This is a genomic window from Deltaproteobacteria bacterium, assembly GCA_003194485.1.
Taxonomy (GTDB): Bacteria; Desulfobacterota; Dissulfuribacteria; order Dissulfuribacterales; family UBA3076; genus UBA3076.
In genome coordinates this window covers 1-42,034 of the sequence record PQXD01000019.1, presented here as the reverse complement: position 1 = coordinate 42,034, position 42,034 = coordinate 1, and the positions used below count along the sequence as shown (strand labels likewise).

Annotated in this window: 59 protein-coding genes; 48 read left to right on the top strand and 11 right to left on the bottom strand. The window is 48.9% G+C overall.

The features are described from left to right. The 43 genes from tuf to C4B57_09840 all read left to right on the top strand — a co-directional run. A partial coding sequence (gene tuf, locus C4B57_10050; protein PXF53255.1) for an elongation factor Tu occupies positions 1-127 on the top strand: 127 nt, incomplete at its 5' end. A gap of 34 nt (positions 128-161) precedes the next feature. Beyond that, a complete protein-coding gene (locus C4B57_10045; GenBank protein PXF53248.1) occupies positions 162-476 on the top strand; it encodes a 30S ribosomal protein S10 in 315 nt (104 codons plus the stop codon). 27 nt (positions 477-503) lie between these two features. Continuing rightward, positions 504-1,133 (top strand): 50S ribosomal protein L3, encoded by a 630-nt coding sequence (locus C4B57_10040; protein ID PXF53247.1) that lies wholly within the window; start codon positions 504-506, stop codon positions 1,131-1,133. A 17-nt stretch (positions 1,134-1,150) separates the two neighbouring features. Then, positions 1,151-1,774: a 50S ribosomal protein L4 gene (locus tag C4B57_10035; GenBank protein PXF53246.1), complete on the top strand. Its 624-nt coding sequence runs from the start codon at positions 1,151-1,153 to the stop codon at positions 1,772-1,774. Continuing rightward, complete coding sequence (locus C4B57_10030; GenBank protein PXF53245.1) at positions 1,771-2,061, top strand: 50S ribosomal protein L23; 291 nt, start codon at positions 1,771-1,773, stop codon at positions 2,059-2,061. The genes C4B57_10035 and C4B57_10030 overlap by 4 nt, the downstream gene beginning before the upstream one ends. Then, positions 2,061-2,894 (top strand): 50S ribosomal protein L2, encoded by an 834-nt coding sequence (locus tag C4B57_10025; protein PXF53244.1) that lies wholly within the window; start codon positions 2,061-2,063, stop codon positions 2,892-2,894. The genes C4B57_10030 and C4B57_10025 overlap by 1 nt, the downstream gene beginning before the upstream one ends. Positions 2,895-2,917: 23 nt before the next feature. Next, a complete protein-coding gene (locus C4B57_10020; protein PXF53243.1) occupies positions 2,918-3,202 on the top strand; it encodes a 30S ribosomal protein S19 in 285 nt (94 codons plus the stop codon). Between the two features lie 15 nt (positions 3,203-3,217). Next, positions 3,218-3,550, top strand: a complete 333-nt coding sequence (locus C4B57_10015) for a 50S ribosomal protein L22 (GenBank protein PXF53242.1) — start codon at positions 3,218-3,220, stop codon at positions 3,548-3,550. 42 nt (positions 3,551-3,592) lie between these two features. Continuing rightward, positions 3,593-4,252 (top strand): 30S ribosomal protein S3, encoded by a 660-nt coding sequence (locus C4B57_10010; GenBank protein ID PXF53241.1) that lies wholly within the window; start codon positions 3,593-3,595, stop codon positions 4,250-4,252. A gap of 12 nt (positions 4,253-4,264) precedes the next feature. After that, positions 4,265-4,681, top strand: coding sequence for a 50S ribosomal protein L16 (locus C4B57_10005; GenBank protein ID PXF53240.1), 417 nt, complete (start codon positions 4,265-4,267; stop codon positions 4,679-4,681). Further along, complete coding sequence (locus tag C4B57_10000; GenBank protein ID PXF53239.1) at positions 4,678-4,881, top strand: 50S ribosomal protein L29; 204 nt, start codon at positions 4,678-4,680, stop codon at positions 4,879-4,881. The genes C4B57_10005 and C4B57_10000 overlap by 4 nt, the downstream gene beginning before the upstream one ends. 14 nt (positions 4,882-4,895) lie before the next feature. Continuing rightward, the gene (locus C4B57_09995; GenBank protein ID PXF53254.1) at positions 4,896-5,156 is read left to right on the top strand and encodes a 30S ribosomal protein S17; all 261 of its coding nucleotides are present in this window, start codon (positions 4,896-4,898) and stop codon (positions 5,154-5,156) included. Between the two features lie 29 nt (positions 5,157-5,185). Then, entirely contained in the window at positions 5,186-5,554 is a 369-nt protein-coding gene (locus C4B57_09990) for a 50S ribosomal protein L14 (GenBank protein PXF53238.1), read from the top strand. Positions 5,555-5,572: 18 nt separating this feature from the next. Next, positions 5,573-5,908, top strand: coding sequence for a 50S ribosomal protein L24 (locus tag C4B57_09985; protein PXF53237.1), 336 nt, complete (start codon positions 5,573-5,575; stop codon positions 5,906-5,908). A gap of 21 nt (positions 5,909-5,929) precedes the next feature. After that, positions 5,930-6,469, top strand: a complete 540-nt coding sequence (locus C4B57_09980) for a 50S ribosomal protein L5 (GenBank protein PXF53236.1) — start codon at positions 5,930-5,932, stop codon at positions 6,467-6,469. 20 nt (positions 6,470-6,489) lie between these two features. After that, positions 6,490-6,675, top strand: coding sequence for a type Z 30S ribosomal protein S14 (locus tag C4B57_09975; GenBank protein ID PXF53235.1), 186 nt, complete (start codon positions 6,490-6,492; stop codon positions 6,673-6,675). Positions 6,676-6,708: 33 nt separating this feature from the next. Then, complete coding sequence (locus C4B57_09970) at positions 6,709-7,104, top strand: 30S ribosomal protein S8 (protein PXF53234.1); 396 nt, start codon at positions 6,709-6,711, stop codon at positions 7,102-7,104. A 14-nt stretch (positions 7,105-7,118) separates the two neighbouring features. Next, positions 7,119-7,664: a 50S ribosomal protein L6 gene (locus C4B57_09965; GenBank protein ID PXF53253.1), complete on the top strand. Its 546-nt coding sequence runs from the start codon at positions 7,119-7,121 to the stop codon at positions 7,662-7,664. A 47-nt stretch (positions 7,665-7,711) separates the two neighbouring features. Beyond that, a complete protein-coding gene (locus tag C4B57_09960; protein ID PXF53233.1) occupies positions 7,712-8,083 on the top strand; it encodes a 50S ribosomal protein L18 in 372 nt (123 codons plus the stop codon). A 124-nt stretch (positions 8,084-8,207) separates the two neighbouring features. Further along, positions 8,208-8,723 (top strand): 30S ribosomal protein S5, encoded by a 516-nt coding sequence (locus C4B57_09955; GenBank protein ID PXF53252.1) that lies wholly within the window; start codon positions 8,208-8,210, stop codon positions 8,721-8,723. 124 nt (positions 8,724-8,847) lie between these two features. Continuing rightward, the gene (locus C4B57_09950) at positions 8,848-9,321 is read left to right on the top strand and encodes a 50S ribosomal protein L15 (protein PXF53232.1); all 474 of its coding nucleotides are present in this window, start codon (positions 8,848-8,850) and stop codon (positions 9,319-9,321) included. Next, the gene (locus C4B57_09945; protein ID PXF53231.1) at positions 9,314-10,621 is read left to right on the top strand and encodes a preprotein translocase subunit SecY; all 1,308 of its coding nucleotides are present in this window, start codon (positions 9,314-9,316) and stop codon (positions 10,619-10,621) included. The genes C4B57_09950 and C4B57_09945 overlap by 8 nt, the downstream gene beginning before the upstream one ends. Before the next feature lie 84 nt (positions 10,622-10,705). Beyond that, positions 10,706-10,924, top strand: coding sequence for a translation initiation factor IF-1 (locus C4B57_09940; GenBank protein ID PXF53230.1), 219 nt, complete (start codon positions 10,706-10,708; stop codon positions 10,922-10,924). 46 nt (positions 10,925-10,970) lie between these two features. Next, positions 10,971-11,084 (top strand): 50S ribosomal protein L36, encoded by a 114-nt coding sequence (locus tag C4B57_09935; GenBank protein PXF53229.1) that lies wholly within the window; start codon positions 10,971-10,973, stop codon positions 11,082-11,084. A gap of 15 nt (positions 11,085-11,099) precedes the next feature. Continuing rightward, positions 11,100-11,474, top strand: coding sequence for a 30S ribosomal protein S13 (locus tag C4B57_09930; GenBank protein ID PXF53228.1), 375 nt, complete (start codon positions 11,100-11,102; stop codon positions 11,472-11,474). 19 nt (positions 11,475-11,493) lie between these two features. After that, entirely contained in the window at positions 11,494-11,880 is a 387-nt protein-coding gene (locus tag C4B57_09925; protein ID PXF53227.1) for a 30S ribosomal protein S11, read from the top strand. Between the two features lie 62 nt (positions 11,881-11,942). Next, positions 11,943-12,569 (top strand): 30S ribosomal protein S4, encoded by a 627-nt coding sequence (locus C4B57_09920; protein ID PXF53226.1) that lies wholly within the window; start codon positions 11,943-11,945, stop codon positions 12,567-12,569. Positions 12,570-12,652: 83 nt separating this feature from the next. Next, positions 12,653-13,702 carry a DNA-directed RNA polymerase subunit alpha gene (locus C4B57_09915; GenBank protein PXF53225.1) on the top strand — a complete coding sequence of 350 codons (1,050 nt, stop codon included), beginning with the start codon at positions 12,653-12,655 and terminating at the stop codon, positions 13,700-13,702. Beyond that, positions 13,702-14,211 carry a 50S ribosomal protein L17 gene (locus C4B57_09910; protein ID PXF53224.1) on the top strand — a complete coding sequence of 170 codons (510 nt, stop codon included), beginning with the start codon at positions 13,702-13,704 and terminating at the stop codon, positions 14,209-14,211. Before C4B57_09915 ends, C4B57_09910 begins: the two co-directional genes overlap by 1 nt. After that, a complete protein-coding gene (gene ilvB / locus C4B57_09905) occupies positions 14,204-15,904 on the top strand; it encodes an acetolactate synthase, large subunit, biosynthetic type (protein PXF53223.1) in 1,701 nt (566 codons plus the stop codon). The genes C4B57_09910 and ilvB overlap by 8 nt, the downstream gene beginning before the upstream one ends. Positions 15,905-15,929: 25 nt before the next feature. Beyond that, positions 15,930-16,415, top strand: a complete 486-nt coding sequence (locus C4B57_09900) for an acetolactate synthase small subunit (GenBank protein ID PXF53222.1) — start codon at positions 15,930-15,932, stop codon at positions 16,413-16,415. A gap of 158 nt (positions 16,416-16,573) precedes the next feature. Further along, positions 16,574-17,563 carry a ketol-acid reductoisomerase gene (locus tag C4B57_09895; GenBank protein ID PXF53221.1) on the top strand — a complete coding sequence of 330 codons (990 nt, stop codon included), beginning with the start codon at positions 16,574-16,576 and terminating at the stop codon, positions 17,561-17,563. 185 nt (positions 17,564-17,748) lie between these two features. Then, a complete protein-coding gene (locus C4B57_09890) occupies positions 17,749-18,399 on the top strand; it encodes a phosphatidylserine decarboxylase family protein (protein ID PXF53220.1) in 651 nt (216 codons plus the stop codon). A 36-nt stretch (positions 18,400-18,435) separates the two neighbouring features. Next, positions 18,436-19,248, top strand: coding sequence for a CDP-diacylglycerol--serine O-phosphatidyltransferase (gene pssA / locus C4B57_09885; GenBank protein ID PXF53219.1), 813 nt, complete (start codon positions 18,436-18,438; stop codon positions 19,246-19,248). A 62-nt stretch (positions 19,249-19,310) separates the two neighbouring features. Beyond that, positions 19,311-20,849, top strand: coding sequence for a 2-isopropylmalate synthase (locus C4B57_09880; GenBank protein ID PXF53251.1), 1,539 nt, complete (start codon positions 19,311-19,313; stop codon positions 20,847-20,849). A 170-nt stretch (positions 20,850-21,019) separates the two neighbouring features. Next, the gene (gene leuC / locus C4B57_09875) at positions 21,020-22,285 is read left to right on the top strand and encodes a 3-isopropylmalate dehydratase large subunit (GenBank protein ID PXF53218.1); all 1,266 of its coding nucleotides are present in this window, start codon (positions 21,020-21,022) and stop codon (positions 22,283-22,285) included. 222 nt (positions 22,286-22,507) lie between these two features. Next, entirely contained in the window at positions 22,508-22,996 is a 489-nt protein-coding gene (leuD, locus tag C4B57_09870) for a 3-isopropylmalate dehydratase small subunit (protein ID PXF53217.1), read from the top strand. Beyond that, entirely contained in the window at positions 22,997-23,212 is a 216-nt protein-coding gene (locus C4B57_09865; protein ID PXF53216.1) for a hypothetical protein, read from the top strand. A 138-nt stretch (positions 23,213-23,350) separates the two neighbouring features. Next, on the top strand, positions 23,351-24,415 hold the full coding sequence (locus C4B57_09860; GenBank protein PXF53215.1) for a 3-isopropylmalate dehydrogenase: 1,065 nt from the start codon (positions 23,351-23,353) through the stop codon (positions 24,413-24,415). Positions 24,416-24,425: 10 nt separating this feature from the next. Continuing rightward, positions 24,426-25,445 (top strand): aspartate-semialdehyde dehydrogenase, encoded by a 1,020-nt coding sequence (locus C4B57_09855; GenBank protein PXF53214.1) that lies wholly within the window; start codon positions 24,426-24,428, stop codon positions 25,443-25,445. 146 nt (positions 25,446-25,591) lie between these two features. Next, complete coding sequence (locus tag C4B57_09850) at positions 25,592-26,857, top strand: ketose-bisphosphate aldolase (GenBank protein ID PXF53213.1); 1,266 nt, start codon at positions 25,592-25,594, stop codon at positions 26,855-26,857. A gap of 39 nt (positions 26,858-26,896) precedes the next feature. Next, positions 26,897-27,538, top strand: coding sequence for a 16S rRNA (guanine(966)-N(2))-methyltransferase RsmD (gene rsmD, locus C4B57_09845; protein PXF53212.1), 642 nt, complete (start codon positions 26,897-26,899; stop codon positions 27,536-27,538). Then, positions 27,508-28,005 carry a pantetheine-phosphate adenylyltransferase gene (locus C4B57_09840; protein PXF53211.1) on the top strand — a complete coding sequence of 166 codons (498 nt, stop codon included), beginning with the start codon at positions 27,508-27,510 and terminating at the stop codon, positions 28,003-28,005. The genes rsmD and C4B57_09840 overlap by 31 nt, the downstream gene beginning before the upstream one ends. Positions 28,006-28,042: 37 nt before the next feature. Here C4B57_09840 and C4B57_09835 read toward each other — a convergent pair whose 3' ends face one another. From C4B57_09835 to C4B57_09825, 3 genes are all read right to left on the bottom strand, one after another. Further along, a complete protein-coding gene (locus C4B57_09835; GenBank protein ID PXF53210.1) occupies positions 28,043-28,471 on the bottom strand; it encodes a hypothetical protein in 429 nt (142 codons plus the stop codon). Next, positions 28,468-28,734 (bottom strand): DUF2191 domain-containing protein, encoded by a 267-nt coding sequence (locus C4B57_09830; protein PXF53209.1) that lies wholly within the window; start codon positions 28,732-28,734, stop codon positions 28,468-28,470. The genes C4B57_09835 and C4B57_09830 overlap by 4 nt, the downstream gene beginning before the upstream one ends. A 208-nt stretch (positions 28,735-28,942) precedes the next feature. Further along, positions 28,943-29,278: a hypothetical protein gene (locus tag C4B57_09825; GenBank protein PXF53208.1), complete on the bottom strand. Its 336-nt coding sequence runs from the start codon at positions 29,276-29,278 to the stop codon at positions 28,943-28,945. A 530-nt stretch (positions 29,279-29,808) separates the two neighbouring features. Between C4B57_09825 and C4B57_09820 the strand changes: the two genes are divergently transcribed. Continuing rightward, positions 29,809-30,048 carry a hypothetical protein gene (locus tag C4B57_09820; GenBank protein PXF53207.1) on the top strand — a complete coding sequence of 80 codons (240 nt, stop codon included), beginning with the start codon at positions 29,809-29,811 and terminating at the stop codon, positions 30,046-30,048. Here C4B57_09820 and C4B57_09815 read toward each other — a convergent pair. Beyond that, positions 30,045-30,488: a molecular chaperone gene (locus C4B57_09815; GenBank protein ID PXF53206.1), complete on the bottom strand. Its 444-nt coding sequence runs from the start codon at positions 30,486-30,488 to the stop codon at positions 30,045-30,047. The genes C4B57_09820 and C4B57_09815 overlap by 4 nt on opposite strands. Positions 30,489-30,625: 137 nt before the next feature. Continuing rightward, positions 30,626-30,868 carry a hypothetical protein gene (locus tag C4B57_09810; protein PXF53205.1) on the bottom strand — a complete coding sequence of 81 codons (243 nt, stop codon included), beginning with the start codon at positions 30,866-30,868 and terminating at the stop codon, positions 30,626-30,628. On the opposite strand from C4B57_09810, the gene C4B57_09805 reads away from it, so the two are divergent. The 3 genes from C4B57_09805 to C4B57_09795 all read left to right on the top strand — a co-directional run bounded on the left by C4B57_09805 (position 30,867) and on the right by C4B57_09795 (position 34,364). Continuing rightward, positions 30,867-31,556, top strand: a complete 690-nt coding sequence (locus C4B57_09805) for a hypothetical protein (GenBank protein ID PXF53204.1) — start codon at positions 30,867-30,869, stop codon at positions 31,554-31,556. The two genes, C4B57_09810 and C4B57_09805, sit on opposite strands and share 2 nt — an antisense overlap. An 83-nt stretch (positions 31,557-31,639) precedes the next feature. Then, positions 31,640-32,791 carry a glycosyl transferase family 1 gene (locus C4B57_09800; protein ID PXF53250.1) on the top strand — a complete coding sequence of 384 codons (1,152 nt, stop codon included), beginning with the start codon at positions 31,640-31,642 and terminating at the stop codon, positions 32,789-32,791. Positions 32,792-32,882: 91 nt separating this feature from the next. Further along, positions 32,883-34,364 (top strand): trehalose-6-phosphate synthase, encoded by a 1,482-nt coding sequence (locus C4B57_09795; GenBank protein ID PXF53203.1) that lies wholly within the window; start codon positions 32,883-32,885, stop codon positions 34,362-34,364. A gap of 67 nt (positions 34,365-34,431) precedes the next feature. Here C4B57_09795 and C4B57_09790 read toward each other — a convergent pair whose 3' ends face one another. From C4B57_09790 to C4B57_09770, 5 genes are all read right to left on the bottom strand, one after another. Then, complete coding sequence (locus tag C4B57_09790; GenBank protein PXF53202.1) at positions 34,432-35,301, bottom strand: hypothetical protein; 870 nt, start codon at positions 35,299-35,301, stop codon at positions 34,432-34,434. A gap of 65 nt (positions 35,302-35,366) precedes the next feature. Continuing rightward, positions 35,367-36,329, bottom strand: coding sequence for a hypothetical protein (locus C4B57_09785; protein PXF53249.1), 963 nt, complete (start codon positions 36,327-36,329; stop codon positions 35,367-35,369). Then, complete coding sequence (locus C4B57_09780) at positions 36,155-38,212, bottom strand: hypothetical protein (protein ID PXF53201.1); 2,058 nt, start codon at positions 38,210-38,212, stop codon at positions 36,155-36,157. The genes C4B57_09785 and C4B57_09780 overlap by 175 nt, the downstream gene beginning before the upstream one ends. 11 nt (positions 38,213-38,223) lie before the next feature. Then, positions 38,224-38,934: a hypothetical protein gene (locus tag C4B57_09775; protein ID PXF53200.1), complete on the bottom strand. Its 711-nt coding sequence runs from the start codon at positions 38,932-38,934 to the stop codon at positions 38,224-38,226. Positions 38,935-38,980: 46 nt separating this feature from the next. Further along, a complete protein-coding gene (locus tag C4B57_09770; GenBank protein PXF53199.1) occupies positions 38,981-39,574 on the bottom strand; it encodes an imidazoleglycerol-phosphate dehydratase HisB in 594 nt (197 codons plus the stop codon). 26 nt (positions 39,575-39,600) lie between these two features. Here C4B57_09770 and C4B57_09765 point away from each other — a divergent pair, with 26 nt between their 5' ends. Beyond that, the gene (locus C4B57_09765) at positions 39,601-40,032 is read left to right on the top strand and encodes a hypothetical protein (protein PXF53198.1); all 432 of its coding nucleotides are present in this window, start codon (positions 39,601-39,603) and stop codon (positions 40,030-40,032) included. Positions 40,033-40,034: 2 nt separating this feature from the next. On the opposite strand, the gene ilvD is transcribed toward C4B57_09765, so the two are convergent. After that, the gene (ilvD, locus tag C4B57_09760) at positions 40,035-41,693 is read right to left on the bottom strand and encodes a dihydroxy-acid dehydratase (GenBank protein PXF53197.1); all 1,659 of its coding nucleotides are present in this window, start codon (positions 41,691-41,693) and stop codon (positions 40,035-40,037) included. Between the last annotated feature and the right edge of the window lie 341 nt (positions 41,694-42,034).

The window sequence follows — 42,034 nt, the reverse complement described above, 5'->3', positions numbered from 1 at the left end:
AGGGGACAATGTATCTCTTGAGGTCTCGATGATCCAGCCCATTGCCATGGAAGAGGGAGTCAGGTTTGCGATCCGTGAAGGCGGCCGGACGGTCGGGGCCGGCGTGGTAACCAAGATCGTGGAGTAGATGTATTCACCAGTTAAGAATTGAGGAATGAGGGATGATAGTCCCAACCCAGAGGATAAGAATTCGTCTCAAGGCATATGATCACAAGCAGCTTGATCAGTCTGTAGGTGAAATTGTAGATACGGCAAAACGGACCGGAGCCCGTCTTGGCGGGCCAATCCCGTTACCTACTTCTATTAGGCGCTATACTGTATTGCGCTCTCCCCATGTAGACAAGAAGTCAAGGGAGCAGTTTGAGATCCGTACCCACAGGAGACTCATAGATATTCTGGAGCCTACACAACAGACAATAGACGCCTTGATGAAGTTGGAATTGTCTGCTGGGGTGGATGTTGAAATTAAGCTATAGAGATTAAGGACGGGGACAGAAGCAGCAATGTCGAATTTATCAGGCATGATGGGCCGCAAGGTAGGAATGATCCAGGTCTTTTCCGAGGACGGTCAGGTCGTCCCGGTTACGGTGCTGGAGGTCGGTCCCTGTACCGTGCTCCAAAAGAAGACAGCGGAGAGAGAGGGCTATAACGCCTTGCAATTCGGATTTTCCCCAAGGCCTTTAGGCAGGTTGAATCTTCCGGAGCAGGGACATGTAAAGAGAGCCGGGCTGTCCCACGGCTTTCGCTATATCAGGGAGATATCAGTCAAGGATCCTGAAGCCTTTGATGTAGGCCAGGTCCTTACACTGAAGGATCTGGAAATCCGCCAACTGGTGGACATAGCCGGAGTGAGTAAAGGTCGCGGTTTTGCTGGCACTATTAAGCGTCACGGATTTTCCAGGGGTCCTATGGGCCATGGATCCAAACATCACAGAGCAGTAGGCTCTGTTGGGCAGAGTGCCACTCCATCCAGGGTCATCAAGGGCAAAAAGATGCCTGGTCGCATGGGAGGAAAACGTGTTACCGTGAAGAATTCCATGGTTGTTGACGTGCGGCCTGATGAGAACCTGCTGTTGGTTAAGGGGTGTGTTCCGGGTTCCATTAATCAACTTGTATATGTGCTAATAAAATAGAGGAGACAGGGCAATCCATGACAACCCTGGCAGTTTATAACGCACAGAAAGAGAAGGTCGGTGAACTGACAGTAAGTGATGCCGTCTTTGGTGTGATACCCAGGAGAGGGATACTCCATGAAGTAGTCAGGTGGCAGATGGCCGGGAAACGGGCCGGTACCGCTTGCGTAAAGACGCGCAGCGAAGTCAGCGGAAGCGGAAAGAAGCCTTTTCGTCAGAAAGGAACCGGCCGGGCCCGCGCAGGCAGCAACAAGTCGCCCTTATGGAAGCGAGGCGGCTCGGTATTTGGTCCGAAGCCAAGGGATTACAGCTACGGCCTGCCTAAAAAGGTCCGCCGCTTGGCGCTGAGGATGGCGTTAAGCACAAAGATCGAGGGTGATCGTCTCCTGGTCCTCAGGGATTTTGGCCTGGAGCAAATAAAAACCAAAGATATGAAGCGCCTGCTTGACCGTTTTGATATACAGAAGGCCGTAATAGTAACCGACACACCGGATCAGATATTGGAACTGTCCTCGCGTAATATTCCCAATGTCAAGATTCTGCCCTTGAGAGGTATTAATGTGTATGATTTGTTAAAATACGAATATGTGATAATCAAGGAACCGGCTGTCGGAGTGATCGAGGAGAGGCTGCAGCCATGAAGGAACTGTATTCGGTGATAAAGGTCCCGCTGATTACCGAGAAGGCCACCTTACAGAAAGAAATGGCAAACCAGTTGGCCTTCAAGGTGGACCAAAAGGCAAATAAAATCGAGATAAAGACTGCAGTGGAGAAGATCTTTAAAGTGAAAGTCCTGTCTGTTCAGACCATCAAGGTCAAAGGAAAGCCCAAGAGAGTCGGTCGATTTACAGGTAAACGCCCAAGTTTTAAAAAAGCCGTTGTAAGGCTGTATCCCGGGGAAAGTATCGAGTTCTTTGAAGGTGTATAATGCCGATTAAAAAATACAAACCGACATCTCCGGCCAGGCGCGGCATGACCGTATTGGTGGACCGCGAAATTAGTGATAAGGCCCCTGAGAAATCGCTGGTTGAGTCCCTCAAGCGCAGCGGCGGCAGAAACTCCTGCGGGAGAATGACTGCCAGGCACAGAGGTGGTGGGCACAAGCGTAAATACAGGACTATAGATTTTCAGAGACATAAACTCGGTGTGCCTGCAAAAGTGGCTGCCATAGAGTATGATCCCAACAGGTCCTCGAGGATCGCCCTCTTGCAATATGTTGACGGGGAAAAGAGATACATTCTGGCCCCTCTGGGACTCAAGACCGGTGAGTTCGTTGTGTCTGACGACGTGGCGGACATACATCCAGGGAATTGCATGCCTTTAAAGAATATTCCCCTGGGTACTTTGGTCCATAACGTGGAATTGCGTCCAGGCAAGGGCGGGCAGATAGTAAGAAGTGCCGGCAGTTCGGCCCAGATAATGGCCAAGGAAGGTAAATACGTACAATTGCGCCTTCCAAGTGGAGAAGTAAGAATGTTTCTCAATACCTGCCGGGCCACTGTTGGCCAGGTAGGAAATCTCGATCATGAAAATATCAAATTAGGCAAGGCCGGCAGGAGCCGGTGGCTTGGCAGACGCCCCAGGGTGCGCGGAGTAGCCATGAATCCTGTTGACCATCCCATGGGGGGTGGTGAAGGGAAATCTTCCGGCGGCAGGCATCCATGCAGTCCGTGGGGAATGCCGGCAAAGGGTTATCGCACGAGGAAGAAGAACAAGCCCAGTGATTCATTCATAGTACGAAGCAGGCATAAAAAGAAGTAGTCTTTGGAAATAGGAGAAAACAGGTGCCAAGGTCGGTAAAGAAAGGTCCTTTTGTTGATGATCACCTTATGAAAAAAGTGCTTAAGGCCGTTGAGACCAAAGACAGGCGTGTCATCAAGACATGGTCCAGGCGATCCATGATTGTGCCTGAAATGGTGGGTCTCACCTTTGCTGTGCACAACGGACGGAAATTTATCCCTGTATTCATTACTGAGAATATGGTTGGACATAAGCTTGGCGAGTTTTCGCCGACCCGCACCTATTACGGCCACGCTGTTGATAAAAAATCCAGGATCCGGAAGAAGTAAGAGGGCATAGCACCAATGGAAGCCAGGGCAGTTGCCAAATACTTAAGAATTTCTCCGCAAAAGACTCGGCTGGTTGCCGATGTCGTTCGAGGCAAATCTGTTGGAGAGGCCTTGCAGATCCTGAATTACATGCCCAAAAAGGGCGCCAGGATAATTAAAAAGGTGGTTGAATCAGCTTTGGCCAATGCGGATCAAAATCCAAATATCGATGTGGATATTCTGTACATTAAAAAAATCGCGGTGGATCAAGGCCCACGACTGAAGAGATTTCGTCCCAGGGCAATGGGCAGGGCCTGCAGAATACAGCATCGTTTTTCTCATATAATGGTGGTATTGGATGAAGAATAGTTCACTCTCTGTCAAAAAGTGGTACGGTTACAGGAGGATGCCTTGGGTCAAAAAGTAAATCCGATCGGTCTGAGACTGCGGATAACGCGCACGTGGGACTCGCGCTGGTTTGCCGAGAAGGAGTATCCTGCCCTGATCCTTGAGGACTACAAGATCAGAAAGTTCATTAAGAATCAGGTCTATCATGCAGGAATATCAAAAATTGAAATAGAAAGGGCTGCACAGAGATTACGCATCCGTATCTTCGCCGCGCGTCCAGGGATAATTATTGGCAAGAAGGGTGTGGAAATTGAGAGCCTGAAACGGTCTTTGGAAAAAATGATCAGACGTCGGGTAATGATTGACATTACAGAAGTCCGAAGACCGGAAATAGACGCTCAACTGGTAGCTGAAAACGTTGCGGGTCAGCTTGTACGGCGCATTTCTTTCCGGAGGGCCATGAAGAGGGCTATAAGCATAGCACGCAAGTTCGGCGCACAGGGTATAAGGATTGCGAGCTCCGGGCGTCTGGGTGGCGCTGAAATGTGCCGCACCGAATGGTATCTCGATGGCAGGGTACCGCTGCATACCCTTAGGGCGGATATTGATTACGGCCAGGCTGAAGCAATGACTACTTATGGGGTAATAGGTATCAAGGTTTGGGTGTTCAAGGGAGAAGTTCTGCCTGACAAAGAGTCTGAAGTTGCTGCAATAGAGATATAGTTGGGGGAATAAATGCTTAGCCCGAAGAAAGTCAAATACCGCAAACAACAGAAAGGCCGCATAAGAGGCATGGCACAACGGGGAAATAAGCTGTCCTTTGGCGATTACGGCCTTAAAGCCATCGGTCGCGGCAGGATCAAGGCCCAGCAGATAGAGGCCGCCCGGATAGCTATCACGAGGCGCGTAAAACGCCGTGGAAAAATATGGATACGAATATTTCCGGATAAGCCTGTCTCCAGTAAGCCCGCCGAGACCAGAATGGGCAAGGGTAAGGGCTCAGTGGATTGTTGGGTAGCAGTGGTTAAGCCAGGCAGGATGCTTTATGAGATGGAGGGTGTAGATGAGGCTTCTGCCAGGGCCGCCCTGAGGCTGGCACAATATAAGCTTCCGGTTCCCACCAAGATTGTCGCCAGGAGTGAAATGTTATGAGCGTAGCTGACAAACTCAGGGAACTGAGCACAGAAGAAATTCAGCAAAAAGAAAAAAATCTTCGGCAAGAGCTTTTTAATCTGCGGTTTCAGCAGGCTACTCACCAATTGGAAAATGTAATGAGGATTCGTGCCGTGAGGCGATCGATAGCAAGAACCAAAACAGTATTGGCAGAGAAAATTGCTGATTCCGGGGTATAGCAATGGAGAGTAGCATGAATGCCGGCAGGAAATCCCGCAGGATGCTTATTGGCACTGTTGCCAGCAATAAGATGGACAAGACAGTGGTTGTTAAGGTCGTTCGGCGAGTCCGGCATCCGGTATACGGCAAGTATATACAGCAACAAAAGAAGTACATGGCTCATGATGCAGGTAATAGCTGCGGAATTGGCGACAAAATTCTGATAGAAGAGTACCGACCTATGAGTCGACGCAAACGTTGGCTTGTTAGAGAAGTTATTGAGAAGGCTCTCTAGGACAGGAAAAGAAAGGACAGGATCATATCATGATCCAGCAAGAAACATTATTAAATGTCGCCGACAATTCAGGTGCAAAACGCGTGTGCTGTATTAGGGTCTTAGGCGGAACTCGTAGGCGTGTTGCAAGCATAGGGGATATAGTAATTGTCTCGGTCAAGGAGGCCATACCAAATTCCAAAGTGAAAAAAGGTGATGTGGTTAAAGCCGTTATAGTACGGACCAAAAAAGAGATACCACGGGTTGATGGCTCCTGGATACGATTCGACGAGAATGCAGCGGTTTTGGTAAATCAATACGGAGAACCGGTTGGCACCAGAATTTTCGGACCAGTGGCCAGGGAGCTCAGGGCAAAACGTTTCATGAAGATAATATCGCTTGCACCCGAGGTGCTTTAGTTCAGGGAGATCGGGTCGATGAAGAGCGTAAAGACATATCTGAGAAAAAATGACCGGGTAATGGTAAAGGCCGGCCGGGACAAAGGCAGGGTCGGCAAGATACTCTCCATTTTGCCTGCAAAAGGAAGGGCGCTTGTTGAGGGTGCACAGATGGTCAAACGCCATACACGCCCGGGGCCCGGTACAAGTGGCGGCATTTTAGAGAAGGAAGCATCCATCCATTTGTCTAATTTGTTGTTGATTTGCCCCAAATGTACCGAATCAACGCGAATATCCAGAAAGATACTGGAAGATGGGGATAAAGTCCGCGTCTGCAAGAAGTGCGGAGAGGTCATCCCGACAGAAAAAAAGTAGGCCTTGTGGAGGCATTCAGGCATGGTCCTCTTGGAAGAGAGATATAAAAAAGAATGTGTTCCAGGATTAATGGAACATTTTGGATATAAGAATTTCCACCAGGTTCCAAAAATCGAGAAGGTGATCTTGAATATGGGACTTGGCGAGGCAATTGAAAATCCAAAGATATTAGACTCCGCAGTTGAAGAATTGACCCTTATATCCGGACAGAGGCCGGTCATTACCAGGGCCAGGAAATCAATCGCAGCCTTTAAGGTGAGAGAAGGGATGCCTGTAGGGTGTCGCGTGACCCTCAGAGGACAACGAATGTATGATTTTCTCACCAAACTGATTAACATTGCCATTCCCAGGATCAGGGACTTCAGGGGTATATCGCCGAAGGCCTTTGACGGAAAGGGTAATTACACATTGGGCATTAAGGAGCAGATTATCTTTCCGGAAATCGACTATGACAAGATAGACAAGATCAAGGGAATGAATGTAACGGTGGTTACCAGCGCCAAAACTGATGACGAAGCTCGGTACTTATTGGATGCTCTTGGAATGCCGTTTCGTAAGTAGAATTCGTTGAGGAGGGATCTTTGGCTAAAAAGGCGTTGATATATAAGGTACAGAGGAAACCAAAATTTGATGTCAGAAAATATAATAGATGCCCGATTTGTGGCCGTCCACGTGCCTTTATCAGAAGATTTGGCTTATGCAGAATATGTTTCAGGAAAATGGCCTCACAGGGTGTAATTCCAGGGGTCACCAAAGCCAGTTGGTAGCTGTATAATTCCATACTTTCGGGAGATTTTTTTATGTCTATGACTGATCCTGTAGCGGATATGCTTACACGGCTCCGAAATGCCAATAAGGCAAAGCATGATAGGGTTGACATCCCTTTCTCTAATTTTAAGATAGGAATTTCGAAACTACTTAAAAAAGAAGGTTATATAAGCAACTTTCGTATCTACAGAGACAGACGACAGAAAATTCTTCGGTTGTTTCTGAGATACTCAGACGGGCAACCTGTTATTCTTGGATTAAAGCGGATAAGCACACCTGGACGACGGGTATATTGTAAGAAGGACGCAATTCCAAGGATAAGAGCCGGGCTCGGTACTGCGGTGATTTCTACATCAAAGGGTATCATGACCGATGCCCAGGCCAGGAAAAATAATGTTGGCGGAGAAGTTGTCTGCGCCATTTGGTAGTCTGGAATTTTTTTATGTCTCGAATAGGTAAAAAACCAATAAATGTGCCTTCGGAGGCCAAAATTACCATAGATGGACGTATCATTACTGTCCAGGGCCCCAAGGGCACCTTGAGTCTGGAAGTACATCCCCTGGCAATCGTTGAAAGAGATAGGGAACAGCTGATAGTCAGGAGAGCCGAGGATACAAGGCTGGGCCGTTCAATACATGGGTTGTGCCGGACACTTATAAATAACATGGTAATCGGGGTCACAAAAGGATTTACACGGGAGCTTCTATTAACAGGAGTCGGCTACAAAATTGAAGAAAAGGACAACAAGCTGGTATTTCACTTGGGCTATTCTCATCCGATAGAATTTCCTCTTCCTGAAGGAATCAAGGCCCGGGTAGAACGGCAAAAACAAATCAGTCTGATCCTGGAGGGATATGATAAGGAGCTTTTGGGGCTCACTGCTTCGAGAATCCGATCTCTCAGGCCGCTGGAGCCATATAAAGGCAAGGGAATCAGTTATGCTGATGAACGTATAATCCGCAAAGCCGGAAAGGCTGCTGCACAGTAGCTATGGATTTCGGAACCATCTGGAACAGTGTGTATGGTTAAGTAATTATGGCAAAGACAAGCCCTAAGCTGAAAGCGCGTTTAAGGCGCAAACAGCACATACGTAAGCGCATATCAGGGACGGGAAATCGTCCACGGATGGCAATTTTCCGGAGCAGTAAACACATATATGCTCAGATTATTGATGATGAACGAGGCATTACAATCGCGTCTGCTTCCTCCTTGACCCCTGAGATCAGAAACAAGGCAGGGGATCTTGGAGACAAAACGGCAGTTGCTAAAGAAGTCGGCCGGATTGTTGCCCAAAGGGCCAAAGGAAAAGGTATAAACGCGGTGGCGTTTGACCGTGGCGGATATCTATATCACGGCCGAGTAAAGGCCCTCGCAGAGGCGGCCAGGGAAGCCGGCCTTGATTTCTGATTCGGGCTCGATTTGCCAGCGGGTGAATCCTGCGAAAGCCTGACATCTGTCAGGAAGCATGAAGTGTCAGGTGTAATGGGTGGTAGTTGCTGGCCTTAAGGAGGTGTCGTTGCAGGAAGAATATATAAAAAACGAACAAGAGCTGATAGAAAAGATAGTTTATATTAACAGGGTGGCCAAGGTAGTCAAGGGCGGAAGGCGCTTCAGCTTCAGTGCTCTTTCGGTGGTAGGTGATGGGGCGGGAAGAGTCGGTTTCGCCATGGGAAAGGCCAGAGAAGTTCCTGAGGCACTCAGAAAGGCTCGCGAGAAGGCCATTAAGTCTATGATTCAGATACCAATGGTAAGCAAAACCATACCTCACGAAGTAACAGGTCATTTTGGTGCGGGCAGGGTTTTGTTGAAACCTGCATCACCAGGTACCGGGGTCATAGCCGGGGCGGTAGTAAGAGCAATCATGGAGGCGGCGGGAATTCATGATATACTGACCAAGTGCCTCGGCTCCAATAATCCACACAATGTAATGCATGCCACATTTGATGGTCTGGAAACCTTGCGTGTTTCCGTATCCAGGGCAAAATGCCGGGGCAGAAGCGTCGAAAAATCGCAGTATGATTACAGTGCAGAGAGTCCTGAAATATGATTCCCGCTCAAAATGCCTCACACGCAAGGTGCTAAGATCAGCTCAAAAAATTATCGTAATTAACCCCTTGGGTATTTTCAATGGAATCACGGTATATAAATTAATTCACTGATAAGGAGCCTGTATGATTACACTGGATTCATTAGGGCCTCATCCCGGATCCAAATGCGGGAAAAAGCGCATTGGAAGGGGACCGGGTTCTGGACATGGAAAAACGGCCTGCAGAGGTCAGAAGGGCCAACGATCCAGATCTGGCCCCGGTATTCGCCCAGGGTTTGAAGGAGGTCAGATGCCGTTGTACAGGAAACTTCCGAAACGAGGTTTCAAGAACCGTTTCAGAAAGGTCTACGGCGTATTGAATATTGGTGATCTGGCAAAGATCGGGCATGAAGGAGTGGTGGATATTGCCTTTCTGAAATCACGGGGACTTATACGTAAACGTTATCATCTCCTGAAAATATTAGGTGATGGAGAGATACGGCAACCGCTGACTGTTCGTGCTCATGCAGTCAGTGAAACAGCCAGAAATAAAATAGAGACTACTGGCGGACGGATAGAGATCATCAAGGAACGGGGCCGGGAGGCAAATATTGCTTAGGGGATTAGGAGGCATAGGCCAGGTCCCGGAGCTGCGCAGACGCATCGGTTTTACCCTGCTTATGCTGGCTGTGTATCGGGTCGGAGTCCAAATTCCTACTCCCGGTATTGATGTTGCGGCCATGGCGTCCTTCTTCGATCGCGCCCAGGGGACGCTATTTGGTATGTTCAACATGTTCTCCGGGGGAGCTCTCAGGAAAATGTCCATTTTGGCCTTGGGCATAATGCCTTATATCAGTGCTTCCATCATTATCCAGCTCCTTACAGTAGCAATTCCGCATCTTGAGGCCTTAAAAAAGGAAGGTGAGGCGGGAAGAAAGAAGATCAGCCAGTATACCAGGTATGGTACGGTGGGCCTGAGCCTTATCCAGGGGCTTGGAATAGCAATTGCTCTTGAGAGCATGAGAGCACCAGGTGGTGCTCCGGTAGTAACAGAGCCCGGCTGGCCTTTTCGACTTTTAAGTGCCCTGACTTTTATGTCAGGAACTGTATTTCTGATGTGGCTTGGAGAGCAAATCACGGAAAGAGGGGTAGGTAATGGTATTTCTCTGATTATCTTTGCAGGTATTGTAGCCAGAATGCCTTCAGCCATTATAGATACATTCAGCCTGATGCGTACCGGGGATATACATCTGGCACTGGTCATATTTCTCCTGGTGATGATGGCGGCCGTAATCGGATTCATATGTTTTATGGAGCGGTCGCACAGGCGTATTCCGGTCCAATATGCCAGAAGAGTGGTGGGACGAAAGGTATATGGAGGACAAAGCACCCATCTGCCCCTGAAAGTAAATACTGCAGGAGTAATACCACCGATTTTTGCATCGTCTATTATGATGTTTCCTGCAACCATGGTAAATTTTATCCAGGTGCCTTGGATACAGAGTATAACTCAGAGTCTGAGACCTGGAAGTTTTGTCTATGAGACGATCTTTGTAGCAGCCATTATCTTTTTCTGTTATTTTTATACAGCCATCATCTTCAATCCGGTTGATATCGCAGACAACATGAAGAAACATGGCGGTTATGTCCCGGGCCTCAGACCAGGAAGGCGCACTTCTGAATATATTGACAGGGTGCTGACCAGGATTACCCTGATAGGTGCCATTTATGTTTCTGTGATTTGCGTTTTGCCGAGCATATTGATTTCAAAGTTAAATGTTCCTTTTTATTTCGGTGGAACCGCCCTTCTGATTGTCGTGGGTGTGGGCATGGATACCATGGCTCAAATTGAGTCCCATCTTATCACCAGAAGCTACGAAGGATTTATGAAAGGAGCCAGGCTGAAGGGAAGAAGGTAGTCTGTGGTGTATGAACGGAGAGCCGTTCATACATAATTTGGAATTCTAAGTCTTGAACTTACAAAAGGAACCAAGGTAAATTTGATGTCCAAAGATGATGCCATACAGGTTGAGGGAAAGGTGCTTGAAACCTTACCTAACGCCATGTTTCGCGTTGAGCTTGAAAATGGTCACAAAGTACTCGCGCATATTTCAGGTAAGATGCGTATGCACTATATAAAAATATTGCCTGGTGATACAGTAACCATAGAGCTGTCGCCCTACGACTTGTCCAGAGGCCGGGTTATATATAGGGCCAGGTAATCTTCGTTACAGGTAAGATTAAACCTGGTACGGAAAGGTATATGTCATGAAGGTTAAAGCATCAATCAGACGTCGCTGTAAGGAATGCAAAATAATCCGACGCAGAGGCATACTGCGCGTGATTTGCAAAAATCCAAGGCACAAACAGCGACAAGGATAGCTAGGGGGTTGATCCGTGGCAAGAATTGCAGGTGTTGAGCTGCCAAAAAACAAGAGGCTGGAGATTGCGCTCACGTATATTTATGGAATTGGACGCACAACCGCCCAACAAATTCTGGATAAGGCAGAAATTGACAGAAACAAAAAATCCGATGATTTGACTGATCAAGATATCACGTCGCTGCGGAAGACTATCGATGCCGGCTATAAAGTAGAGGGAGATCTTCGTAGAGAGGTGTCATTGAACATCAAGCGATTGATGGATTTCGGAAGCTATCGGGGACTCAGGCATCGTAGAGGACTCCCTGTTAATGGGCAGCGCACTAAAACAAATGCCCGTACGCGAAAGGGTCCCAGACGTTCAGTGGTCAAAAAGAAGAGAAGATCATAGTTGCGGAGGGCAGAAGAATATGGCATCACCGAGAAGAGGTGGTCGAAAAGAAAGGAAGAATGTGCCGGAAGGTATTGTGCACATACAATCTACTTTTAATAATACTATAATTACCATAACTGATAAACAGGGCAATGCGATTTCCTGGTCAAGTGCAGGGACCCAGGGCTTTAAGGGTTCCAGAAAAGGCACGCCCTTCGCCGCCCAGGTAGCGGCAGAAAACGCTGTACGAAAGGCAGCAGAACATGGCATGAGAAGTGTTGAGGTCCATGTCAAGGGGCCAGGGTCCGGAAGAGAGGCAGCATTGCGGGCCCTCCAAATAGCAGAATTTAAGGTTTCAATTATTCGAGACGTTACATCAATACCTCATAACGGTTGCAGGCCTCCAAAAAGACGTCGAGTATAGAACTGTGCCGGAAAGGGTGTCAAACAAGATTCTTATATTCCCAATTTATTGGAGGAAATTCTTTGGCTAGATATACAGGTCCACGATGTCGTTTGTGTCGCAGGGAAGGTTGCAAGCTTTTTCTTAAAGGAGACAGATGTTATTCAGATAAATGTTCCTTTGAAAAACGCAGTTATGTGCCGGGAGAACATGGACAGGGCCGGATAAAGGTCTCTGACTATGGAATTCGTTTGAGAGAGAAGCAGCGGGTTCGACGTATATATGGATTGCAGGAGGCACAATTCAGGAGTTATTTTAATAAAGCTGATCGTCAAAAGGGGGTCACGGGTACTAACCTCCTATTACTCCTGGAAAGGCGTCTTGACAATGTAGTTTACCGCCTTGGCTTTGCTGAATCCAGATCACAGGCCCGCCAACTGGTTCGTCATGGACATTTCACCATAAATGGGAAAAAAACGGACATACCGTCTTTCCTGGTAAAACAGGGAGATGAGATCAAGATAATGGAGAAGAGCAAATCTATAGTTCCTATCAAGCAGGCGCTAGGGACAATTGCCCGCAAGGGTGTGCCTGAATGGCTTGAACTGGATGAAGATAAGTTACAGGGTACAGTTAAGACAATGCCTGAACGAGGACACATAACTACGCCCATTCAGGAGCAGTTGATAGTTGAATTCTACTCTAAGTAATAACTTGTGATTCAGTGCTGATCGGCCTTATATGGCAAAAGAATTAAATTATATCCAGAGTAGAAGGGGCTTAGATAGACAATATGACTGCTGAACAGACTCCATACTATCGCAATTGGCGGGAATTAATTTATCCCAAGAGGCTGGAAGTTAATAGTGCAACACACACGAATTCATATGGCAAATTCAGTTGTGAGCCTCTGGAGAGAGGCTATGGTATCACGCTGGGAAATGCCTTGCGCCGTGTACTCTTGTCTTCTCTGCAGGGAGCTGCGATTGTTTCTGTAAAAATAGACGGAGTGCTGCACGAACTGGGAACCATACCAGGAGTGATAGAAGATGTAACCAATATTATACTTAATCTGAAGGGCATACATCCGAAGATTTTCGGAGAAGAAGAAAAGACCTTGATATTGGAAAAACAGGGCCCGGGAGAAGTACGTGGTGAAGATTTAATTGCTCCGCAGGGTGGGGTTGAGATACTGAATCCAGATCATCATATTGCCACATTGACAGAAGATGGAGAGCTGCGGATGGAAATGATGGTCAAATGGGGCAAGGGATACGTATCTGCTGAAAGCAATAAGGATCCAGGCCAGCCTATAGGCACTATAGCTATAGATGCCCTGTTTTCTCCGATTCAGAAGGTCAATTTTGTTGTCACAAAAGCCCGTGTCGGTCAGATGACGGACTATGACAAGTTGATCATGGAGGTATTAACCGACGGCACCATCCTTCCTGAGGATGCAATCGCCTATGCCGCAAAGATTTTGAAGGATCAACTTACGGTATTTATTAACTTTGACGAGAAGGAGGAATCTGAAGGAGATCAACTCTCTTTTGATTTTGAAGGTAAGATCGAATATCTGAACCGGAAAATTGATGAGCTGGAGTTTTCTGTACGCTCGGCCAATTGCCTTAAAAATGCAAATATTCACTACATTGGTGAGCTGGTCCAAAAGTCAGAGCAGGAGATGCTCAAGACCAAAAATTTTGGACGGAAATCTCTGCAGGAGATCCAGGAAAGCCTCGATGGCATGGGATTGCATTTGGGCATGAAGCTTCAGGGATGGAGCCCGCCTGAGAAAACAGACGTAGAAGAAAATAATAAAGAAAAAAAAGGTGGTCGGTAATGAGACACCGAAGACGGACGGACAGATTGGGGTGTAAGACCCCTCATCGCAAGGCAATGCTCGGAAATATGGTTACATCGCTGTTAAGGCATGGTCGAATTGTTACAACAATTCCAAGGGCCAAAGAGGTCAGGCGTGTGGCTGACAAGATGGTTACCCTGGCAAAAAGATCGGATCTCCATGCAAGGCGTCAGGCGTTTTCAGTCATACGTGATCGCAAGGTCGTTACGAAGCTTTTTGATGAGTTGGGGAAAGAGTTTGCTGGCAGAAATGGCGGTTATACCAGGATAATAAGGAAAGGCCCGCGAAGGGGAGACTGCGCCATGATGTCTATTGTGGAACTTGCCACCAGCTCCCTGGAAAAGCCAAGGCCTAAACGCAGGACCGCCCAAGAGACGGCATCTACTGAATCTGTGATCCCGCAGGCTGTTCCGGAGCCGTCTGTGGATGAACCGGAGAGCATGAAAGAGGAAGGACCTGCCGGGGAAAGGGGTAAAGTACATGGCTAAGATGGCCGGAAAACAGATGGTCATAGAGGCCCTCAAGCAGGAAGGTGTCGATGTTGTCTTTGGCTTTCCCGGCGGGGCCATTATTGATGTCTACGACACCTTGGAAAAAGACGGCACCATAAAGCACGTCCTGGTACGGCATGAACAGGGAGCAGCCCATGCCGCCGATGGTTATGCCAGGGCTTCCGGAAAGGTGGGGGTGTGCATTGCCACATCAGGTCCGGGAGCCACCAATACCGTAACTGGAATAGCAACAGCAAATATGGACTCGGTTCCCATAGTTGTATTCACTGGTCAGGTACCCACCGCGCTGATCGGTAATGATGCCTTCCAGGAAGTAGATATCGTCGGCATTACACGTCCTTGCACAAAGCACAATTACCTTGTTAAAGACGCCAGAGACCTTCCTCGAGTTCTTAAAGAGGCCTTTTATATCGCCAGGTCGGGCAGGCCGGGTCCGGTCCTTGTAGATCTTCCCAAGGATGTGCAGAACGCCAAGGCCGAGTTTGATTATCCGCAGGAGATAAAGCTGCGTTCCTATAATCCGGTTACCGAGCCTCACGGCAAACAGATCGAACGGGCCTACAGATTGATAGAGAAGGCAAAGCGGCCGGTTATTTACGCAGGTGGCGGAGTAATCATATCTGATGCCTATAAAGAACTCAGGACATTTGCTAAAGCGGCTTATATCCCTGTAACCATGACCTTGATGGGGCTTGGCGCATTCCCAGGCACCCACGAGCTGAGTCTGGGTATGCTGGGCATGCACGGTACATATTGTGCCAACATGGCCATGGCAAACAGTGATCTGATCATTGCTATCGGCGCCCGCTTTGACGACAGGGTTACCGGAAAAATCGAGGCATTTGCGCCAATGGCCAAGATAATTCACCTGGACATAGACCCGACATCCATTCAGAAAAACGTCAGGGTGGATGTACCTATAGTGGGTGATTGCAGGAGGATACTGAAGAAGCTGTTGGACGCCGTAAAGGATGCCGGCCGCCCTGCTGAAGCCTGGAGGGACCAGCACCAGGCGTGGTTGGAGCAGCTTGATGCATGGGGAAAACGCCATCCCCTCACATATAAAGAGGAGCCCGGTGTCATCAAGCCCCAGTATGTTATTGAAAGGCTGTATGAGATGACAAAGGGGCGGGCCATCATTACTACGGAGGTCGGCCAGAACCAGATGTGGACTGCCCAGTTCTATAAATTCGACGAGCCACGGACCCTGCTGACTTCCGGTGGCCTTGGAACCATGGGTTACGGATTCCCTGCTGCTATCGGGGCCCAGATGGCCTTCCCTGAAAAGCTGGTGGTGGATGTAGCCGGTGATGGCAGCATACAGATGAATATCCAGGAGATGGCGACCGCCATGGAGCAACGCCTGCCTGTGAAAATAGTCATTCTGAATAATCAGTTCCTCGGCATGGTCAGACAATGGCAGGAGCTGTTCTATGATCGCCGCTATGCAGCTACCGAGTTTGAAATGACCCCGGATTTCGTGAAGCTGGCCGAGGCGTACGGAGCAAAGGGTTTCAGGGCAACCAGGCCGGAAGAGGTCAATGATGTGCTCAGCAAAGGTCTTGAAGTGGAAGGCCTGGCGATTATGGAATTTGCCATAGCCCGCGAGGAAGGGGTATTCCCAATGGTCCCGGCAGGAAAGGCTACAACTGAGATGTTGCTCGTTTGATATTGATGATAAGGAGCTTGGCCCAATGAAGCATACTCTCTCCGTACTGGTTGAAAATACTCCTGGTGCCCTGTCCCGCATAACAGGGCTTTTCAGCGGGCGGGCATTTAATATCGAGAGCCTTAATGTGGCTGCAACCCTGGACCCGACCCTGTCTCATCTCACTCTGGTGACCATGGGCGATGAATTCATAATTGAGCAGATAATCAAACAGCTCAGGCGCATAGTGGATGTCTTCAAGGTCGTGGATGTGAGTGAGGGCGAATTTGTTGAGCGCGAGATGGCCCTGATAAAGGTCCGGGCCGAGGAAGAATCCAGGGCCGAGATACTACGCATGTGCGATATATTCCGCTGCAAGGTCGTTGACGTAAGCCCCAAATCTTACACTATAGAGGTTACCGGACCTGAGTCTAAGCTGAAGGCAGTAATAGAGCTCCTGCGTCCCATTGGAATCAAAGAAATTTCGAGAACTGGCACCATAGCTATGATAAGAGAGAAAAAGACTATGTAACCGTTCGCGGGTTTAGAGGTTCAGGGTTCAGGGTTCACCGAAAGTCTGAGCAGTTGTTTTGTGAATTTCGAACGGTCTTGCACCGATTAGGAAAGGTAATTAATCATTTCCCGGCTGACAAGGAGTTTTAACGGTTACCAGGAAGGAGCTATAAGAGGATGAGGATTTACTACGAACAGGACGCCCCCATGGACATACTTCAAGGGAAGACCATAGCTATAATCGGCTATGGCAGCCAAGGGCATGCCCATGCCCAGAATTTGAGAGACAGCGGGTTGTCCGTTGTTGTGGGGGAACTTCCCGGAACATCAAATTACGATCTTGCAATCAAACACGGGTTTGAACCAGTAAGTGCCGGAGAGGCTGCAGCCGAGGGAGATCTTGTCATGGTCCTGGTACCTGACCATGTCCAGGCACAGCTATACAAAAGTGACATCGAGCCAAATCTGAAGACCGGGGACATGCTCCTTTTTGCCCATGGCTTTAACATTCACTTTGGCCAGATAATTCCTCCGGCTGACGTAGACGTCACAATGGTGGCGCCCAAAGGTCCGGGACACCTGGTGCGCAGGGAATACGAAAGGGGAGCCGGGGTGCCCAGCCTGGTAGCCGTACATCAGGATCACACTGGAAAAGCCCTTAAAAGGGCACTTGCCTATGCAAACGGCATAGGAGCCGCCCGTGCGGGCGTCATTGAAACCACGTATAAAGAAGAGACCGAAACCGATCTCTTTGGCGAGCAGTGTGTGCTCTGTGGCGGGGTCACTGAGCTCATAAAGGCCGGTTTTGAGACCCTGGTTGAAGCGGGTTATCAACCGGAAATAGCGTATTTCGAGTGCTGCCACGAACTCAAGCTCATAGTTGACCTGATTTACGAAGGCGGTCTGGCACAGATGCGTTACTCAATCAGCGATACCGCGGAATATGGCGATCTTACCAGGGGGAAACGCATAATAACAGAAGAAACGAGAAAGGAAATGCGCAGGATCCTCGAGGAGGTTCAGAGTGGAAGTTTTGCCAGGGAGTGGATGCTGGATAACATGGTCAATCGTCCTGTATTCAACGCCCTCAGGCAGCGTGAAAAGGAACATCCCATTGAGGAGGTCGGCTCCCGCCTGAGGGATATGATGGGCTGGCTTAAGAAGTAGCCTTGGTTTTTTCTTGGCCCTTTAAACATTTACGCTTCATGGCGGTCGGCAGGGCCTTTTGCAGGATTTCAACCGCGGGCGGATAGCACACCCAATTGAGATCTGCACCGGATTATGCTTTGAAATCCTGCAAAAGGCCCTGCCGACCGCCAGATATGGAGTAAATAATCTCTAATAAGCCCTTAATGCATTCTCATCGCATTCCGGTTGCCAGGGAAGGAACTCCTTTTATAGGTGGTGCTGTCCTGGCCGCTGTGGTATTTGCTTCACTCAACTGGTCTGTTACGGCCATAGTCTTTTTTGTGATTGCAGGCTTTGTCCTGTTCTTCTTTCGGGATCCAGAGCGTATAATTCCATCAGGTTCAGGCCTGGTGGTATCGCCGGCTGACGGTCGGGTCATAGATGTGGCTGAAGATGACAGGGATTCCCTTGGCGGAAAAGATGTAAGGCGAATCAGTATATTTATGAGTATTTTTAATGTGCACGTAAACAGGGTTCCAATTACAGGTCAGGTTCGACAGATTTCATACCGGCCCGGATCTTTCTGGCCTGCTGACCGTAAAAGGGCCTTGCTCGAAAACGAGCGGAATGCCATCTTGATCTGCGGCGAGGACGGAATAAAGCTGACCGTTGTACAGGTAGCGGGTATAATAGCCAGAAGGATTTCCTGTTGGGTTAAGGCCGGTGATAATGTTAAAATCGGTGAACGCTTTGGACTCATTCGTTTTGGGTCCCGTCTTGACGTGTATGTCCCAAAAACCGTCTCAGTGTTGGTAAAAAAGGGTGACCGGACAAGGGCCGGGCAGACGGTTCTTGCCCGAAACGGCAGCAACTAGCAGTTTCCAGTTCCTTATTTCTAACAGGGGGCTCTCATGGCAGAAAAGCAAAGCAGTGATTCGGCAGACAGGGTTTCAAGACGCAGAATATATCTCCTTCCAAACCTGCTGACCTCGGCAAGTTTATTCAGCGGGTTCTATGCCATTATTGCCGCTATCAAGGGTAATTATCAGGCTGCTGCCGTGGCCATTTTGATAGCCGGTATCCTGGATGGTCTGGACGGAAGGGTGGCCCGCTGGACCCGTACTACCACCAGATTCGGTCTGGAGTATGATTCCCTTTCAGACCTGGTGGCCTTTGGGGTAGCCCCGGGCATACTGGCCTTTATGTGGGGGCTGCAGGACTACGGCCGGCTGGGATGGCTTGCCGCCTTTCTGTATGTGGCAACCACTGCTCTCAGGCTGGCCAGATTCAATACCCTGAGCCAAGGCGGCAATAGCCGCGAAAGGAGTTACTTCCTTGGCCTGCCATGCCCCTCTGCAGCGGCCGTACTGGCTACATCAGTGCTTTTATGCCAGCATCTCGGAATATTTGGGCCGGTGCGCCATGTGACAGTGCTGATCACGGTCTACGGCCTCTCTTTTCTGATGGTCAGCAATGTGCGTTACCACAGTTTTAAGGAAGTTCGCTGGCTTCAACAGCATCCTTTTTCCGGTATGGTGGTGTTGATTCTGGGTATAATGGTAGTTGCTACAGAGCCAAAGGTGACCCTGTTTGTCCTTATGGTTACCTATGTGATATCCGGGCCTGTGTTGATGTCCCTCAGAGTTCTGAGACCCAGGTCGTTGAGGTCCGGTATAAGACATCAAAGTAAAGATGTTTTCCATGGCAGGGACAAGGGGACTTAGGGGCCTGTTCATGCTCCTTGGCAACAGTGCGGGAAGTGAACAATTACTGGGAAGTAAAGAAAATGAGCAGCGGTGAAAGGATAATAATATTTGATACTACATTAAGGGACGGTGAGCAGTCCCCGGGTGTATCCCTGAACGCTGAAGAAAAACTCCAGATCGGAAGGCAGTTGAGAAAGCTGAACGTCGATGTAATCGAGGCCGGATTTCCTGTTGCCTCCCAGGGTGACTTTGAGAGTGTTCAGCGCCTTTCACAGGAAATCAGGGGGCTGCAGATCGCTGCCCTGGCCCGTGCCAATGAGAAAGACATCGATACGGCCTGGGAGGCGATAAAGGAGGGAGAAAATCCTCGAATACATACCTTTATTGCCACTTCTGATATCCACCTCCAGTATAAACTGAGAAAGACCAGGGAACAGGTATTGGATATGGCCAGGACTGCGGTAGGGTATGCTGCAAAATACACAGGCAATGTGGAGTTTTCCGCTGAAGACGCAAGCCGGAGCGATCTGGATTTTCTGTGCAGGGTCTTTGAGGCAGTGATAGATGCCGGTGCCACAACGGTCAATTTTCCCGACACAGTGGGGTATGCTGTACCTCATGACTTTGGCAGGATGATCAGGTATGTAATCGAGCACACGCCCAACATCCACAAAGCGGTCCTGAGCGTACACTGTCACAATGATCTGGGACTGGCCACAGCGAATGTGCTGACGGCTTTGGAACAAGGTGCAAGACAGGTGGAGTGCACTGTAAACGGCATAGGTGAAAGGTGTGGAAATGCCGCCATGGAAGAGGTGGTCATGGCCATCCGTACCAGGCGAGACGTCCTTCCCTATGACACTGCGATATCCGCTCAACATATTATGGCTACCAGCCGGCTGGTAAGCATGCTTACCGGAATGGTGGTCCAGGCAAACAAGGCCATAGTAGGGGCCAATGCCTTTGCACACGAGTCCGGAATCCACCAGGACGGTGTCTTAAAGGAACGTACGACCTATGAGATTATCGATCCCAAGGACATAGGTCTTAGCAAAGGGATCCTGGTCCTTGGAAAACACTCCGGGAGACATGCCCTTAAGGCAAAGCTTGAGGAATCAGGCTACAAGCTCAGTGATGAAGAGATCGATAGGGTATTTACGAGGTTCAAGTCGCTTGCAGACAAAAAAAAGGAGGTTTATCCGGAGGATATTGAGGCCCTCGTGGCAGAGGAGGTACTCAGGATTCCGGATCGTTATCGTCTTGTTTATCTCCATGTTGCCGGTGGCAGCGGCATAAAACCGACCGCAACCGTGATAATAGAAATAGACGGCAAAGAGGTTGACGGAGTGAGCACGGGGGCCGGTCCCATAGATGCGGCCTACAAGGCAGTGGCCGAGATCGTGAATACTAAAAGCCATCTGCTCCGTTTTACTGTAAATTCCATTACAGGAGGCACGGATGCCTTGGGAGAGGTCACTGTGCGTCTTGAAGAAGACAGCCATGTGGTCACAGGCCATGGAGCCGATCCTGATATAATTACTGCCAGTGTCAGGGCATATTTGAACGCCCTGAACCGTCTTGTATATATAAAGGAAAATGCGCTGCAAAAGAAATGTTGAATTGTGAATCAGGGTTCCGAGGTTCAGGGGTTCAGGGTTCAAAGGTTAAGGATTGCTTTTCTTTTTGTAACTTGCATTAACCCCATACCTTGAATCTTTGAATCCTTTAGATGAATTTGCTGCATCGAACCCTGAACCTTTGAACCCGTGAACGGTTACGAGAGCATGTTATGAGCCGGCCGATGACAATAGCCGAAAAGATCCTGGCTGCCCATGCCGGCCTGGATAGCGTGGAGCCTGGTCAACTGGTCGAAGTCTATGTGGACTTTGCACTGGGCAACGACATTACAGCCCCCATTGCCATAAAGACCTTCAGGCAGGCAGGCGTAAGGGCTGTTTTTGACAGGGAAAAGATTGCCCTGGTGTCAGACCACTTTGTTCCCAACAAGGATATTATGAGTGCCGAGCAGGCCAGGCTCCTCAGGGAGTTTGCCGCCGAGCAGGGTATTGTTCACCATTATGACGGTGGTGAATCCGGAGTAGAACATGTGCTGCTTCCGGAAAAAGGACTGGTGCTTCCAGGTGAAGTCGTTATAGGAGCCGACAGTCATACCTGTACATACGGTGCATTGGGGACTTTTGCTACAGGGGTGGGGAGCACTGATCTGGCCGCCACTATGATGACAGGAAAGACCTGGTTCAAGGTGCCGGAGTCCATAAAATTTATATACAATGGAAAACTCCGGCCCTGGGTCGGTGGCAAGGATTTGATACTCTACACCATAGGCGATATCGGTGTGGACGGGGCCCTGTATATGGCCATGGAATTTACGGGTACGGTGATTGATTCCCTGTCCATGGCAGGCCGGTTTACCATGTCCAATATGGCCATCGAGGCAGGTGGCAAAGTGGGGCTTATTAATCCTGATGATACGACCCTAAGCTATTTGACTGGCCGGACAGGCAGGGATTTTACCGTTTATCGCAGTGATGAAGACAGCCGATACGCCAGGGTTATTGAGTATGACTGCAGCGATATAGAACCTCAGGTGGCCTGTCCCCATCTGCCTGAAAATACCAAGGGTATTTCAGAAGTGGGAAACATACCTCTGGATCAGGTGGTGATAGGTTCCTGTACCAATGGACGTCTGGAAGACCTGGCCCTTGCCGCTGGGGTCATATCCGGACGGCATGTGTCAAAAGGTCTTAGACTGATAGTCATTCCTACTACTCCCTCAGAGTATACCCAGGCCCTGGATAAGGGATTTCTCAAGACCTTTCTGGATGCCGGCGCGGTTATAGGGCCACCCACCTGCGGACCCTGTCTCGGAGGGCACATGGGGGTTCTTGCCAGGGGGGAACGGGCCCTTGCAACGACAAACAGGAATTTTGTGGGCCGGATGGGACATCCTGAGAGTGAGGTATATCTGGCAAATCCGGCCATTGCCGCTGCAAGTGCGGTATTGGGTAGAATCGGAAGTCCTGATGAGCTGTAAGGGAAAAAAGAAGTATTAAATAACCACAGAGATCGTCAAATAGTTGAGTCGTTGAGTGGTTGAATAGTTGATTAGTTAAGTGGTTATTATATGAACTTATATGGTTTGCATAAAAATTGGACACTTGATGTAGTTGAAGGTCTAATATACTGATTTAACATTTATTTTCCGACTCAACGACTCAACTATTTAACGACTTAACCACTTAACGAGGTCTGAACCATGAAAATCAAGGGAAGGGTCTGGAAATTCGGGGAAGATATAAATACCGATGTGATTATCCCGGCACGCTATCTAAATACCTCGGACCCGGCAGAGCTTGCCAAACACTGTATGGAGGATGCCGATCCTGATTTTTCCAAAAAAATAAAACCGGGAGACATAATAGTTGCAGGAAAGAATTTTGGTTGCGGTTCTTCCAGAGAGCATGCTCCCATAGCCCTTAAGGCGGCAGGCATTGGTTGTGTAATAGCCCCGAGCTTTGCCAGGATATTTTATCGCAATGCGTTTAATATGGGTCTTCCGATATTCGAGAGTGATAAGGCAGCCGAAGCCCTCAAAGAAGGCGACGAGGTGGAGGTGAATGCAGATACAGGAGAAATCCGGGACCTGACTACAGGAGATGTCTTCAGAGCACAGCCCATACCTCTATTCATGCAGGAGTTGATTTCAGATGGGGGACTGATCCCGCATGTGCTTAAAAGCTTGTAAATGTTGAATTTTTCTTTTTATAAAGGTAAATATTCAGTGAACCCGTTATATCCTGCCTTGGAGCGGTTTACCTTTTTCCGGGTTTCAAGGCTCACTCATCGCAGACCGGAGAGGCAGTGCAATCCGGCCCGCTACCCAAAACCCCGAAAAAAGGCAAACCGCTCCTGCGGCAGGGCACGGATGGCAACCGTTCACTGGCAGGGGATATTTCTTTGAACAGTTTAACGGAAGCCCCGTAGTTTTCTCGGCTTTTAAGGGGCTGAAGTGTGAAGTGAAAAGAAATATCCCCTGCCAGTGAACGGTTACGTGGGGCCACGGGTTCACAAGAATATTTGCTTATAAAGGGTTTAGATAATGAATACTTACAAAATTGCTGTTATTCCGGGAGACGGTACAGGCCCTGAGGTTGTGGCCGAAGGTGTAAAGGTCCTCAAGGCCGCATCTGATCGTTTTGGATTTAATCTCGATTTTACCTGGTATGATTACGGCGGAGAGAGATATCTGCGAACAGGAGAGGTCCTCCCGGAAGGGGCAGTGGAAGATCTCAAGCAAAACAAGGCCATTTATCTCGGGGCTATCGGTCATCCGGATGTAAAGCCGGGTATTCTGGAAAAAGGGATACTCCTTGCCCTGCGATTTGCACTGGACCAGTATATAAATCTTCGACCGGTTATCCTCTATCCCGGCGTGGATACACCCCTTAAGGATAAGGGGCCAGAGGATATAGATTTCGTAGTCGTCAGGGAAAATACGGAAGGCCTTTATACCGGAGCCGGTGGCGTGCTCAAGAAAGGCACTCCGGATGAGGTCGCTGTTCAGGAATCCATCAATACAAGAAAGGGTGCGGAGCGATGCATCCGCTTTGCCTTTGAGTACTGCAGGCGTCGTAATAAGGCAAAGAAGCTCACCCTCTGTGGAAAGACCAATGTGCTTACCTATGCCTTTGACCTGTGGGAACGTACGTTCTATGATGTAGGCAGGGAGTACCCTGATATTGCAACAGACTATGCCCATGTGGACGCTACCTGCATGTGGATGGTCAAAAACCCCGAATGGTTTGATGTAATAGTCACTGATAATATGTTCGGGGACATCATCACGGATCTTGGGGCCATGATACAGGGAGGCATGGGTATTGCCGCAGGAGGCAATCTCAATCCTGAGGGTGTCTCCATGTTTGAACCTATAGGCGGCTCGGCCCCCAAGTATACGGGTAAAAATGTCATTAATCCCCTGGCCGCCATCTGCGCCGCCCAGATGATGCTGGACTACCTGGGTGAGATTGAGGCCGCAAAGGCTGTTGAAAATGCAGTCAGGAAGGTGGTCAGCGAGGACCTGAAGAGCCTTTCAGCAGGCAGGATGGGCTATAGCACCACCGAAGTAGGGGATCTGGTGGTTGAGGAGGGATTAATGGGTTGAGGAAAGAGTCATGGCAAAGACTTTTAATGTGGCAGTAGCAGGTGCCACCGGTGCGGTCGGCCAGACCATGATAAAGGTTCTGGAGGAGCGGGATTTCCCTGTAGGAGAGATCCGTTTTTTGGCTTCCGAGCGTTCCGAGGGAAAGGAGCTCTCCTTCAAGGCGGAAAAGGTCCGGGTCCGGAAGCTTGATCACGATTCTTTTGACGGTGTGGATATAGCAATTTTTTCTGCCGGCGGAGACAGGAGCCTCACCTTTGCTCCTTCGGCTGCAGAGGCCGGCGCTGTAGTCGTGGACAACTCAAGCGCATGGCGTATGGATCCGGAGGTCCCTCTGGTAGTGCCGGAGGTAAATCCCCATGCCATCTCAGGCTATAAGGCAAAAGGCATTATAGCCAATCCCAACTGTTCCACCATCCAGATGGTTGTGGCCCTTAAGCCATTATACGACTGTGCCCGGATAAAACGCGTTGTCGTATCTACTTATCAGGCCGTATCGGGCACCGGGCAGAAGGCCATAGTTGAGCTTGAGGATCAGGTGAAGTCCTGGGCCGAAGGCAGGACTCTTGAGCCCAAGGTCTATCCGCACCAGATCGCCTTTAACTGCCTTCCACACATAGATGTCTTCATGGACAATGGCTATACCAGGGAAGAGATGAAGATGGTGAATGAGACCAGGAAGATCATGGAAGATCCCGAGATCCAGGTCTCTGCAACTGCCGTAAGGGTACCTGTATTCTACAGTCACTCCGAGGCGGTCAATGTGAAGTTCGAACAGAAGATCAGCGCATCCAAGGCAAGAGAACTCCTCACCAATGCACCCGGGATTAAGGTAATCGATGATCCTTTCAGGAATGCCTATCCACTCGCCCTGGAGGCTGAAGGACAGGATCTGACTCTTGTAGGCAGGATAAGAGAAGATATCTCCCAGGCAAATGGACTTGATTTCTGGGTGGTGGCTGACAATATCAGGAAAGGGGCGGCCACAAATGCCGTTCAGATAGCAGAGTTGCTGGTGGAGAAATATCTGTAACCGTTCAGGGTTGAAAGGGTTCAGCGTTCAGGGTTACCTTTGTCCCGCTGTATTCGCTGAATATCGGCCAAGAGACTGGGTTCAAAACCAACTGAACCTTTGAACCGGGAACCATTGAACCTAATAAAACTGAAAGGAGGTATGTCATGACGGAAAAAGCGGGTCACTATTCCGCGGATTTTGAGAGGGCACTGCAGGTAGGACGTCCGCCCAATGTAGTTAGGCTTTTCCCTAACTCAAAGGCCCTGCTGGTAAGCGGCAAGGCCATTGACAGGGCAATGCGGACCAAAGGCAAGGCCATGACTATTGCGGCTAACGGCAGAAATTATCTCATCATTCGCGGCGTTTTGGCCGCCGCTCAGAGGGCCAATGCAGCCATACTAATAGAGATAGCCAGGTCGGAAGGCGGTGCGAATGCCTATTGCGCGGTCAATTACTGGAACATAGCCAGGCAGGTGGATCAGGTCTGCAATGAGCTGGGAATCACTATACCGGTAGCAATTCATGCCGACCACTATGGCATCAAGAAAGAAGAAGATGTCGAACCGGCAAAGGTAGAGATCCCCACCCTGTTTGAAGCCGGCATGACCTCCATAGCAATTGATGCATCACACCTCCCCGATGACAAAAACCTCCTTGCAAATCTGCAACTTGCTCCCTTTATCCCCGAGTGGGCCGGGCTTGAGACCGAAGTGGGTGAAATCAAAGGAAAAGAAGGGCTTTCGACAGTTGATGAGGCCTTGTTCCTGATACAGGGTCTTAACGCCCATGATATCTTCCCTGACTGGATAGCCCTTAATAATGGCTCCACCCATGGTATTGAGGCAAGTGACTTGGGAATACAGGTAGAATTGACCAGAGAGATTCACGAGGCATTGGCCAAATACAAGGTCTCCGGGGCACAGCACGGCACGTCCGGCAATAACTCGGACAGACTGCGGGAGATCGCCTCAAAGACCAATACCACCAAGGCCAACGTAGCCACTGCCCTTCAGATGATCTCCTGGGGTCTTGAAGTGAACGATTACGGCAATGCCGTAACAGATGAAGACGGCAATTTCATCAAGATTGCAGGAGAAGGGGTGACAGAGGAACTGTGGGCGGAGATGACGGCCTATGCACAGTCCAAAGGTCTAAAGGGAGGGAATTTTAAGAAATTGAATCTTCCCTTTGAGAACAAGATACTTGGTCTATCCAGGGATATAAGGGAAAGGATGGCCGGACGTGTGGAAGATTTTGTCTATAACATGCTGGTTAATGTCTTTAATGCCAAGGATACCGCACCATTGGCAATAGATGCCATACTGACCGCAGGGTCCTATGACCTCGGTCCCAAGACTCATCGACAGGAGGATCCCGAAGACTGGACTGAGAGCAAGATCATTGAACGGGCCGTCACGATTAATCAATAGCGATAATGGGGAATAGGCGGCTTTCACGATTAACGTCTGATGCGAATCACCGGAGGACAGGCCCGGGGGCGGCGCTTGATAGGGCCCAAAGGCCGCTGTTTACGTCCTACATCAGATCTTGTACGTGAGGCGCTATTTCAGATCCTGGCCGTCCGCCTGAAATATCCCTGGGAATCGTGCAGTGTTCTCGATCTCTTTGCCGGTACCGGGGCATTGGGGATTGAAGCCCTTTCCAGGGCCGCAAGGGAGGTCGTCTTTGTAGATCACCACAGATCGTCCCTTGATCTCATCAGGCGAAACCTCAGTTTGTGCGGCTTCAGCGAGCGCGCGAAAGTTGTCCGGGCCGATATCAGGACCGGTTCGAAATCACTTGGTCTGGTTCTCAAACATGGGCCCTTTAATTTGATATTTGCCGATCCCCCATATTCCCAGGGCCTTGGTAAAAAGGCCCTGGAATGGGTAGCAGAGACTGGCGCCTTGGCCCCCGGGGGATGGATGGTTGCTGAAGAGTCTAAAGGAGAAAAGCTTCCTCACAAAGTTATATCCAGCCGTGAGACTGAGAAGAAAGGGCATGAAACAAGATCATCCATTCAACTGATGGACAGGCGGATATACGGCCAGACTGAGCTCTGGTTTTACAGGTCAATACAATGCAATCACCAAATCCAACATCTCGCATAGCAGTATATCCGGGCACCTTTGATCCGGTGACCAACGGCCATTTGGATCTTATTGATCGGGCATTAAAGCTTTTTGACAGGGTAGTGATCGCCATAGGTATCAATCCTGTTAAAGAGAGCCTGTTTACCCTGGAAGAGCGTCTGGAGATGGTTCGTGAGACAATGGGAACAAACGGAAGAGTAGAGATAACCAGTTTTGATGGGCTCTTGGTGGATCTTGCCGCCAGGTATGGGGCCTGTGCCATACTGCGGGGATTAAGAGCCGTCTCGGATTTTGATTACGAGCTCCAGCGGGCCCTGATGAACCGCAAGCTGTCCCGCAATATAGAGACCGTATTCCTGATGACCGGGTTCCGCTGGATTTATATAAGCTCCACCATAGTCAAGGAGGCCGCCCGTTTCGGCGGCAGTCTTGAGGGGCTTGTCCCGCCATTGGTAGAAGAGCGTTTAAGAAAGGCGTTTAGGTAAAGGCCCTGAGATTTTTTGTCCGGAAGTTTACCCTCGATTAATTAATGGGATTTGTCCACCGCAGCATTGCGAATCGGCTGAAGTCATTATCCGTGGAGAATAATCGCGCACCATGTTCAATAGCCAGTGCGGCAAGATGCGCATCAGAAGTTAAATTCGCGGCTGTTCCGAGGGGCATGAGAAGTTCCTTCAGGATAGACCAATGCCGCTCTGTTGCGACAATGATCCTGGACGGCGGCTGCCTGATCCATTCATCAATGATCTCCAAAGCAATCTCTGATGAAAGAGGCGTTGGCATAATTCTGCTGTTGGTAGTAATCCTCAAAAAACCTAAAATGACGGTCCATGCAAATCCGAAGGGTTCATCGCTTGACAGGGATGCTTCGAGCCACTTCTTTGCCTTGAGATGATGGGGAGTATCTTTATTGATAGCGTAAATTAATAAATTGATATCGACAACTTTCATTTCCGAAGTGAAAGCTTCCTGGCGATTTCTTCGGACTCAAGGTGCCCTGCAAGATCTAAGGCATGATCAAGATCTGCACGTGGAGGGTAACCGAGAGAATACGTTTTGCATTTATAGGGCTTGAAGGATTTCGGTTTATTGAAACCCTTCAGGCCTGCTCTAAGGACCTTATTCACTATCTCCTTAAAAGAAGAACCGGTATCATTGGCCTTTTGTCGCAATTCACGAAAAAGGTCATCATCTATTGTAAGCGTTGTTCTCATAAAAACATCATAGCATCTATATTATAGTTGTCAAGTCATCATTTATCGGTATTATATTGATGCTATTGAATCTGGCGTATCCTCCAAGCACCTGAAGTGCCATCGCTATGCCCGCTCGACACACACAGACTCGGGCCATCTGCCAAACCGGCAAATGGCCGGATAGCCACTTTTTGCCCGCCATGCTGGCGGGGAAAACGTCTTATGTTTATCTCCAGTGCCCTGGTATCCACCTTCCCCGTGGACCGTGATGTCCTGGTACCCATATTTTACCTGGTTTTGGGGAAACCAGTTTTTTCCAATGACCCGGCTTCCAGGTCCCGTCCGGCCTATAGTGTCCCGGCACCCACGTCTTTCCTGGATGCACCGGCCCGGTGTACTTCCAATGACCGGGCACAAATATTCCGCTTGGCAGTGTGTGAGGAGCTACCCAAATAAAATTTGGTCCTGGTTTGGGTGGCCTTGCATGGGTGCAAGAAGAAGAAAGAAATGGCAGAAAATTGATGCAGGCAATAATGACCATAATTTTAAACAGCTTATACATAGCATCCTCCTTTTTTCATGAGAAAATTAAAGTTGTTTTTTTAAGTCTTTTAATATTATCAAAATCTACCCCCATGGACATTTCCAATCTTCACATCAAAGTTATTCAATGGTCAATAACATCCTTTTAAAGATTCGCCAACATTTCCCTCAATATAAATATTCGGTGAACCCGTGGGCCGCTGTATGAGTTGCCATCCGTGCCTTGCCGCAGGAGCGGTTTGCCTTTTGCAGGGTTTTGGGTAGCGGGCCAGTATTGCACTGCCTCTCCGGTCTGCAATGAGTGAGCTTTGAAACCCGGAAAAAGGTAACCGCTTCAAGGCTGGATATTAGCGAGGAGGCGTATTAAGCCTACCTGGGTGCAGGGCCGAAGCCAGGTAGGGAGTCCCCCCGACGACGGGGGGATTGAGGAGGCACCTTTAACCTTTATGCTTATGCTCTAGAAAAACTTGATGAAAAAATTGAAGAGTCACATAATTATTGTACTTTAATTTTAAATACAGGTGATCTCATTTTCATTGACAAGTTCCGATGACGTTGTTTCACTGGATAACTGTATTTATTTTTGTGACACGGATTGCGCTGCTGGTGATTTGTTTGGAATTCAGGCAACTGAATTTAGAGGACGCAACAACCACCGGCCGCCCTTTTCTTTCCCCCTGCTCCATGCGTCCTGCTTCATCAGACCATACATCCGTGCAATCCGTGTCAGAAAAAGGCAGCGTTTTAAAAAGCTGCCCTTCAGTTTTTAGCAGATCGGGACAGGATTAACCCTGTTTGATTTCGATCTGTTTTGCCTTTATCTCTTCCTTTTTGGGGAGGACAATCTTTAAGACACCCTTATCGTAGGATGCATCTATTTTGTCAGAATTTACTGCTACAGGAACTCTGATTGTCCTGGAAAAGGCCCCGTAGCGTGTCTCGATGCGATGGAAGCTCTCTTTCTTTTCCTCGGTCTTTTGCTTCTTTTCCCCTTTTATTGTCAGCAGATCGCCGGATATGGATATGTCAATATCCTTTGGTTCCATACCCGGGATTTCCGCTTTTACAATAAGGGAATCCTTTGTCTCTGATACATCTAAAGCAGGCACCCATTCCCCTCTCATGGGCAGGAATTCCCTTTCACCTGCAATATTTTCCCAAAGATCTTCCATCTCCCTTCTAAGATTGCTCAGTTCACGAAATGGTCTCCATGGTGTGACTTCAAACATGGTGCATACCTCCTTGTATTTTAAAATATTTATTATGCGGCCGAATATTCAGTAAAAAATATAAGTCCTGAGTTCCTTGAGTCAAGCAAGTTTCTGTCTGAAAATTTCCAATGGACAGAAAATATTTTTGAATGTGCTTACCTGAAAATAACTCCGGCAGGACTCGTTATTTGCCTGATCAAGAGGAAGTAGATATAATACTTGCAATGATGTTCTTGTAATTGAGCAGGATGCACGGCTGTGAGGTGGATTATATGATTCCGCTGCAACCTTAAAAACTTTTTGGCTTTATACGATAAATAAAACATGATACAGGGGCTGATTCCTCCTGAATAGACAAATTCATAGGTATAGGGATCATGAAAGAGGAGTTTTGGCATGGCTGAACAGGATGATGGCAAAAGCCCGCTTACTCAACCCTTTAATATAAGGGATTGCGCACTTGTCTCCATGGCCACTGGTTACAGGGCCCAAAACCTGAGAGAATTTAAAGAGGGGCTGCTGAGGGTCCATGAGAGCAGCATATATCATCACTTCTGGGGGCGTTTTCTGGAGCCCCAGTTTGATGAACCTGAGTACAGTAATGATTTTGCAGCCTGGGTATATCATCGTCTTAACGAAAAGGCCTTGGCGGAGAAGCTGAGTGTTATTGACCCAACTGACTATGAAGATATTGAATCAGTCAGAAAGGAATTGGTGGAGCGGGTAGAAGACAGGCTGTACGAGAATGAATTCGTGCCCTGGACAAGGGCCGATCAGCAATTTCATTTTATCCGTTCCCAGATAGTGGTATTGGATACCGGGCGTTATCTGGAGAGGCCGTCAGATCTGCCGGCCGCAGTGGCAAAGATGACCATCGGCAGCGTATTTTACCACTTTATAGATGCCCGCAAGAGGACAGAAGACAGAAGTGACGACTTCAGCGCGTGGTTAATAGGATGGGGCGATAAATATAATGATCTCAGGCTTAAGCTGATGGCCGTTGATCCATTCTTTTCTTCTCTGAAAGAATTGCGTCATATGGTCACCATGGTGCTGGGGGAATACTTCAGCGGAGTGAACTCGTGAGCGAATTCCTTGACAGATACGCAGAAGTTACTGGCCGGGACGTAATAAATCACCTTTATCAACTGGCTGCCCCCCTTAAAGGCATGAAGGTTGTTCATATAAATTCCACCAGGGAGGGAGGAGGAGTGGCTGAGATCCTCAGAAAACTCGTCCCCATGATGGAGGCCCTTGGCCTTGATGTGATCTGGGAAGTATTGGAGGGCAGTCCTGATTTTTATCAATGCACCAAGGGGTTTCACAATGCCGTCCAGGGCTCTCCAACAGATATTTCAGAGGCCCTGCTGGAGACCTATGAGACCGTTAATGCAGAGAATGCGGAGAGACTCCGGCCCGTCCTTGAAGAGGCTGACTTTGTCTTTATACATGATCCTCAACCAGCGCCGTTCCTCAACTTCTGCCCCAACAGGCGCGGAAAGTGGATATGGAGGTGCCATATAGACTGCAGCCGTCCGTATCGCCCGGTATGGAAGTATTTAAGGAAGTGGGTAGAGGGCTATGACGCCAGCGTATTCTCCCTGGCGCAGTTTGCCCAGCTCCTGCCCCACCCCCAGTACCTGATCGCCCCCAGTATAGATCCCTTGAGCGAAAAAAACATGGACCTTCCCAAAGAAGAGATCAGGAGCGTCTTTGACCGCTTTGGCCTGAAGCCGGATTTACCCTTTATTTTGCAGGTTTCACGTTTTGACCGGTTTAAGGATCCCCTTGGCGTGATAGAGGCATTCAGATATGCCAGAAAGATGGTGCCTTTGCAATTGGTCCTGGCAGGCGGCGGTGCCACCGATGACCCTGAAGGCGAAAAGGTGCTTGAGGAGGTCAGAAAGGCTGCGGAAGACGAAGAAGATGTCCATGTACTGCTTCTTCCGCCGGATGCCCACAGGACTGTCAATGCCTTGCAGCGGGCCTCTGATATTGTGCTTCAGAAGTCCGTAAAGGAGGGCTTTGGGCTCACTGTTACAGAGGCAATGTGGAAAGGAAAACCAGTGATCGGAGGAGATACGGGTGGAATTCGTCTGCAGGTAATAGATCACTTTACCGGTTTTAGGGTAAAAAGCCCTGAAGGCGCTGCCCTGCGCATCCGTTATCTCCTGCACCGTATGGATAGGTTGGAGGAAATGGGCATCAGGGCAAGACGTCTTGTTCTTGAGAATTTCCTCCTGACACGGCAGTTGAAAGAATACCTTGCATTGATGATCGGCGTGCTTCACGGCCTTGAAGACCGGATAGAAGTGGTATAATTATAATAGAATTGATGAAGATGTCTTTTTCGCGCCGTAAGGGGGGATGGGATGAAACCCGCAAATCATTCTGACAAGAAAAGGAGGGGGTGTGGAAGGGCTGGGTACCAGGATAGTAGCAGTTTCAAACCGTTTGCCTATCCGACTGGTTAATGGACCGGATGGATTAGAGATAAAGCCTGGTGCAGGTGGCCTTGTAACCGCCCTTGCTCCGATCTTCAGAAACAAGGGAGGGATCTGGATTGGGTGGTCCGGAGGGACTGATGACGCCGATCTTGCCGGGCTCATGGAACCAGCGTCCCGTGAGGCCGGATATACCCTCCATCCGGTACCGCTTTCAGCCGATGAGGTCGGCGACTATTACTACGGATTCTCCAATGAGGTCATCTGGCCCCTGTTCCATGATTTACAGACCCGCTGTAATTTCAGGCCCAGGTACTGGTACCAGTACCTCAACGTCAACCGTAAATTCGCTGAGATTACAATAAAATACAGCAGCGATATCGATTATATATGGGTCCATGACTACCATCTCATGCATATGGCCAAGTTCCTCAAGGAGATTGGTGCGGAGAGGAACACGGGCTTTTTTCTCCATATTCCATTTCCGCCTGCGGACATCTTCATGAAATTACCATGGAGGGCCCAGATCCTCAGGGCACTCCTTGAATATGAACTGGTCGGTTTTCAAACACTCAGGGACCGCAGGAATTTTATCCAGTGTCTCCGTCATATCAGCTCAGGTATCAGGATTTCGGGAAGGGGACCTGTTGTTACCGTTATTGCAGGAGATAAACGGGTCAGAGTAGGTACTTTCCCTATCAGTATCAGTTACGATGCATTTGCCAGGGATGCAGAATCTAAAGAGGTGGCCGATATGGCATGGTACCTCCACGAGGCCTTACCGGATCGCCAGGTAATACTGGGTGTGGATCGCCTTGATTATACCAAGGGGATACCGGAGAGGCTCGAGGCCTTTAAAGACGCGCTTTCCCGCTTTCCTGAACTTCAGGGAAAGGTCACCCTGGTCCAGGTCGTGGTCCCCAGCAGGGAAGAGGTCCCTGAATACCAGGCACTTAAGACAGAGCTATACCGTCTTGTTGGTGAAATAAATGGACGGTTTACCCAGTCAGGCTGGGTGCCGATACATTATCTCTACAGGAGCCTGGACCGCTACGAGCTCTTGGCCTATTATCGTCTGGCTGAAATCGCCATCATTACTCCCCTGAAAGACGGGATGAATCTGGTCGCAAAAGAATACTGCGCCTGTAATCTGGAGGAAAACGGCGTGCTGATTCTCAGCGAGTTTGCAGGTGCTGCAGCCCAACTGCACAGAGGGGCTATCATGGTCAATCCCTATGATGTCGAAGGGATGTCTAACGCCATTCATCAGGCATTTCACATGGATCAAGCGGAAAGACATAACAGGATGCACAGACTCAGGGAGATAGTGCGTCACAGGGACATTTTCTGGTGGGTAAATAATTTCTTAAAGGCGGCCCTTGCCAAGGACCTTCGAGCGTTTCCTGCCGTTGAAGATTATGTGCTTGAGATCCCACTTGCATCTCATTAGCTCCATATGCAAAATTTCCATCTTTGGTTGGAGTAAATATTGTTCCAAGAGCAATGTCCCGATGGTTTCATTGCTTTTTATAGTTCTGGACAATACTTATGGCCGTCCTTTTAACCTCCATGGCAGGATCGTCCAAAAAAGGGAGGACCTGCTCAAGCCCTATTGACTTCATGACACCCAGGCGCTCAAGGGCAAGGGCCCTTATCTTTGAGTTGGGATCTTTGAGGAAGGAACGATAGAGTCCCTCGTGGTTCGTATGGTTGTCTAATTGCCCCAGGAGTATGAGTATGTCCAGTCTCAGAGAAGGTTCACCGCACTCAAGTTCTTTTCTGTAAATTTCAGCAACTTCCTTCTGCTTGTCCCTAAACCTCCACAGATTAAAAAGGATGGCCCTCTTCTGGTCCAGAGAGCATCGCTGCATCCTGTCGACCAGGAGTCCGATCACACGGCTGTCCTTCAGGTTGCACAGCGCACAGACCGCTACTTCCTGTATCTCTCCATCAGGGTCATAGAGACATTCAATCAGGGACAGAACCGCTCCCATATTACCTTCCCAGCCAAGGGCCAATATGGCACGGACCCTGATATCTTTATCAGGGCTTTTCAGGTCTGCAATCAATTTTCTGATTATGGCCTGAGGGTCATCCAGAAAGGGTCCTATTACGCTGAGGTGTAAAGCTGCCTGATCTCTGAGTTCGTCCGGCTCTTCAGGATCGCACATAATCTCATACAAGGGCCAGTAGACATCTTCCTTGGCAAAACTTCCCAATAATAAGACAATTTCTCGTCTGAGTTTAAGCTCCCCAAGCTTCAGCGCCCGAAGCAGTAAAGGTATTGCCTGGTCCTTTTCGGCAATCACCAGTCCTGGATCAGATATATATCTCTTGGCCTGGTTCAGAAGACGTTCACGGACGTCAAACGGGACTATAGATGACATAGATAATAGCCTAAGGTTAAGCGGTTCAACGTTCAGGGTTCAGGGTTTAATCCCTGACGCATCCATCACAATATCTCCACTTCCGCAGGTGCCAGAACGTCGGTCTCTTCCTTCGCGGTCCATTCGGGCAACTGGACTTCAGTGAACCTCCACCCGCAGTGGCGGAGTGTTCCTTTAAAAGGGGGATTGCCGTGGACATTGCCTATGAGTTTGATCCTGGTGGGGTCAAAATCCTCCTCTATTTCCACCTGGCTTCCCTCTGCAGCATTAAGCACTGGCGAAAGCCCAAAAACCTCCTTCAGCGCGGCCCTGCATCCTCGATGGACTTCTCTCACCGCGGCACCTATCTGTGCGTCGTCATACGGCTCTATGTCCTCCTGCAGGAAGTCAATGAGCCGGCCTTCCCGTTGGAGCAGGCCCAGAATCTGGACTATAGCGATCTCCGAGGCATGAGGAAATTGGTGATCCGGTGACGCCGTGACCTGGTGATCAAAATCGTCCTCGACCGTTGATTTGCTCAGAGGCGGCATTGTTTCAGGGGTTGTTGTGATTTCTTCTTTTGCTTTGGATTCGATAACTTTTTCTGTTTCCAAAGACGAAGTGATTTCTTTCGGCCATGATTTCACTATGAGATAGAAAATCAGTCCAACTGCCGGAGGGGCTCCCAGAATGGCGGGGCCGATCCAGTTGTTCATGAGAGTCGGGTCAAAATAGACTGCTGCACCCGCCAGACCGGTAAGACTGCCAAAACACAAAAGTGAACTTGCAAGTATCTTTCTGTGAAGATTGTCATTTTTCATAATTTCGTTTAACCTCTGAACCTGTGAACCATGAACCCTTGAATGGTTAATGTCTAATGGCACCAATCCATTTTGAGGATGTTTTCTCTGGCATTGACTTTTTTGATGCAAACCTTGATTTTTTCGTCCCAGGAATAGCTCTGTCCGGGTATTACCGGAAGTTCCACAGGCAGAAGGTAATCCGAAAGTACAGCAAGTATCTTGTGCGGACCTGTTTCCAGTACCCATGCGTCAAGTGGTGCGTCTTTCCTTTTTTCCATGTGCTTCAGCAGCCAGTAACGGGTCCTTGCCTGGCATACTGAAGCAGCAGCATCGAGGCCCTGCTGGAGGTATACGGCAAGTTTTGCCAGATCTTCTTTTGAGTGAAGAGGTTTATTTTCTGCCAGCGCGGATGTAATTTGCTGCTGCATAAGGAGATCGAGCCCGCGTCTTAATGGCGATGTTATCGTTGTGTATACATCCAGGCCAAGGCCGTGATGTATGTCAGGCTCAGTTCCGAGATTACCTTTACTGATGAGTCTTCTCTGCCTGAAATTTGCCAACATATCTGTTTCATTTCCGGAGATAATGCGATCCCTTGGCGGGGGTTGACTTCGGTAAAGTGCTGGAATTGCATGATCCTTTAAAAATTGGGCTGCTATGAAATTTGCCAAAATCATGCACTCTGCTACGAGAAAACGTGCCGGCCCGGGTTGAGAAAGCTCTACTTCCACATCTCCGGACTCATCAACCCGTATTACAAGTTCAGGGATGGGCAGAGGAAGGGCACCGTCTTCAATTCTCCTGGCCTGGCGGGCAATACAGAGTTCATAGAGAGTGTGAAACGGATGTCCTTCTACTATTCTTGACTCGGCGTCTTTATATGTGAGGCGTTCGTGAACATTGATTATGCTACGGACTATTCGTCGCGAGAGGATATTTCCTTTCCGGTCTAAATATATAAAGAAGGACAGTGCCCTGCGATCCTTTCCTGTCTCGAGACTCCACGCCCCATGGGAAAGTATTTCAGGAAGCATCGAAATTTTTCTGTCTGGCAAATAAATGGTTGTTCCCCTCTGGACTGCATCATTGAATATAGGGGTGCCGCGTCCTATCTGAAGCCCGATATCAGTTATATGTATACCAATTTCCCATCCGTTATCGACCTCTCTGAAGCTCAACGCGTCATCAAGATCCAGGCTTTCCGGCCCATCTATGGTAAAAGTATGGAGACCGGTCAGATCCTCCCGGCCTTCTTTTTCTGTATCTACCTGAAGTTCGGCCAGTGCTTCCGCCTGCTGGACTACTGCTTCGGAAAACCCTGTGTCTATTTCATATCGAAGTAACTCAAGATTTTCTTCTTCATCCCATATATCCGCCTTGATGAGGGTGAAAAAAGGGGCGGCGGCGCCGGTAATGCCCGCCTGCCTGAACAGTTCCCTGACCGAAACCGCTTGCTCTGACTCGCCGCCCTGTATACAGAAGTCTTTGATATTTGATATCCAGAAAGAAATATCCGGATCATCAAGATCTTTCATGGCCTTGTCCTTTTTCAATGGATCGTCTGACCACAGGTTCTCAAGCCACCGGCTTCCCTTGATAAGTCGCGCAAAACGTCTTGCCTCTCTTGCACGTTGATCCAGGATTTGTTTGACAGTCTCAGGAGATTGGACTTTTATCATCCCTTCCCTGAATTTGAAGTATGTATGATCGTCTATCACTGCCCGTATAAAAGCGGCCTCATGGTCGGATTCGACTGTATTCTCAAAGGCCAGTTCGGCCAGTTTTCCCGGAGACCAGAGCGACTGTTCGTCTTGAACCAGTTCCCAGATTTCAGGAATGTTGATTTTCCCTTTCAGTGCCTCCCTGCGGACAAAGATCTCGTTCAGTTCCTTGATACGGATATCTCTTGCCTTGGCGGATATCTGCTGCGTAGATACATGGATAAAGCGGCTGGAGGCGAGATTGATTTCCCTTCCAAGATGGGTAAGCAAGTGATATCTGGCTCCCTTTTTCGCAATACACTGTGCGCACATAAAGCGCTGGCCTTCCAGGAACTCAACTACCTGGTTGGGTGATATTTTCATCTGGCATAACCGTTTGCACTCCTGGTCAGAGTGAATAATTACCATCCTGCCGGGAATCAGGGAAGGAGATTCTTGAGTTCACCAACGGCTTGGTTAATGCCATAATTCGCCAATTCAGCGGCAGTAAGCCAGCGCATGCCTGTTTTCCTATACAGCCCGGCCTTGAGGATATTTTCCATTAATGACTGCTGTGTTTCATCAAAGGTATTGCGCCAGAGTATTGCTCCGTCCGAAACCCGGATTATTTGGAGGGTGAAGCCGACAGAGGCAGGACTTTTTACCGCGTACTCCCCGCCTATACGATCTTCGAATCTGAAAAGCTTGCCGTACAATACTGCATCCACTTTAAGCTCCTTTCCAAATGCCTGGATCAACCGGAGCCTGGAGGCCTTTATGTCCGCGGCTAACATGGAATTCATAAGACCTGTGCATCGGCCTTCAGATACAATCAGGAACCTTTGATTATCCTGAAGGGCTTGAAATAAAAGATGCGTCACTTTACTGGCCGCCTCCGGTGTTATCTTATGGATACCGGATAGAGTGCCGTTCAAGACACAGGTTGGCCTTTCCTCATGAGGTTGGGCAGATGCCCGGTCCATTGGAAGGACGGCAATCCGGTTGAGTGCTGGAAGCCGAGTCTGTTTTGTTTCAGCTCTTTTTTGAAAAAAGCTGTTGCATCCCGGGAAGACCAAAAGACAGGTAATCTGGCAAAATAACAGCAAAGAAAGGAAAATGGCCGAGGGGATTCTAAAATTTGTACTCTTCATGTCTGTGGCCTTATAAACTTAAGGTAACCATTCCTGCTCCTGCTTCTCAAAAATATAGTGCACCTTTGCTGGATAGAGGGCCTCTTAATCTGGGATCTAACTGTGTCGCTTTATCAATAGCCCTGCCCAAGGCCTTGAATATTGCCTCTGCAATATGATGGCTGTTTTTTCCATAAGGTACCTGAACGTGTAAGGTCATGCCGCTATTTGCTGCCAGGGCGCGAAGGAATACCTCAACCAGTTCTGTATCAAAATTTCCTACCTTGGAAGTAAGGAATTCCACCTTGTAGACCAAGTAAGGCCTGCTGCAGATGTCGAGGTTTACACAGGCAAGGGTCTCCTCCATAGGTATGGAGGCATTTCCAAAACGCCTTATACCGCTCAAATCCCCTAAGGCCTGAGTCAAAGCCTTTCCCAGGCATATCCCCAAATCCTCTGTCGTATGATGGGCATCGACATCCAGATCTCCTGCGGCATCGATATCCAGATCAAAAAAGCCGTGTACGGTCAAAAGTGTCAGCATATGATCCAAAAAGCCTACTCCCGTGTTTATGGAGGCTCTTCCCTGGCCGTCTACAGTAAGACTCAAATTTATGTCAGTTTCTTTTGTAGTTCTATTGATCTTTGCTTCTCTTGACATGGTGGTCACCTGCTAAAATCATTTTAATGTTAAAGCCGGATGAATTAATAGACGATGAGAATTTATATCTTGATAATGGTCTGGACAGTACTGTGGCGATGCAGAAAAAACCACCACTATTTTCCAACATAGAAGGCATTATAGAATCACTCCGAAAGGACTTCAACATCCGCTTTTTTGTTTTTAATGAAATTCCACAGGCGGTAGCCTGGGCCGGACGCGGTAATATAGCTATACATGAGAACTATCATTCCCACAGACGCCGATCATATCATGTTATATGCAGTGAAAAAGAGGACCTCCTTCGCTTTTGTAAAAAGATTGGTGTCCCTTCAAATTATGTTACAGCCTCAGATCTCTATAAGTTCTGGCATATGACCTGGTTTCCCGAGAAGGAACACAATCATGTATCCGGCCGGAGAAGGGATTTTCAGGAGCAATTTAACCTCAATCCCTGAACTTATTTCACTACTGCACCCCTGGAGGCGCTGCTTACCTGCCTTGCATATCGTGCCAGGTATCCCTGTGTGATTCGAGGTTCCGGCGGCTTCCAGTTGCTCCGCCTTTGATCCAGTTCTTCTTTAGCGACAAGGAGGTCCAATTTTCTGGCCGGGATATCGATTTCTATAATGTCGCCTTCTTCGACCAGACATATTGTACCTCCGTCAGCAGCCTCGGGTGATATATGACCGATTGCTGCGCCTTTGGTACCCCCACTGAACCTGCCATCGGTTATGAGGGCAACGTCTTTATCCAGCCCCATGCCGACCACAGCGGCCGTAGGAGAGAGCATCTCCGGCATACCCGGTCCGCCTCTTGGCCCTTCATAGCGGATCACTATTACGTCTCCAGCCCTGATTTTATTATTCAAAATAGCGTTGTATGCCTCGTCCTCTGAGTTAAAGACCCTGGCCGGACCGCTGTGCTTAAGCATCTCCGGAGCCACTGCGGACTGTTTGACTACAGCGCCTTCGGTAGCGAGGTTTCCGTGAAGTATGGCAATACCGCCTTCTTTGTGATACGGGCTGGTAACAGGATGAATTACATCGATATTGGTTATTGCCGCGTGCTCGATATTTTTTCCGACTGTGCAGCCGGTAACGGTCATTATATCCGTATCGATGCCCCCCAGCTTGTCCAATTCCCTGATAATGGCCTGGATGCCTCCGGCCAGATCAAGCTCCTGAAGGCTGTGCGGACCTGCAGGTATCATGTTGCAAAGATGGGGCGTCCTGACGCTGATTTCATTAAAGAGGTCCAGAGGCAGATCAACCCGGGCCTCGTTGGCGATTGCAGGTACGTGAAGTACCGTGTTAGTTGAACAACCAAGTGCCATATCCACAGCGATAGCATTTTTAAAGGCAGGCAGAGTGGCTATATCCCTTGGCCTTAACTCCATTTCCACCAACCGGACCGCCTGGACACCGGCCTCTTTTGCGAGGCGAATCCTGGCGGCTGATATCGCCGGAACAGTACCGCTTCCCGGAAGGGCCAGCCCCAGGGCCTCAGAAAGACAGTTCATTGAGTTTGCCGTGAACATCCCGGAACACGAGCCGCATGTAGGGCAAGATTCATTCTCGATTTCTTTGAGTTCCGCCTCGCTCATGCTTCCTGCCTTTACCTGACCTATCCCCTCAAATACGGAAATCAGGTTGACCTTTTGGCCTTTCCAGTCTCCTGTCAGCATAGGACCACCGGTTACGGCTATGGCAGGAATATTGAGCCTGAGCATTGCCATCAGCATACCCGGAGTTATTTTGTCGCAGTTCGTTACAAGTGCAAGGCCGTCAAAGGGGTGGGCCTGTGCCATCAGCTCGACCGAGTCAGCTATCAATTCCCTGCTGGCCAGAGAGTATCGCATCCCCTGGTGATTCATGGCGATACCGTCACAGACACCGATTCCGCCGAATTCCACAGGAGTTCCTCCTGCCATCCGGATTCCCGCCTTGACAGCGTCCGTGATCTGACGCAGATGGACATGGCCTGGGATAATTTCGTTAAAGGAGTTCGCTACGCCTATTAAAGGCCTTCGGAGTTCCTCGTCAGTATAGCCTATAGCCTTAAACAGGGCCCTGTGGGGTGCTCGCTCCAAACCTTTTTTCATTCGGTCACTGCGCATGATATCTTCCTTTCATTTTTTAATTGATTGATTTTTAACGCAGGATGCCAAAACAGGAAAGGAAAATCAAGGGAAAACGGATCTTCTGGATATTTCATATAAGATACAGGCAGCAAGCACCGGGTAGGCTGCTTGCCATACAATTACTGCCATTGGTCTGAAGATTCTTTCATAGAGCAACCATTTTTTGAGTCAACTCCTCAATTTTTCTAATTTTTTTTTCACAAAACGAAAAATTTGTCCATGACGGTGATTTTCCGTCAATGTTATTTCCGTATCATTTAACGTGCCTGTGGCGGCGATAGCCGGGTGCTTGACGGTTAGTATATATCCCCTCCTAT

Bases quoted from the DNA above. Each gene is read 5' to 3' on its own strand.
- C4B57_10045 (PXF53248.1), top strand. From the start codon at position 162: ATGATAGTCCCAACCCAGAGGATAAGAATTCGTCTCAAGGCATATGAT.
- C4B57_10040 (PXF53247.1), top strand. From the start codon at position 504: ATGTCGAATTTATCAGGCATGATGGGCCGCAAGGTAGGAATGATCCAG.
- C4B57_10035 (PXF53246.1), top strand. From the start codon at position 1,151: ATGACAACCCTGGCAGTTTATAACGCACAGAAAGAGAAGGTCGGTGAA.
- C4B57_10030 (PXF53245.1), top strand. From the start codon at position 1,771: ATGAAGGAACTGTATTCGGTGATAAAGGTCCCGCTGATTACCGAGAAG.
- C4B57_10025 (PXF53244.1), top strand. From the start codon at position 2,061: ATGCCGATTAAAAAATACAAACCGACATCTCCGGCCAGGCGCGGCATG.
- C4B57_10015 (PXF53242.1), top strand. From the start codon at position 3,218: ATGGAAGCCAGGGCAGTTGCCAAATACTTAAGAATTTCTCCGCAAAAG.
- C4B57_10005 (PXF53240.1), top strand. From the start codon at position 4,265: ATGCTTAGCCCGAAGAAAGTCAAATACCGCAAACAACAGAAAGGCCGC.
- C4B57_10000 (PXF53239.1), top strand. From the start codon at position 4,678: ATGAGCGTAGCTGACAAACTCAGGGAACTGAGCACAGAAGAAATTCAG.
- C4B57_09995 (PXF53254.1), top strand. From the start codon at position 4,896: ATGAATGCCGGCAGGAAATCCCGCAGGATGCTTATTGGCACTGTTGCC.
- C4B57_09990 (PXF53238.1), top strand. From the start codon at position 5,186: ATGATCCAGCAAGAAACATTATTAAATGTCGCCGACAATTCAGGTGCA.
- C4B57_09985 (PXF53237.1), top strand. From the start codon at position 5,573: ATGAAGAGCGTAAAGACATATCTGAGAAAAAATGACCGGGTAATGGTA.
- C4B57_09980 (PXF53236.1), top strand. From the start codon at position 5,930: ATGGTCCTCTTGGAAGAGAGATATAAAAAAGAATGTGTTCCAGGATTA.
- C4B57_09970 (PXF53234.1), top strand. From the start codon at position 6,709: ATGTCTATGACTGATCCTGTAGCGGATATGCTTACACGGCTCCGAAAT.
- C4B57_09965 (PXF53253.1), top strand. From the start codon at position 7,119: ATGTCTCGAATAGGTAAAAAACCAATAAATGTGCCTTCGGAGGCCAAA.
- C4B57_09960 (PXF53233.1), top strand. From the start codon at position 7,712: ATGGCAAAGACAAGCCCTAAGCTGAAAGCGCGTTTAAGGCGCAAACAG.
- C4B57_09950 (PXF53232.1), top strand. From the start codon at position 8,848: ATGATTACACTGGATTCATTAGGGCCTCATCCCGGATCCAAATGCGGG.
- C4B57_09940 (PXF53230.1), top strand. From the start codon at position 10,706: ATGTCCAAAGATGATGCCATACAGGTTGAGGGAAAGGTGCTTGAAACC.
- C4B57_09935 (PXF53229.1), top strand. From the start codon at position 10,971: ATGAAGGTTAAAGCATCAATCAGACGTCGCTGTAAGGAATGCAAAATA.
- C4B57_09925 (PXF53227.1), top strand. From the start codon at position 11,494: ATGGCATCACCGAGAAGAGGTGGTCGAAAAGAAAGGAAGAATGTGCCG.
- C4B57_09915 (PXF53225.1), top strand. From the start codon at position 12,653: ATGACTGCTGAACAGACTCCATACTATCGCAATTGGCGGGAATTAATT.
- C4B57_09910 (PXF53224.1), top strand. From the start codon at position 13,702: ATGAGACACCGAAGACGGACGGACAGATTGGGGTGTAAGACCCCTCAT.
- ilvB (PXF53223.1), top strand. From the start codon at position 14,204: ATGGCTAAGATGGCCGGAAAACAGATGGTCATAGAGGCCCTCAAGCAG.
- C4B57_09900 (PXF53222.1), top strand. From the start codon at position 15,930: ATGAAGCATACTCTCTCCGTACTGGTTGAAAATACTCCTGGTGCCCTG.
- C4B57_09895 (PXF53221.1), top strand. From the start codon at position 16,574: ATGAGGATTTACTACGAACAGGACGCCCCCATGGACATACTTCAAGGG.
- C4B57_09890 (PXF53220.1), top strand. From the start codon at position 17,749: ATGCATTCTCATCGCATTCCGGTTGCCAGGGAAGGAACTCCTTTTATA.
- pssA (PXF53219.1), top strand. From the start codon at position 18,436: ATGGCAGAAAAGCAAAGCAGTGATTCGGCAGACAGGGTTTCAAGACGC.
- C4B57_09880 (PXF53251.1), top strand. From the start codon at position 19,311: ATGAGCAGCGGTGAAAGGATAATAATATTTGATACTACATTAAGGGAC.
- leuC (PXF53218.1), top strand. From the start codon at position 21,020: ATGAGCCGGCCGATGACAATAGCCGAAAAGATCCTGGCTGCCCATGCC.
- leuD (PXF53217.1), top strand. From the start codon at position 22,508: ATGAAAATCAAGGGAAGGGTCTGGAAATTCGGGGAAGATATAAATACC.
- C4B57_09865 (PXF53216.1), top strand. From the start codon at position 22,997: ATGTTGAATTTTTCTTTTTATAAAGGTAAATATTCAGTGAACCCGTTA.
- C4B57_09860 (PXF53215.1), top strand. From the start codon at position 23,351: ATGAATACTTACAAAATTGCTGTTATTCCGGGAGACGGTACAGGCCCT.
- C4B57_09855 (PXF53214.1), top strand. From the start codon at position 24,426: ATGGCAAAGACTTTTAATGTGGCAGTAGCAGGTGCCACCGGTGCGGTC.
- C4B57_09850 (PXF53213.1), top strand. From the start codon at position 25,592: ATGACGGAAAAAGCGGGTCACTATTCCGCGGATTTTGAGAGGGCACTG.
- rsmD (PXF53212.1), top strand. From the start codon at position 26,897: ATGCGAATCACCGGAGGACAGGCCCGGGGGCGGCGCTTGATAGGGCCC.
- C4B57_09840 (PXF53211.1), top strand. From the start codon at position 27,508: ATGCAATCACCAAATCCAACATCTCGCATAGCAGTATATCCGGGCACC.
- C4B57_09835 (PXF53210.1), bottom strand. From the start codon at position 28,471: ATGAAAGTTGTCGATATCAATTTATTAATTTACGCTATCAATAAAGAT.
- C4B57_09830 (PXF53209.1), bottom strand. From the start codon at position 28,734: ATGAGAACAACGCTTACAATAGATGATGACCTTTTTCGTGAATTGCGA.
- C4B57_09825 (PXF53208.1), bottom strand. From the start codon at position 29,278: ATGTATAAGCTGTTTAAAATTATGGTCATTATTGCCTGCATCAATTTT.
- C4B57_09820 (PXF53207.1), top strand. From the start codon at position 29,809: ATGACGTTGTTTCACTGGATAACTGTATTTATTTTTGTGACACGGATT.
- C4B57_09815 (PXF53206.1), bottom strand. From the start codon at position 30,488: ATGTTTGAAGTCACACCATGGAGACCATTTCGTGAACTGAGCAATCTT.
- C4B57_09805 (PXF53204.1), top strand. From the start codon at position 30,867: ATGGCTGAACAGGATGATGGCAAAAGCCCGCTTACTCAACCCTTTAAT.
- C4B57_09810 (PXF53205.1), bottom strand. From the start codon at position 30,868: ATGCCAAAACTCCTCTTTCATGATCCCTATACCTATGAATTTGTCTAT.
- C4B57_09800 (PXF53250.1), top strand. From the start codon at position 31,640: ATGAAGGTTGTTCATATAAATTCCACCAGGGAGGGAGGAGGAGTGGCT.
- C4B57_09790 (PXF53202.1), bottom strand. From the start codon at position 35,301: ATGTCATCTATAGTCCCGTTTGACGTCCGTGAACGTCTTCTGAACCAG.
- C4B57_09785 (PXF53249.1), bottom strand. From the start codon at position 36,329: ATGGGTACTGGAAACAGGTCCGCACAAGATACTTGCTGTACTTTCGGA.
- C4B57_09780 (PXF53201.1), bottom strand. From the start codon at position 38,212: ATGGTAATTATTCACTCTGACCAGGAGTGCAAACGGTTATGCCAGATG.
- C4B57_09775 (PXF53200.1), bottom strand. From the start codon at position 38,934: ATGAAGAGTACAAATTTTAGAATCCCCTCGGCCATTTTCCTTTCTTTG.
- C4B57_09770 (PXF53199.1), bottom strand. From the start codon at position 39,574: ATGTCAAGAGAAGCAAAGATCAATAGAACTACAAAAGAAACTGACATA.
- C4B57_09765 (PXF53198.1), top strand. From the start codon at position 39,601: ATGTTAAAGCCGGATGAATTAATAGACGATGAGAATTTATATCTTGAT.
- ilvD (PXF53197.1), bottom strand. From the start codon at position 41,693: ATGCGCAGTGACCGAATGAAAAAAGGTTTGGAGCGAGCACCCCACAGG.